The organism is Lactiplantibacillus xiangfangensis, from assembly GCF_001438845.1.
GTDB lineage: Bacteria > Bacillota > Bacilli > Lactobacillales > Lactobacillaceae > Lactiplantibacillus > Lactiplantibacillus xiangfangensis.
Genome location: NZ_JQCL01000098.1, coordinates 1 through 55,120, shown reverse-complemented (window position 1 = coordinate 55,120; position 55,120 = coordinate 1). Strand labels below are relative to the sequence as shown.

The following is a 55,120-nucleotide window of genomic DNA, read 5'->3' as shown; positions in this document are numbered from 1 at the left end:
AGCCGTGTAATTCAAATGACCAACGTTCACGTCAACGGCTGAATTATCACCAGTTTTTGGCTTAACATCAAGTTCAACTTCAAAGGGAAGGCTGGCCCAGTATTTTCCATTTTCACGGTAAATACTAACCACTTTCAGCGCACCTGATAAATCAACGTGCTTACTAATCCTGATGTCATACCAATCCTTAACGCCATGTGGTTTATCCAGCCTAAGCTTACCAGCGACAATTTTTGCCCGGTCAGTTTTAAATCCTTGCCGAGCAGATCTTTTTGACTTGAACGTTGGTTTACCCCAATCAGGTTGCGATTTATCAAAGAAGTTTTGCCAAGCATTGCCTAAATCAGCAACTGCTAATTGTAAGGTACGTGCTGACAGTATATACTGCCAGTCAGCTTTATTCGCAACTAATTCATTTCGAACTGAGTAAGTACTAGGACGGGGACTATTGGAATCAAGTGTATATAAATCATACATGTCATTCCAAGTAGCCAGTCCCTCATTCCAGCAGTATCGCCGATAATCACAAAGGCTATCGAGCACCTTTTTCATATGACGATTGGGATAAAGTCTTACTTTTTGTGTTCGAATCATCAGCATCATCACCACCCAAATTAGTGTTGTCTTTTCACTTCTCATTATAATTTAGGCCACTATTGATGTCAGTGATTTGATCATCGAGAATGATTTCTTTAATATAAACAAGACTGACTTAGTTGGACAAGACGCATCGCGCACTTTCACTTTTTACAGTGATTGAACTGTGATGGCGGATCACTAGATTTAATCATTGCCAAGCCCGCCACCTCTATATTTACTCTCTGTGGGGAGCTTGGTATGCTTTTCTACATAGTTCTACATTTTTCTATGTTTTAGTTAATGATTGCTTCCTCCTCTAAATTAGATCTTTTCAGCTTCAGCGTTGCCGGCAGCAGCTTCTGCAGCCAACTTAGCTTCTTCTTGTTTGTATAACATGGCATCGTACTTCTTAGCAAATGGGAAGTAGATTGCCGTTGAAATGGCTAACGTGCAGGCTTGCCACAAGGCCATCTTCCAACCACCAATGAAGAAACCAGAAATAATTGCTGGTGTCGTCCATGGCGCAGCCACCCCATTTAGCGGTGGCACAATTCCAGTCGCAATCACCGTGTAAGTCGAAATGGCAACGACCACGGGGGTTAAGAAGAAAGGAATGGCCAAGAATGGGTTCATTACTAATGGCAACCCGAACAGGAATGGTTCGTTAATATTGAAAATAGCAGGAACTAATTCGATTTTACCTAAGGTCTTAAACTGCTTGGATTTCGCAAAGAACAAGGTAAAGAGCACCAGCCCAATCGTAATCCCTGACCCGGTCAAGTTAATAAAGTTGTTATAGAATTCATTAGTAACAATGTGAGCACCGTTGGCTAACGTTAAACGACCAGCGTGTGACAACGCCGCGTTTGCCGCCGTATTAGGCATCAAGAAGACTCCGGCGATGGTTCCAACAATCAAACCACCGTGGACCCCGAAGAACCAGAAGAATGAAACGGCAAAGCCAATGACAACCGCACCCAAGAGTGAATCTGATAAGCCTTGCATTGGTAATTCGAGTAATTCGTAGACCCATTGTAAGAAGTCAGTATTCATGAAGATCTTGAAACCAGCGTAGATGAACATGGAAACGAATAAGATCACACCGGCTGGAATCATGGCTGTAAATTGTTTAGCAACACTGGCTGGCACTTGTTCTGGCAAGGTGATCTTCCAACCTTTACGAATCATTGCGGAATATGACCAACCAACTAATAACCCAACGATCAAAGCGGCAATCATCCCTTGGCCGCCTAACCAAGTTAAGTTAAAGACGCCGTTAACGGGCGAAGTGACTAACGTTTTAACAGCTGCGGGTAAGTGGTTGACGCTGGCTGCAACGGCTTTAGCCGTCGCACCAGTCGTTCCATTGACCATCGCCGTTTTAACTGGGTTATCAATTTGCATCAATTGAATCAAGAAGAATGATGATAACGCCGTCAAACCAGCTGGCAACGCTTCGTAACCTTCATTGCGGACGTAGACGTAGGCAATCCCGACAACCGCCCAAATTGATAACAAACCGAAACTAGCATTGTAAGCTTGGCTAAAGAAAGCGGCCCAACCAGAACTCTGAACAGCGGCCGCTACCGCTGGAATTGGAATGTTCGATAAGATCAGGAAGATCGACCCAATAATGATAAATGGCAATGAATAAATCATCCCATCTTGCATGGCCTTAACAGCTTTGGTATTCACAAACTTCATTACCGGTGGCATGATCTTGTCATTGACAAACTTGCTAAAGGCGCTATTACTACCGCTATTTTCCATTACAATTCATCTCCATTTTTTGCAAGGATCCCTTGTAGCCAGTAGTACGACTTCTTAGGAACCCGCTTTAAATCTTTCAAATCATGATTACTCCGATTGACATAAACGACCCCGTAACGTTTCTCAATATCAGCGTGTGAACTTGGAATATCAATTAATCCCCAACCTAAGTAACCTAAGACCTGGGCACCGTCAATCAAGATGGCGTCTTTCATCGCTTTGATATGGTCACGGTGATACTTGATCCGTTGATCATCTTTAATCATGTGTTGTCCATCCCAAGTTTCACGGAGGCCAATCCCATTTTCAATTGGGAAAACGGGAATCTGATACTGGTCATATAACTTCGTGATGAGGTTCCGAAAACCCAGTGGATCAATCGTCCATCCCCACGGACTGGCATCTAAGAAGCGGTTTGCCTCAAAGGTATAATTGAAATAACGATTTGGCACGGCGTCGGCGGGAACCTTGTCCCCATTAACGACCGCTGACCGATAATAACTAAAGGCTAAAAAATCCGCTTTCATTTTTGCGATGATCGCCATATCGCCAGGCTGTAAGTCATAATCAATCCCGGTTTCTTCAACGTAATGCAATACTTCTGGTGAATAATGGCCGTAGACATAGGCGTCGTTCAAGTTATTATTCAAGAACTCGTCGCTCTTACGGGCCACCATCACATCGATTGGGTTAGCCGTTTCCGGATAAACCGGCGTATAAGCTAACATCCCGCCAATTTGAACATTCTCATAATGACTGTGAACAAAATCGTCTAAGCGCGCGTGCGCTAAAACGGTGTGGTGAAAAATCCGGTACATATCGTTAACACTTTTATCACCACGTTCGTAACCTGAAATGTTGAAAACTTCATCAGTAAAGTAAAGGTTATGTTCATTAAAGGTAATCCAGTACTTCACCCGGTCGGCAAAGTGTTCAATCATCTTTTCCCCGAAGCGGACAAACGCATCAACGACGTGGCGTGACATAAACCCATTTTCTTTTTGAGCCAATGCTAACGGCATGTCGAAATGGTACAGGCAGATCATCGGGGTAATCCCCCGTGCTAGCATGGCATCGACTAGCCGGTCGTAAAAAGCAATTCCCGCTTCGTTAAAGTCACCATCACCATCCGGAACGACCCGTGACCAAGAGATTTGGATCCGGTACATATTCATGTTGAGATCCTTCATAATATCCAGATCTTCTTCGTAACGGTGGTACTCGTCAATGGCGTCGTGCCAATCAGACGTCTTATCCGTTGCCGGACGCACATCGTAAACGGACTGACCCTTGCCATCCAGGTTGTAGGCACCTTCAGTTTGCATACTTGAAACTGAGTTGCCCCAGAAAAAACCTTTGGGCATTTGTCGCTTCTCTTTCATATTCACCCGTTATTCCTCCTAAGCTTCATTTAGAAAACGTTTTCCTCAAAGAAAATAATAACGGATATCCCAACAAAAAACAACCCTAATTTATACAAAAGTATATGTTTTTATTTTTAATGAGCTTAACTTATCTTGATGGCTACAGTTATTAACCCGTTGCCTAATCACTCCTAAACCGTACCATCCTTAGGCTCAAGTAACTTCGTTGCACTTAACTTTGTCTTTTTTCTTCCATATTATGAGTTGATCAACGCTAAAAGCCGTCCATTTTAAAAATCACCTCGCCATTATTACCCCTTTTTTAGCCGATATAAATCCAAATTTTTAGTTTAAAACAATAAAATTAGCCGAAAACAATGCTTTTTTCGATAAAAATCCATGATTTTAGCAATAAATCGCAGATAACAAAGTACCCATTTTCCGTAACAAACTTCATTTAAGGTCCAAGCGAATAATGACAATTTCCCCAGTTATACGGGCTTTGGTAACGGATTTATCCACTTTTTGGAAGATGTCAAAACCATTACAAAGATTACAGCAACCACCATTCCTGTAATCTTTGCATTGCGTTCTTAAAATTCGCGATACTTCCAAGTAACACGCCGGGGTTAGACTGGGTTCTGTTGTTAAGCGAGAGCAAAGAGAGACAACGTATATAAATTTGACACTAATCGACGTTCACAAATCATAGGAGTGTGTATATTTTGAAAAAAATCGTAACTACTATCTTAACTACTTCAGCCGCAGCCGTTAGCTTATTATTTGCCGGTGTCTTAACCGCAAATGCCGACTCAACTTACACGGTTAAATCAGGCGACTCTGTTTGGGCAATCTCCCAAAAATTCAACACTTCAATGAACAAGATTGAATCAACTAATAACATTAAAGGTCATTTCATCTTACCTGGCCAAAAATTAACGATTGGTACGAAGTCAACGACTAACACTGCCACTGTAGCAACGACAACGACCAACAATACTGCTGCTAAGACTAGTGCCAAGACTTCATCAACCACTAGTAACGCATCCAGCTACACTGGCAGCAATCTTCAAAGCTACGTTTTAGGCCAAATGGAATCACGGACTGGCGTTTCCGCTTCAACTTGGAACACGATCATTACGCGTGAATCTAACTGGCAACCAAACGTCGTTAACAGCACGAGTGGTGCTTACGGCTTGTTCCAAAACATGCACATCTCAGGTGGTTCCGTTGAAGCACAAGTCAACGCAGCCGTTGCACTTTACAACGCACAAGGCATGCAAGCCTGGGCACTTTAAGATTAGCATTAAAAAAACGTCTGGAAAATTCCAGGCGTTTTTTTGTGTCTTCTAAAACAATCAACATTATCAGTATAATCTTACTTGTCTGGCAACAATCGGCTTAATGCCCGGTATTGCGTTAGCATCCACTGTTGATAAGTCATTTTAGCCGGCATCGTTTCAGTAACCTTTAATACTGGAATCCGATTTTGCTGTGCCAACTGAACCATATTAGACACAGTTTTCGTTGAGACCTGTTTATTGTTTACAAACAGCACGACTCGCCGGTGTTTCAAATCCATCTGCATCTGCCGGATAACTTTTGGTGACGGGTCCGTGCCCTTCTCAATCGCATTCTCAAAGTTAACGTTCGTCACACGCAGTCCCAGTGCCGTCAGAGCGTTATCAAAGACTGGCTCACTAACTAGGATCCGTCGATTAGGCAATTGCTTAACTTGACGCCGTAATTGCTTAGCTTCTTGCGTTACCGACTGCAGCGAGGCAACGTACTTTTTTGCATTCTGTTGATAGGTTTTTCGATGCTGCGGGTCCTTTTTTGCCAACCGTTGTGCTAAGTAATTAGCCGCTGCCGGCATTGCTTTGACGTTATACCACAAGTGCTCGTTAGCCCCAGCCTTCTCATGCATCACGTCTTCACCCACCCTGATTAACTGGGTCGCCGGTGCCGCCTTGACGAGTTTATTCATCCAACCATCATAACCGATACCGTTAGCAACCGCGATATCCGCATTGGCTACCGCTTTAGCCACGTCGGGCGTCGGCTCATAATCATGGGGATCGACCGATGGCTGGTTGATGATTGATTGCACCTTCACCCGGTTACCACCTACCGCCCGCGCCATTTCGCCATAAAAATTAGTGGTTGTGACCACTTTAATCTTTCCAGTTGCTGACTTAGTCTCTTGCCGGCAACCGCTTAACGTCAACCCACCCACTAGTAAGCTGAGCACGACTACCCCCATTACTTTTCCCTTAAACATCAAAAAATCCTCCGAATCGTTTTAAATCATAGCAAGTCATTCACCACTTGTAAATAGTAATTTTTACGATTTACAATATAGGCGAGCATTTCCATAGCCAACCATCACTACAATATTCAATAACCAAAATGAGCTTAGGCCCTGCTACCATGCTATTTCAGATGATGGGAACCAATCATTTGCAGTGCTGACTAGACAATCCCAGAAAAAACGTCCATAATTGAATTTTAAGCGCTATCATTTTCAAATTACGTCTAACCTAAAAATTTAATCGATTGAATAAAGGAGTTTCAACATGCAAATTAAAACGATTCAACCAGCCGACTATGACGCTGTTGATCAACTAGTTAAAGATGCTTTTACCCAGACCGACCACGGCTACGACGGTGAAGTCGAATTGATCCACGCCTTGCGCGAAGATCCGGCCTACCAGGCTTACTTAGAAGTCGTTGCTTTTGACCGTCAACAACAACCCGTCGGCCTTGGCGTACTCAGTCCCATCACCATCAGTGACGGCACCAAGACAACGACCGGCCTGGCACTGGCCCCATTAGCCGTCGCCCCAGCCCATCAAAAAGAAGGCATTGGTCGCCGCTTGATGCAAAAGTTAGAACAACGGGCTCGCATCTCTGGCGCAACCTACGTCAGCATTCTTGGATGGCCAGACTATTACAGCAAGTTCGGTTACCGTCCTGCTAGCCAATTCGACATTCAAGCCGGCTTTGACGTGCCAGACGATGCTTACATGATCAAATCACTGGCGCCAAACGGGCTTGACGGCGTTCACGGTACGGTCCACTATTCTAAGGCGTTCGGCCTGTAGGCTTCCCATGAAAAAGCGTTATTGGTTAGGCGGCGGGTTACTCGTTATCTTACTGCTGGCTGGCACCCTGCTGATTGTAAGTCAACAAAACTCACAATCAGCGCCTAAGCCGGCTACCGCACCCGTTGCCAAGAAGAAGCCTCAACCATCGGTACCACCGTTAACCCACCGTACTTGGAAAAAGCAGCCTGAATTGAAGTACGCGGGAATTATTTACTACGCCGTCAAGCACCTCAAGATTCAGCGTTAGCAAGAAGTTTCCGACTTTAAGAAGGGCTGGCAGGTGGAAATCTATCCTGGTCATGCTAAAACGAAATACCTCGTTTGGCCGGATCAGAATATCCGTGAGGAAGCCAAACAGTTAGAACCAAACTGGTTTACCCTCAACGCGGACCACACTGTAACCTACGATAGCTTCGGGGTACACACCTTCGAAGCTGATCAGACCGCAACGGTTAGCGAGGCCCATATTTTGAAACAGCTTCGCGCCGACCACGCGGCTAAAAAAGTTTACGGGATGCTCGACCAACTTCAGGTCGTTAAGCACCACTAAACTCAATTCAAACGCAAAAATAAAGCATACTGTAGAATCGGAATCGGTTTTACGGTGTGCTTTTCGCATGGTTGACCCTCCATTACATTGACAATTCGTCCCGTGATGCTAGGCTAAAAGAAGTGTATTTTTATGAATCTCAATTTGAAAGGATGAACACCATTGACCAATCCACGGATCGCGCGGTCACTTATTGTGATGGTGTTTGGAACCTTTTTCGGTATTCTCTGTTCCACGTCAATGAATACCGCCTTACCACAATTAATGACCGTTTTTAACGTCACCGAAGCACAAGTTCAGTGGATCACCAACGGCTATATGCTAGTCAACGCGCTCATGATTCCCGTGAGTGCCTACCTGATCCGCCGTTTTTCATTCCGCCACCTCTTTATTCTGGCAACTACTATTTTCTTATTAGGTACCGCACTTGGTGCCATTGGAACACAATTTTTCGTCGTAATCATCGCACGAATGGTCCAGGCGGTTGGCGCCGGTATGATGATGCCGCTAGTCAACGTATTGGCCATTCGCTATGCGCAGCCCGACAAAAAAGGGGCTATTATGGGTATTATTGGCTTAGCCTTTAACTTTTCACCCATCATTGGGCCGACCGTCTCGGGTGTTATCCTAGATTACTTATCATGGCGCTACTTATTTATCGTGATCATTCCATTTATCATCATCACGTTAATTGCCTCAATTGCCATCTTACCTAACATTGCGCACAACGAACTGCCTACTTTTGACACCCGCGGATTCATTCTAATCAGTATTGGCTTATGGTCACTGCTAATGGGCCTCTCGAGTATCTCTTCAGCCAACTTTTTGTCATGGCGCGTCAGTGGTTTGATCGTATTAGGGTTAGTCTTTGTAGTGTTATTCTACTTATCGCAACGCCGCCAAGCCCAACCACTGATCAACTTACACGTTTTCAACCACCAACAGTTCGTTGTTGCCACGACCATTAATACGCTCATTACGGCCACCATGTACGGTAACGCAATTCTGTTACCACTGCTGATCCAAACGATTCAACACCGGAGCGCACTAGTCTCGGGCCTCGTGATTCTTCCCGGCGCCATTTTAACCGGGACCCTCTCACGACTCAGCGGTCGACTGTACGACCGCTTGAACGTCCGCATCTTGGTCTTTACCGGACTAGCCATCGATTGCACGGGGACGCTTTTGCAAGCCTTGATTGGAACGAACAGTACCCCAATCGTACTCGCAATTTTCCAAACGGTTCGCCAACTCGGCTTAGTCACAATGCTAATTCCGTTACAGACCCATGCGCTAGGCTTACTCCCCTATAACATGGTGCCCGACGGTGTTGCCACCTTCAACACGATTCGTCAGGTCGCCGCTTCATTCGGGACCGCGCTCATCGTTGCCGTCGTCGCAAACGTCAATCAACATTGGTCCGGCGCCGGTTACTTAGGTATCGAAGCGGGGTTCATTGTTTGCTTGACCCTCCTACTGATTTCATTAGTCGTCGCCCGGCACCTCTCAAAGCAAAAAAGCCTTAACGTCACAACTTAGCCTGAGACAAGAGACGGTTGGCTCGTGAGCATTAACGTGGAATCAGGGATTATTCCTGGGCTTGGAATGGTCGCTGATTCTGGGTTAAGCGAAACAAGTTACCTTTTGGCGCACGTTACGACCATCATGATAGAAAATACCCATTCAGGAATTTCTGAATGGGTATTTTATTTTTACCCCAGTCTCTTTTTTTGACCGAAAATTGTGCTATTTAGCGTACTTATAAGTGTCGCTTAAGATATTCCCGTCAATTTAGAAAGCTGAGGCCATCCCGTGATTACTGATTGGTTCGATGACGATCCACTATTTAACCGTTATTACCCTGACAATCCCGATTACCGTTATTACTTTGAAAATGAGTGGGGCATTCCGATTCATAACGACGCCCACCTCTTTGAACTACTGAGTCTCGTTGGCTTTGCAGCTGGTTTGAACTGGCAAGTCGTCCTCAACAAGCGACAGTCCTTTGACGCCGCCTTTGCCCACTGGAACATTAACCAAGTCGCGCAGATGACCCCACTGACCATTGCCGAGCTACTACGGAACCCTACAATTATCCGTAACGCCCGCAAAATTGGCGCCGTGATTCACAATGCTAACGTTATTCGGCGGTTAATTCGGCAATACGGCTCATTTGATCAGTACCTATGGCACCAAATCCACTATCAACAACTCGTCTTATCCGTTGAACACCTTCGTGACCTTCCCCGCCAGACCGCGGTCAGCAAACAATTATCCAAGCAAATGCAAGCTGATGGGTTTCAATTTGCCGGTGCCATAACAATTCAAGCCTGGCTCGTCACAACTGGGTTAATCACGGCACGACGAGATCACCGGGGCATTATCAAAGCAAAAAACGTCCGCCAGATTACTGACGAACGTTGATATTAATCGATTCAGTTAAGGTGTTAAGCCTGTTTGGTCATACTAATGCTAGTATCTCTAGGTTGCGTCAAGCCGGCAGGTGAGAACAGTTGATCAATTAAGGCTGGTACTAGCAGGTGCCGCTCGCGTAATAGTGCCGGTACCGAACTATGAGTCGCCAAGGCTTCTTTAATCAATCCAGTCGTGACTTCATAACCGAGGTATGGGGATAAAACGGTCGCCGTAATTGTTGAGTGCGCGACTTGGTCAGCACACCGTTTCCGGTTGACACTCACGTCACGTACACAGTTCTCAACGAGCGTCTGCATGGCACGTTGCAAATGCCGTTCGCTCTCCAACAGCGCCCGCAGCATAATCGGTTCGAACGCATTTAACTCAAGTTGCCCAGCCTCAGCAGCCATCGTTACAGTAACGTCATTGCCCATGACTTCAAACGCAACTTGGTTGACCACTTCCGGAATGACCGGGTTAACTTTATCGGGCATGATTGATGATCCCGCTTGCTTCGCCGGCAAATTGAGTTCTCCAAGCCCCGATTGAGGCCCACTGCCGAGCAACCGTAAATCATTGCTGAATTTAGAAAGATCAGCGGCTAAAATCTTCATGGCACCCGAAAATTCAACAAAGCCGTCACAATTTTGTGTGGCGTCAACCAAATCAGGTGCTGATTGTAATGCCAAGTGAACGTTTGCGTTCAAGGCATCAATAATATGTGTTTGGTAATACTTGGTCGCGTTGATTCCCGTCCCAATCGCAGTACCACCTAAGTTGACAACTCGTAAGTGTTCGCCCGCTGATTTGACGCGTGCTAAATCCCGGTTAAAAAGTTGATAGTAGGCATGGAATGTCCGCCCATACGTCGTTGGAACGGCATCTTCCAACTGCGTCCGGCCAACTTTAATCGCATCTTGATACCGTTTAGACTTAATCAACAAGGCCTGGGACAACTGTTCAATTGCGCCTAGCAATCCGGGTAGCTGCGCGCATAACGCCATCTTACCCGCCGTCGGAAAAGTATCATTAGTTGATTGTGATTGGTTCACGTCATCGTTAGGATGCACCATAACGTCCGGGTCAAGTTGATGGGCTAGGTTGGCAATCACTTCATTCACATTCATGTTGGCAGAAGTGCCAGCGCCACCTTGAATTGCCGGTACAATGAAGCTATCTGCGTGCCGCCCCAGTAACAATTGGTCACAAGCGGCAATAATCGCACGCTGTTTATCAGCAGTCAGCGTACCCGCTTTGAAGTTCACGGCCGCAGCCGCTTTTTTGATCTGAATTAAATTATGAATCAGTAGCGGGTCCATGCGTTCTTTCGTAACTGGAAAGTTATGAACCGCGCGTACTGTATGAATACCGTATAATGCATTATCTTCAACTGGCAGTTTACCAATACAATCCTCTTCAATTCGCATAACAAAACCCTCTCAATTGGATTTCGTGTGAGAAGTTCTCACATGAATGACTTAGAGTTTAGACCATTTTTGAAAATTCACAACCGCTAAGTCCTATTATTTGGGATACTTATGTTGTTTGAGCGTTTTGCTTTGAATTACACTGCTAGTATCGTTTAAAACTTAAGATAGTCAATCGATAGTAAGATGATCTTTCGTAGACCAATCCGTAATCACCCGTTAGTGCTCAAATCAGTTTTTTGCATTCATCCCGCACTTTGACTAACTTTTAGCCACTGTGACGCTTTTTTAACTGCCTAGTAATCGCTTAGTAACACAACTGCAACATTCTTAAAGTATCCTATTCAATAGGGTTAAGAATTTCGACGAACGGGGAAGTTTACATACATGCAAAAAAACAAAAAATCTAAGATAAAATCGATCATTAGTTTATTAGTCATTAGTTGTGGTTTAGGATTAACTGCTAACGTGGCTGTCCAAGCCGCAACCACTACCGAAGCTGAGGCTTCATCCGTAGTTGCAAGTAATACCACTAAAACGGCTAAGGTCACCAAAAAGGCGGCTCCTGAAGTAGCCACTAAAAAAGTTGTTAAAAAAGCCGTCTCTAAAAAGAAGACAACTAAAAAAGCTAAGAAAGTTAGCAAAAAATCCGCTAAGAAGGCTGCATTAAAGAAAGCTGCTAAAAAGGCTAAGAAAGCGGCCAAAAAAGCACAAAAAGCTGCATTAAAGAAAGCCGCTAAAAAGGCTAAAGCAGCCGCTAAGAAAGCGGCCAAAAAAGCACAAAAAGCAGCTGCTAAGAAGGCCCAAAAGGCTGCACTAAAGAAAGCCGCTAAAAAGGCTAAAAAGAAGAAAAAGTTGACACAAAGCCAACAAATTGCCAAGATTAACGCTAAGCTCTCTAAAGCACAACGTTCTGCTAAAAATTGGATTGCCTACCACGAATCCCGTTACAGCTACACCGCTCGTAACGGTCGTTGTTATGGTCGTTACCAATTATTGACAGCTTACTTACACGGCAACTACTCACCAGTCAACCAAGAAAAGGCTGCTAACAAGTACGTTGCGGGTCGTTATGGTTCATGGACTAACGCTAAACGCTTCTGGTTACGTCACAACTGGTACTAATCAGAAAATTCTAACCTAACACATAGATAAAAAGGATCAGAAATCTTTCATTTCTGATCCTTTTTTGTATTCACGTCTTCGATGCGCCGAACATTGGCGATTGCAATGACATCGTGGTCTTGTAACCGAACGACGCCCTGATTCCAATCGACTTGCAGTAGTGTGGCGGTCGTTGACTGATAAAAGCCCGCGTCATCATTAAAGTAATTGAGGGTCACCACCGGCCGTGATTGCCGTTGCAGTTGTCGTAGCTCGTTAGTGACTAAAGTAACCTGTGTTGCATCGGGGTACTGCTTGTGCGCGTATAGCTGTGCCTTTTCATCAATTAATTCTTGATAACCCGTTAAGGCTCCAAATGGCGCAAACTGAGCTGCCCGATCACCACGGTTCATTCGTAGATGTGCCTTAGAATTAGGGTGTGGCCGAGTCATGATATCCTGATACATGGACGTATCATTGAATAGTCCCGCTTCAATTTTAGCTTTTGGTTCACTCATTACGCCCGGTGGCCTCCAATCTGTGCATTCCGTTCAATCGTCGTTGCCCCCGCCGTTAAGTCTGCTAACCGCAGGACAACGTTTTTATTACCCGATGTTTTTTGCAATTGTAAGATGGTTTCTTGTAACTTGCGGTCCCGTTCCCGCCGCCGTTGTGCCTGCCGGTCTCGATGGACGGTTTGCTGCAAGTTTTCAAATAAACTCGTCTGCTCATAATGTGGGACTTGTGCCGCTTGCCGCTCATCGACTAAGTGGTTTGCCACGACCGTCACCCGGCGAATAAGTAACTGTCGGCCCACGGCTTGTTGATACAAGGCGCGATACGCAGCTTGCAGTTCCCTTGGTGACGAGGTGGCCACCTTTAGATGCACGTTAACGTGGACCGGCTTGGGCACTTCACGGCCATAAAAATCAGTCGTCACGGCACCTTGATACCGTGCTTCCTGCAAGCTTTGAACATCATAATCAATCCGCAGCCCAATTTGATCAGTTACGACCCGTTTTTTGACCAAATCTAACGCCACCGAATCAACCATTCCACGCAAAACTTGGCGCCCCTGTTCATAGGGATACGGCTTCATCAAAACTTGCCCCGCATAGATACCGTGTTCACTTGCATGATACTGCTTGATATCTGCCAAGGTTGCTGATTCATAACCCCAAGCATGGTCAATCAATAACTCCGCATTTTTACCGAACTCCCGGTACAGGACTTCTTCATTCATCGCATCCGAAAGCGTCCCTAAAGAACACCGTGCAACATCTCCCATCGTCATCAGGCCTAATTTTTCTAACCGTTTTGCGTAGCCTCGGCCCACCCGCCAAAAATCAGTCAGCGGTCGGTGACCCCACAGAAATTTGCGGTACTGCATCTCGTTCATTTGCGCGATGCGTACACCATCTTTATCGGCTGGAATTTTCTTGGCCACGATATCCATCGCCACTTTGGCTAAGTATAAGTTGCTCCCAATTCCGGCCGTAGCCGTAATTCCCGTTGAAGCTTGAACTTCATGGATCATCATCTTAGCTAATGCGTGTGCTGAAACATGGTGTTGCTGAACGTATTCCGTCACGTCCATGAGCACCTCATCAATTGAATAAACATGAATGTTTTCTGGCTTAATAAACCGTAAATAGATGCCGTAAATTTCTGCACTCTTTTGCATGTATTCATGCATCCGCGGCGGGACGATCCGGTAGTCAATTCCTAGTCCCGGCACCTTTAGTAATTTCTGTCGGTAAATCGACTTATACCGCATGACGTGCTGGTAGGATGATTGCTTTGCCCGCTCACGGTTTAATTGGCGTACCTTCTGTTCAACCTCAAATAAACGTGGCCGTCCCGGCACCCCAAACGCTTTTAGGGCTGGCGAAACTGCCAAACAAATCGTCTTATCCGTTCGCGACGTATCCGCCACCACCAAGTTAGCGTTCAGCGGATCTAAATGATGCGCAACGCATTCATACGATGCATAAAATGATTTTAAGTCGATAGCCATATAAATTCGATTCGTCGCCAATTCAATCACCCTTTCAGAACGCTTGTTCCCCTATAGGATAATTATACTAGAACGTCGTTTTCAATGCCAGTGTCATCTCTTCAATAAATCAAAAAAATGATTATCCCGGTCAAGCTTACCTTATTGACAACGACTACCCGGCCGCCCCAGTTAAATACGACTTATTCGTTGTTGACCTACTCCTGCTCGGCATCGGTGGCTATAATTGGATTGATCAAAACTAAAGAAACGCGGTGCGGCTTAAAACAAAATCCCTATTCAGAAATATTAGCTATTTCTGAATAGGGATTTTTTTATTATGGTTGCAAACGTGCGTCAAACAACCATTTTATTTTTCCAGTCTTGCTCGCGCCGCCGCAACAATTCGCGGTGCTAAGCCTAAGCGTGCGGCCAGCCACATGGCTTCACTTTCACCGACCTGATTCAACAAGAGTCGATATTCTGGTCGTAGCGTTTCCCGGTTAAATGCCATCGCGCCCGTGACAAACGCCGGCTTGCGAACCGCATACTGCTTAATTTCACTATAATGTGTTGTTACGATCAGCTTGGCGCCCCGCTGAATCAAATCGTCGATAATGGCAATCCCTAGCGCCGCCCCCTCTTCAGGGTCAGTCCCACTACCGATTTCATCCATCAAGACGAGCGCATTTGGCCGTAAATCAGTTGTAATCCCCACGAGGGTCGTCATCTCACCAGAAAACGTACTCAATTGATTGGCTAAGTTTTGTTGATCACCGATATCAATGAGAATCTGGTCAAAGACGGCCAAATCAGTCCCTGGTGCGGCTGGGACTTCTAACCCCACTTTAATCATCAATGAAAACAGCGCGATGGTTTTAAGAACCACCGTTTTACCACCCGAGTTAGCACCCGTAATCATCAAGCTTTGTGTCTGATCCAGGCTGACGTTCAGCGGTACCGCCTTCGTTCCGAGTAACGGGTGGCGGCCATCCTTAATGGTGACGACCTGTTGCTGGTTTAAGGCTGGCATGATGGCCTTCGTTTCTAACCCGTAACGTCCCTTGGCAAAAATCTGATCGAGTTGGCTGAACGCTTGGACTTGCGCCTGTAAGTCGCCCAAGTGCTCATCAACATCGCCCGTCAAGGTTGCAATAATTTGATAAATTTCCGCTTCTTCCGCTGCGATAGTCGTCGCAAGTTCGCGGCCACTCTGAGCCACGTTCCCCGGTTCAAAGTAGACCGTCGAACCCGTTGCGGATTGTCCAATCACCGTTCCAGGAAACTGGTGTTTATACGTCGCCTTTAGCTGCACCCCGTAATGTTGGTCACGTTGAATCACTTGGCGACTCTGCAATTGTGCCGGGTGCTTCTGGATAAATTGCGCAACGGCCGCTTGGACTTTAGTCGTCTGTTTGCGCTTTGTTTGCCGCAACTGGGCCAGTTTCGGTGTCGCTGTATCCCGAATACCGTGGCGGTCCAACGTTTGTTCCAACCGGCGCTTCAAGCCGGTCAACGGTGTGACGTCTCCGGCTAAATCAGCCAGATGTGGTGCCGTTTGAGCACGTAATTCTAAAACCGTTTTAATCCGCGACCAACTCGTGAGCACTGCTAGTATCGTCTGTAACTGCGCCGTATTGAGTAAGCGTCCCTGTGCAAGTTTGGTCTTAACGACCGTTAATTGATCCAGATCAAAAAAGGTGAACTGAACATCTTCAGCCAAAAGCTGGTGGGCCTCGTGCGTCAATATTAATTGCGCTTGCACCTCGCCAAAATCAGTTAAGACTGCGCTTTGGCGAAGCTGGTCCGTGGCAAGTTGACTGTGAGTTAAGTTGGCAACCGTTTCTAAGATCTGATCAAGTTGTAACGTTTGTTTAATTGTATCGTTCATGTGTTTTTTCCTTAAAGGCAAGACAACACATTCTAACTGTCGATTGTCTAGCCGAATACCGCGTAAATTACGCTAGTGACATTACCGGACAGCATTTCCGCACTCATTAAATTCACTCCTTTAAAAATCGCATAACGTTGGTAGTCTAACATTTGCGTTCAACTGATGCAAACGATCCTAAAAAAGGCGCCCGCTATCAAGCGAACGCCATTCCATCTTAATCGTTATCAGAATCATAGATTGACGGTCCAATTACCAATGACTCCGCCAACAACGTTTCGTTATATAATTTAAACACGTAACTTTGATACTTGACCTCTTGTTGCGAAATCATATCCAGGTATTGTCGTTCCTGTTCCAGCGCGTTCATGAACGCCCGCATTTCCAATTCTTTTTCGGCCCCGGTGAATTCTGGTCGCCGGACCACGTCCAACCACGCCCGGGCAAAATCACGGGTCCGGGTGCGTTGTTTTTGCGTCATTAAATCAAAAATAACTGATTTTTTGACGTTTTCCGGTAAATACATCTTTTGAACAGCCTCAATCGCTTGGTGGACCATGTTAACCCGAATCTTATCGATTTCAACATTCGCCTGATCATCAGTAATATCCGGTTTTAACAGGAACCGGAAAACAATCGTTGGCACGAGCATACTCAAAATAATTAGAACACTTTCAGCCATCAAGACGAGGTTAAAGTCCGCCATGCTAACTTTTGTGTCAATTAACGTATAGGCCAAGGCCAAAGTGACCGCACCATGGACACCACCAAGCCCATAAATCCAGGCTGAACGCCAACTAAATTTTAGGCGCAGTCGACCATACCCGACGCGTACAACGACGTTGGTCACGTACAGGACCACACCAACCAACAACCAGTTTAACGAACTAAATAGTGCCCCTTCATCCCTAATAATCTGGACAAACATGAACCCCAAAATAACGAAAACCATACTATTAAAGATTTCGGTAATCATTGAGATCAGGTCTAATCCAAAGTGGACTTGTTGCGCATTAATCAGCCGACTCCGCGCCATTTCAGCGTTATGAACCAATCCGGCACAAACTACCGCGATGATTCCTGAAACGTGAATCGCTTCGGCCAAATAATACAGGACAAACGGTGTGACGATGTAAAGCAAAATCGACGCGTTCAACGAATTATACGAAGACCGCAATAAAATTTGGCGAAAGAGGACCATCACCCAGGCAGCGGCAAACCCAAATAACACTCCACCAACTGCGGAGATCAAAAATTCAACGATGGTCTGACTGTAGTTAATATAGCCGTTGACATACCATAAAACGGCCATGTTCAATAAAACAATTCCGGAAGCGTCGTTGAACAGGGATTCCATTTTTAGGTGCAGCGTCTCACTGACTGGCATTTTGCGCCCACTGCTAACTGATTCCATGGCCGTTGCGTCGGTCGGCGTACTGATTGCAGCCAAAATGAATGCCAGCGGTAAACTGACTCCCGCCGTGGCCCAGACACCGAATCCCGCCAGAATCATGCACAGGATAACCAAGATAACGGCCATTCCAATAATGTAGCGAAACTCTTTGCCGACTGCGTTCAAGCGTGTCGCCTGACCTTCAAAAAATAACAGCGGTGCAACAATTAGGCCAATGAAGATTTCCGAGCTAAAGTTCCCCACGTGGCTACCTAAAAATGGGACTAAGCAGAGCAACGCCCCCATCACCATACTGATATAGTTCACCGAAATTTTAGTAAAGACCCGTGACAAGAACACACTCATCGTGGCCACAATTAATAAGATAAACGTCGAAAGCATTATGTGCATCCGCGTCCACCCCCTAACGTTTTTTCGTTCAATTAAAATTCATTCCCTTATATTTATACCATTTGATGATTAAAAACGCATAGTTATAACCTCATATCAAAAAAAGTTGCTTAAGACTAGTGTGGTTTAGATACTAAAGACATAGAAGTCCTAACGTTATTGTCCATATTGCACCAGTAATAATTATTATTTCTAAATTAGTCGCTCCGTCAGGCAGAATTGGGTGCTATGGGGGACGGTTCCAGCCAAAGGACGGTCTGAAACTTCACTTCAAAGCTGATAACCCACGTCTTTGAAGTGCCCCGCAAAATTGGCGTAAAATTCGCCCGCCAATCTTGCCGACACAGCATACCAATTCTGCCCGACTGCGCTCAAAACAGTCTTACTATTGTTATTACCGTCGGATAATCGGAGGTTGCCACTGATGATATCGGTCGTGAAGGTGGTCTTTGACCGGTGATTCTTCCGGCCTTAGACCACGGACGGTTCAGAACAATTGCGCTTTTTGCAATTGCTCTGGGCGAGGGGCTAGACCGCTCCTAAGGCTAGCCCCGGTCCCACGACCGCATGTCATCAGTGGCAACCGGAATAGTTTACAAATAGCTATTTTTTTGACCTAGATACTGATACAACAGTAACTAATCCTCACATTTAACTTTTAGTAAGATACAAATTAGCGCTGCAAACTACGATCTAGTTTTGCAGCGCTAATATTTTTGATACTGACTTAATCGACATCCTGTTCAAGCTCCACCGCTAGCGGTGTGCTCCCCTCATTCACAAGATCTTGTAGCTGGCCAAATAACAACAACAACCAGCCAAATGAGATGGCAAATGCCTGAATCTCAAACGCCGTTAGTGACGGGAACCGAAACCAACGAAAACCAAAGTTCAGGATCAGTAACCCGACCCCAATCCCGTACGAGATCCACAAGAAGTCCTTGGTTACACCGGGCAGTAGCCACCGAACACCAACGATTAGTAGGACGAGTAACGTGACTAAACCGCCGGCCACCGCATCGTGCAACCAATGTAAATCGGTGTTGTTTGGAAACATCCCGACGGCCCCAAAGTCAATTGCCGTTAACGTTAATAACACCCGCAACGTCGATGTGCGCCAATTACGCGGATAAATCCGGCTCAGCGAAACAAAGAGGTAGTCGATCAACACGACCATCAACAACGCCGAAAAGATCAACGTCAGATTGAACTGCCAAGCGTTCCGCGCACTCTCAGTCCCTAAAAAGCTCAGGTTATGTTGCCACCAGCGCCGCTGACCGTTAGCCGCCATGGAAATCACGCAACCACTCACAATGACGACCGTTAAAATTGTCGAAAGTGTCCGGGCATTAATGGTCAACGCAGCTCCAATCATAAATGCGTTTGCAAAGTAGGTAAACACGGCTACGAGTAGCAATGCCGTAAAGCGGTCAAAAACCACTTTTGGAAATAACAGCCCTAGCACCCAAAAAGCACCCACCAAGGCAAAGGCCAAAATCATGACAAACGCCACGGTAATTACGGGAAAGCTTCGCCAATAAATCTGGCGTGAGAACCGGTTATCCGGATCATTGCGTGTTTTCAAGAAAAAGCCAATGAAGAGGATTGCGCCGGTAACGACCCCGGTCACAATCGTTAAACTAGCGACCGATTCCGAACCGGTTAGTCCAATCGGTTTCAAGCCACGATAAACCCAGTAGCCGTAACTAGCAAGGCTTGAAGCTACCGCGATGATCAATGGCCAAATAATGAAGTACCATAATCGCTCGGGTTGTGCCTGATCCGCTTTATCCAACACCAAGGTGTCGTTACGAACTTTCACTTGTAACTGGTCATCCGGATTCAGTCCCGCGCGCTCCAACATGGAGACGGGGATCGTCACCCTGACCTTTTTTGCCTGCCCTGCCATTAACCTACCCCTTACTTAATTATTCAAATACCATTTGATTCCGATATAATTCCGCATAAAAACCGTTTTCTTTGAGTAACGCATCGTGATTCCCCTGCTCAATAATGGCGCCGTCCTTCAAGACGACAATTTTATCAGCATTCAGAATCGTCTTCAACCGGTGCGCAATAACAAAACTCGTCCGGCCCTGGATCACGTTATCCATGGCGGCCTGAATCTTGGCTTCCGTCACTGTATCCACGTTAGAAGTGGCTTCATCCAAAATTAACAAGCGGGGATTCGTTAAAATCGTCCGCGCAATGGACATGAGTTGCTTCTGGCCGGCTGAAAAGATACTCTGTTCATCGGAAACTTGTGTCTCATATTTATCCGGTAACCCCTCAATAAAATCATGAATATTAGCCTGCTTAGCGGCGTCAATGACCCGTCCCATGCTGGCCGTTGGTTCACCGTAGCGAATATTATCCGCAATCGTTCCGGTAAATAATTGAGGTTCTTGTAGCACGATCCCCACGTTTTGCCGCAAGCTGTTCAAATCAAACGTCCGAATATCCGTACCATCGAAGGTGATTTTCCCACTGTCCACGTCGTAGAAGCGGTTCAACAAGTTCATCACGGTTGTCTTACCGGAACCAGTCGGCCCAACTAACGCAACCATTTCACCCCGGTGGACATTGATCGTGACCCCGTGCAAAATTTCTTTACCCGGATTATAGCTAAAGTGCACGTCATCAATCTTCAATTCGTCTTGAATGCCATCTGGTTGGCCACCGTCAACTGGATTAACTTCATCCGGTTGGTTACGAACCTCGTCGACCCGGCGTGCGCCAGTAATGGCTAATTGAATCATACTGTAAAGACTCGTTAACGACATAATTGGTTGATAGTACTGTTGCGCATAGTTGACGAACACAACGACTAACGCTAAGGCGGCCCCTTTGGACATACTGCCATTTAACGCTAACCACGAACCGAAGAAGATGACAATGGCGGTGTTTAATAGTGACATACCTTGCATCAACGGGTTCAAAATTCCTGACCAGATCTGCCCAGTCAGTGCTGATTGTCGAACTTTCGCGTTATAGCTTGTAAAGCCACGTAACGAATCGTGTTGCAAACCGTTAGTAATCAACACTTTTTGACCGGTAATCTGTTCGTTAATGTACCCGTTCAAACGGCCAATGTCATCTTGTTGTTGATTGACTGCGGTTCCGGCTTTACGCATAACTAACGCCGCAATAATTAACGCAACCGGCGTTGAAGCCATGGTCACCCACGCCATCGTCACGTTTTGATTGAACATCACGATCAGCAACCCAACAAATTGGGCCACGGCCAGTAAGATTTCCAGCAGCGCCTGGTTCATCGCATTAAAAATATTATCTAGGTCCGATGTAAAGCGAGCCAAAATATCGCCATCACTGTGCGTATCGAAGTATTGAACTTTCATTCGTTGCATCTTCCGAAACAGACCAACGCGCATCGTCCCCGTCGAATAGGCAGTTACCCGGGCTAAAATTAAACTCGAGATAAAGATGGACGCTGCGTCGCCAACGTAAAGTAAAATGTAAATCACTAACGTGTGGTTAAACGTCCCTAAACTTGCGTGCGCCCGCGTCGCCGTGTTCGTCCACTGACCTAAGTAAGTGGTCAGTTCTTCAACGGCACGCCCTAAATAAGTCGGCGCAATCACAATGCACCACGTTGAGAAGGCAATCAATAACGTGCTTAAAATAAAGCCCCGCCAATATTTCTTTAAGTAGTGCCAGTAATACTTGCCGGCATTTCGTAAGTCGTTCATTGAATCCCCTCCTCACGTGCCTTTTGCGTTTGATAAATGGCTTGATAAATCGCATTATTTTTCAATAATTCACGGTGGGTCCCACTCCCACTAATTTGGCCATCGTCCAAGACTAAAATTTGATCCGCTCGAATGATCGACGCGATCTTTTCAGCAATGACCACGGTCGTCGTGGACTTCAAGTCACGGTCCAAGGCTTCCTGAACCAGTTTTTCAGAGCGTGCATCCAGTGCGGACGTCGCGTCATCTAAAATCAAGATCTCCGGACTGGCAATCACGCCCCGGGTAATCGCCAATCGTTGCTTTTGACCACCAGAAAAGTTTTGTGACCGTTCTTCAACCGGCGCATCGTAGTTTTGTGGCAAACGTTCGATAAACTCAGATGCCTGCGCAACGTTTGCGGCCCAGCGCATGTGACTAACTTCTGCGTCTGGACGTACCTGTCTTAAGTTGTCAGAAATCGTTCCCGAAAAGAGCGTTGACCGTTGGAGCACGTACGCAACGGTAGCACGCAACGCCTTTTCTGGAATCTGCCGGACATCTACGCCACCAATCTTAATGTGACCACTATCCGGATCATACAACCGCGCAATCAACTGCGCCAACGTCGTTTTACCGGAGCCGGTCGCCCCAACGATGCCGAGCATGGAGCCAGCCGCAATCTTAAAACTAACGTCCTTCAGCGTTGGTTGGTCGTCGTCCGGATACGTAAACGTGACGTGTTCAAAGGTGATATCGCCAGCCAGTGGTTCTTCGTTGTCATCTTCCACGTACGTCATACTTGGCTGTGTTGCTAACACTTCATCAATCCGGCCGATTGAGATGAAGGCCCGTGACGCAAAGGTCATCAAAAAGCCCCCGTTAATAACGGCGTATAAGATTTGCATCAAATAAGAAATAAAACTCGTAATGGCAGCTAAGTAACCAGGGTGGGTCGTAATGTTTTGCCCAACTAAATAAACCGCCATCCCAACGGCTAAGTTCGCCGTTAAGAAGAAGATTGGCATTAAAATTGAGAACCAGTAGCCGATTTTAGCCGTCACGGCGGTCAGTTGGTCCGATGCCGTCGAGAATTTCTTAATTTCGTTTGGTTCTTGAACGAACGATTTAACCACGCGAATCCCCATCAAGTTTTCACGCGCAACCGTATTGACGTTTTCAATATCTTGTTGGGTTTCACCAAAATATTTGGTCATCCGCTTAACAGCGATCCACGACGCTAGTAAGATGACGGCCATCATCAAAATAATGACCCACCACTGTTCCGGCATCGTCACCATGGCAAGAATCAACGCCCCAATAAATAGCAATGGAATCCGAGTAATCTGTTGGAAACCCGCCATCACAATTTGTTGAACTTGATTAATATCGTTTGTCATCCGAACAACTAAGTTAGACGCTGAAAACTTTTCAACGTCCGCGTACGCAAATGACTGAATCTTAGCGTATAGGTCGGCACGTAAATCCGTGGCCACACCTAGCGCAACCTTTGCGGAATAGACCGTATTGACGATCCCACCGGCAATACCAAGTACGGCTAAACCGAGTAACATCAACCCTTCGCGAAAGACCGTCTGCTGGTCGTCCTTAATAATGGCTTCCATCACCACCTGCAGTAATCGCGGTTGCCATAAGGTGGCAAAAACTAAGATGATCACGGATAGCATCGCTACCCAGACGTCTACGTGATACCGTTTAAAGTATGGCATCAGCACTTTCATTCCCATTCCTCCCTCAAACTAATCTTCCCTAAGCGTACCCGAAATTAACGGGTTCCACAATCAATATATAACGGTTTTTAACAATTAATATCGCTGAACTAATATTCGTAAATAAAACTAGGATTACTTTTAAACCCTACCATCCTAATTATTGACCGTTCAAAAAGGGACGGTCTTCAGAAATTGAATTACTTTCTGAAGACCGCCCCATCGCAAGGTAGTTTAGAAAACGACCACTTGCGAACCGTTTTTGTTAATTATTTAATTCTATTGAAACTTCCGCCGTAATCCTGCGTACCCTAATCCAACTAGGCCTAATAGCGCAACGCCCAATAAACTGATTGGTGCCGCACTCTGCTCGTCAGTTTGTGGCAACGTCGCTTGATTGCCTAAACGGTCAGCCTGTACCCCAGTCGCTTTTACAGCTGGTAAGGTCACGTTCACCCGGTTAGCTTGGTGCGCTAACTGCATCGTCGTTTGACCATTAGCCGACTGACTGACGCGAACGCTATCCCCTTCAGCAGCTTGTAATTCAGTCAGGTAAGCTTGCAACGTAGCCAAGTTAACACCGACTTGGTCGTAGATAGCTTGAACAGCTGCTAAGATCTGGTCAGCATTGTCATAGTTATAGGCTTGCAATGACAACGACTCTAAAATTGCAGTGTCATTTTTGGTCGTTGCTTGCGCTGTGGCTAACGCATCCGTGAGTTGAGCCACGTTGGCCTTAGCAGCGTCTAACGTCGCGTGTTTTTGGGCAGCCACGGCTTGGCTAGCTTTCAAACTTGCTTGGGCATCAACTAATGCGGGTTGGGCGTCTTTCAACGCCTGAATATCATCAGCTAGTTTAGCTTGTAACGCCGCAATTTCAGCCGGTGCGTTCTTCAACGTAGCGGTATCCGTTACTTGCTGTTGCTTAAGTTGCGTCAATTGGTTTTGCGCCGCCGTTAACTGGGCGTTTAGCTTCGTTAGGTCCGCGTTAACTTGGTCCAATGCCTTTTGGGCATCATTCTGTTTCGCTTGCGCCTGTGTGACTGGCCCTTGTTTTGCAGCCACGTCCTGCTTTGCAGCGGCTAAGGTCGCCTTTTGAGTTACTAACTGGGCATTTAACGCGGCAATATCGGTATTCGTCGTCGCGCTAGGCGTCAAATTAATGGTATCCGTCATGTTGAATTTACCAGGGGTTGTAATATATGCTGGATTATCAATAACCATTAAGATATGCACTTGACCCATTGAGTCAACGGCAATCCCCAGGTACTGTTGATCATTAATATTATATTCTGTACCACCATTATGCCCTGTTAAAGAATCCGCATGGCCGAAACCTGAATCCTCGTCATCCGCAACCATCCCTAAGACGGTATTATAAATTCCTTGTTTAAGGTCATCCATGGTCGTTGCATCGGCTAGATAACCGTTACTTAAGTTTTCGTAGTAATTACCCGTGCTATCCAAACCAAACGTTGCAGCCACCGCTTCAATTCCGGCAACGTCATGACCCTTCCATGACCACTGATCCGCCACGTAGCGCTTCGCAACGGCGTTAGCAAACTTCAACGAATCCGCAGTGACCGCGACTTTAAGGTTGCCCATCTGTGTCCGCAACTGGTTGATCAAGTTAGCGGCAAAGAGGGTCAATTCTTGTTGTTGCGCCCCGGTCAAGTTATCCAAATTGGAAACAGTCACAGCTGCATCCGCAGCGTTAGACTGGTACTTATTAGAAGCAATTGCACTCGTCTTTCCCAGGACAGCCTGAGTTGAGGCCGTTACAGCCGCTTTATTAGCATCACTTGCCTGGTCATAGGTGTCAAACAACGCGTTGTTGATTCCCGGTGCCAACGTAATAGTGTTCTTCTCAGCAGTCGTCGCCGTTGCAGCGTTGATTTTAGCTTCGGTCGCATCCACCGCTGCTTGCGCACTTTGCTGGGCTTTTTGCGCCGCAGTCAGCGCATCCTTGGCTGGTTGCGCCGCTTTGTTAGCCGCGTCCACGTTTGCTTGAGCCGTGGTTTGTTCGGCTTGCTTAGCCGTCACCGCATCCTTCGCCTGGTCAACCTTTGCTTGTGCAGCTTCTGTATCCTGTGCGTTGGTTTGGGTCCGTTTTTCGGCGGCGTCCTTGGCTGCCTGTTCATCCGTCAACTTTTGTTGATCAGCGTTAACCGTCGCTTGTTTATCATCGCTATTTTTTTGCGCCTGATCAACGGCTGTTTGTTGTTTGGCAACGTTTTGATCAGCCGTATCGGCATCAGCTTGCGCTTGTTGTTGAGCTTGTTTCCCGTTCGCTAGCGCATCTTCAGCCGTTTTCTCAGCAGCCTGGTCATCAACGATCTTTGCGCTGACCTGAGCTTGTGAATCCTGATTCTTTTGAACGTTTTCAGGAGTTGCATCCGCAACGTTTTGTTTTGCCCATTCTAACGACTCACCGGCCGTCTTCTGGTCCGCAACCGTATCTTTAATATTAGCCTTCGTCGTTTTAACGGCTTCTTTTACCGTTGTTCCCGATTCTTTAACGGCTTCAACCGTGTTAGAATCCGTTTTCATTTCCGTGTTTGTCGCTGGCTGATTTGCCTGCGTCGTTGCATCCGCTTGGGCCACCTTAGTGTTTCCTAACGAAAGGGCCCCCGCAACGGTCGCAATCCCCGTCACAACCTTTGTTACATTCTTCATAAAAAATCTCCTCCTAGATTTTTGACTTATACCTTAGTTATATCGTACGGTCAAAAAATGTCAACATAAGTTTTACCTGAAACTAATTCCACCAAAAAAGTCGTTCAGAAATATTTAACACTTCTGAACGACTTTTCACTATTCTTATGGGTAAAACATGTGCCAAAAGGTAGCTTGCTCCGCTTAATTCAGTATTTAGTTCACGTGACGTTCACGTACTTGGTACCAGATAATACCGGCAACGCCGAATAAGATTGGTCCAACGAGCATCCAAATCGTATTTGCAATCTTGCCCGTCTCTAAGATTGGTTGAATCAAAGTAAAGACGTTGGCGCCTAAAACGACTACGAACACGACCCAACTGATGATTTTGGTCCACATCATCGATTTGTAAACCTCGAATGGTTTTGCAATCGACTGATTTTCCTTGAACTTCGGAAAGGCGTATAACAAGAACAAGTATGGCAAGGTCATCGAAACGTTCGCCATCAAAGTCAAAATGTTATAGAACGCCGAAGCATCCCCGGTCGCAAACGACGCAACCAGAATAATAACAATGACGATTGCACATTGGACCATCATAGCGTAGCTTGGCATGCCATTTTTATTCAGCTTGGTAAACTTGGCTGGCCATAACTCCTTAGGTGTCCCGAGGATCAGTGTCTTTAGTGGTGAATAGGTCAACGTGAAGAAGGCTCCGGTATAGGCAAGAAACATCCCTAAACCAGTGTAGCGGGCAAACCACAAACCAATCGTGGTAGCCGCTACCGTGCTTAATCCTAATGCTTGGCCCAATACGTAACCTAAGTTCCGCATCATCACGTAACTAATATTCCCCATGTTGGTCGTCGGGTTGGCCAAAACGGCTTGCCAGTTCGTGCTAATTCCCCAGCAGAAGATCCCCAAGCCATAACCAATCGTAATCACGATGGCGGAAATAATAATCCCGCGGGGGAAGGTCTTCTCAGGATTCTTAGTCTTATCGACCATCCCACCGAGCACTTCCAAACCACCGTAAGCAAAGATGGCAAACACTGCGAACCCTAACAAGCCCACTGGGTGTTGGTAACTTGGGTTAGGTGAAGTCAACACGTGTTGTAACGGCTGGGCAAAGTGCCCGTGGTTTAAGCCTAAAATAATACCAGAAACAACTAATAGAATTGCTGTTAAACTCGTGACGGCGACCCCACCTAAACTCGTGATCCGCACGATGCCCTTCATCCCTTTGATTGAGACAAAGGTCACTAAGACCATCCATAAACAGGATAAAATCCCGATAACTTGGGTCGCGTTTAATCCCATCAGTGCAAACTTTTGTGTCTGATCACTCCCGAAGAAGATCGTTGTGAATGGTATCCACACCTTTGCAGACGTTGAAACTAACCAGATAATGTAAGAAGCAAACCACATGAAGGTCCCAACAAACGCAAAACGCGCGTTCACACTGACCTCCAACCACTTGTACATCCCACTACTATCCGACTTGATTGCAGCGCCGTATTCCGCCATCATCAACGCAAACGGAATAAAGAACAAAACCGCGGCAATTAGATAAAACAGAATGGACGAATACCCCATTAAGTAAAAAGCAATCGTGCCGTTCGCAAACCCGAAAACCGTGGTAAAAATCATCATGACTAACGCCATTAAGGTGATTTTCTCATCATTTTTTTCAGCCATTTTTTCGCCCCACTACTCACTTTAAATTAGTAAACTGCCATTAAAACAGCTTGTACCTCTAAGGTTAGTCGACCCATAAAATAAGTAGATTGATTTTTAATGATAATCATATAATTTTTCACTGTGAACCAGCATTTTTAATCAAATGCGACAATTATTTCATTGGCAAAATATTGATTTAATTAGTCAGTAACGTCGCGTTAACACTCCTGCAACATTATGCGTGTATTCTTATGGATGTTGAGTCATTAATTTATATAGACGGGGCGGACATCATGAAAAATTTTAAATTAAAATCAATTTTACTACTGGTCGCAATCGGCTGTGTTTTCGGATTAGTGGCCAACGTTGCTTCTAGTTTTGTACCACAAACAGCCATTACGGCAGAGGCTTCTTCAAAAAAGAGTCAGGCTAAACAAATCAAGAAAATCAATGCGCGCTTATCGAAAAAGCAGCGCGCTGCTAAAAAATGGATTGCTTACCGTGAATCCGGCTATAGCTACACCGCTCGTAACGGCAGATGTTATGGCCGTTACCAATTACTAATCGGTTACTTACACGGCAACTTATCACCAGTCAACCAAGAAAAACGGGCTAACAGCTACGTCGCTGGCCGTTACGGTTCTTGGACTAAAGCCAAGAAGTTCTGGCAACAACACCACTGGTATTAAATTTAATTCTCAAATAACAAATGAGTGTCACAAAACCGTTTTGGCTTTGTGACACTCATTTTATTTTTTATTGATCGCTTATTTGCTCCGTCGAGTAGCCTCGGTGTGCTATGGGGGATGGTCGTAGCCGAAGTACGGTCTGCTCCCTCAATTCAAAGCCGATAGCCCACGTCTTTGAATTGCCCCGCAAGATTGGCAGATAAGAAACACCTGCCAATCTTGCCGTCACAGCACACCAAGACTACCCGACTGCGCTCAAAACAGATTTACTATTGTGATTTGGATAACCGCATGTTATCAGCGGCAACCGGACTAACTCATTTGTATTAGTCTAAATACTGATACAACAGTAATCAATTCCTAAATTTAACTTTCAAACTTTAGCTAGTCACTAATAACCAACAATGACTTGATAGCTTCCCGCTTATCCATGGCTTCATAGGCCTGCTGAACGTGGGCTAAATCAAATCGCTTTGTGAACACCTTACCCGGGTGAATCGTTCCATTGAGCACGGCGTCTAACAAGACGTTGTGGTCGTCACTCGTCACCGAAGCAATCCCGCCGCGAAGACCGATATTTCGCCAGAATAAATTATTCGTATTCATTTCCGCTTTTTGTGGTACACCAACCCGGCCAACCACCGCACCAGGACGCCCGACTTTAACCGCCGTATCAACTGATTGTTCGGTTCCAACACATTCTAGAACCGCATCGGCCCCAGCGCCATCCGTCATCGCAAAGACCTTCTTTACGGCTTCGTCGCCACGTTCAGCAACAACGTCGGTTGCGCCAAATTCACGGGCTAATGCCTGCCGGTCAGCGTGACGGCTCATGGCAATGATCCGCTTAGCCCCTAATAACTTCGCAGAAATAACACCACATAACCCAACGGCACCATCGCCCATCACAACCACGGTATCGCCAGCCTTGACTTCCGCCGTCGTGGCAGCGTGGTAACCAGTCGCCATCACGTCCGCCAACGTTAACAGATCGTTCAATTGTGCGTCGCTATAGTCGCTAGGTTGACCAGGAACTTTCACTAACGCCCAGTTAGCGTTAGTAAACCGTAAATACTCTCCTTGATAGCCAACGATTTCATCATCATCATTATTGACACAGTCACCGTCAAAGCCCGCTAAACAAGCAGCACAGTGCCCACATCCGTGCGTAAACGGCGCAATTACAAAGTCGCCGGGTTTAACGTTGGTGACTTCCGCACCGACACTTTCAACAACCCCAATTGCTTCATGACCAACGGCGGATGGCTGTTGTCTTTTAGAAATTCCACGATACCACCATAAATCTGAGCCACAAACACAGGCCCGGACAATTTTTAAAACCGCATCCGTGGGTTTCTTAATTTCAGCTTTTGGTAACTCACGAACTTCCATTTTACCGGGTTCTACGAAGACTGCTGTTTTCATCAATAATTCCTCCAATACTTTATTTACCACCTTACTATAGTCCCTTACAGTTACTTCAATGCAAGGCTTTGCACCAAAAAATTCATCTCACGTTTGATTCCGGTCTTTGGCGTAACTCGACTAATGCTATAATAAAGCATCATCTTAATTGGAGTTGAAAATAATGGCAAAGTTTGAATTAGCAAGTCAGTATCCCAGCGGTCCAGCGCTCGGCGCGGCCGTTGAACAGATCAAGAATAACGCCAGTAACGGTTTAAGCGTGCGCTATGCGACGCGCAACGATGACGAAATCAAGTTCATCTTTACCGACATGAAAACCGGCAAAGTCACCGAAATGGCTTACGCCAAAAATAGTGACAACAGTTGGACGTTCAACGCTGACGAATCGACCAATATTAACGATTTATTCTAAAGAGTGTGCACTAAAAAAGACAGATAATCATTCGGAAATACAAGCTAGTTCTGAATCGTTATTTGTCTTTTATTATGGTTGAGACATGCAAAAAAAGACAGTTTCCCCCGCTTAACCTACCCGGTACCGCAACACGGTCTTTAGCCGTTCTGGGGCAACTCGCCGGGCATCCGATAGATATATTTCCCGATGAACCTTACTGATCCGTTGCAATCCCTTGGACGCGACGAGTTCGTCCATCTTGGCAAAGCTACCGGGTTCATCATCGTAAGCCCCAACGTGTAAAATTTGCGCCACTTGCATCGTTTCAAAGTGTTGCACGGTAATCTCACCAATTAATGACAATTGTTTTTTATCCCGGACCGTAGCTAGCGTCGGTTGGATGAGTTCTTCCGGAACAAAGTCCGGCACCCGAATCATAATGTCATAACTAAATTCATTTTTATCCAAGTGATCCATCTGCTGGCCCTTCGTAGTCAGTGACCAAACACCCTCTAATGGAAATACGACGTAATCCTCGAATTCAGCAGATTCCTCGGTAACCTTTCTGTACGCCGCTTTAAGCCCATACGCGGCCGGATACAATGCCTCTAGCTTAGTTTTAAAATCTGCACCGTTAGGATCTCCCGTCCCGTGTAAACTGATAAAACGTTGGGCGGGCACATCCAAAATGACCGGCTCCTTTTTAGCCATATAAAACGCCTTTTCCTGCTTGCGCCATTCATACTTCACCATACCTCAACTCCGTTCCCAATTATTACGTTAATTATACCGTAAAGACTTGCCACGGTGGTTGCTCGACCAACCAAAAAAAAGCGGGTATACCGGTCGCTATTTCACCGTGATACCCACTTTAGTTAAGCAACCCGCGCGCGAGTTGTGATTTTAGCTTTATTTAACATGACAGAACTAGTGACCACGGATAACGAACTAAATGCCATCGCTAGTCCGGCTAATTCAGGGCTCAGTGACACGCCAAGGGCAAAGAACACCCCGGCTGCGACCGGAATTCCAAGCACGTTGTAAATGAACGCCCAGAATAAGTTCAGCTTAATCCGACTGAAGGTCTTCTTGCTGAGTGCCAACGCCTTATCGACATCCCGCAAATCGTTTTTAACTAGCACAATTCCACCGGCATCAATCGCCACGTCGGTCCCAGACCCCATTGCGATGCCGACATCGGCGGCTGTCAGCGCCGGTGCATCATTGATACCATCACCGACAAAAGCCACCTTACCCGTCTTTTGTAAGGCTTGCACGTGATCGGCTTTATCACCTGGTAAAACGTCCGCAATCACTTGGTCAATCCCGACCTGCTTAGCAACCGCATCGGCGACCCGCTGATTATCACCCGTTAACATGACGGTCTTTAGACCCCGGGCCTTAAGATCGGCAATCGCCGTTTTCGAAGTAGCCTTCGCCACGTCTTGAATCGCGATCATCCCAATGATTTGGTCGTCTAAACCAACGTAAACGACGGTTTTAGCGGCATCTTGTAACGCGGCTTCTTGTTGTTCCATCGCTGGGTCAAACTTAAAGTTCGCTAATAACTTATGGTTACCAACGACCGCCGTATGCCCATCGATCTGCGCCTGAACGCCCTTACCCTCAACGGCTTGAAAGGCTTCAGCCGGCTGGTGTTGAATGGCCAGGGCTTTTGCCCGGTTTAAAATCGCCGCGCCTAACGGATGTTCGGAAGCTTCTTCCAAACTCGCAGCAATCGCTAACACTTGGTTTTGATCTCCAATTACGTCCGTCACTTGGGGTTTACCCACAGTGATCGTCCCGGTCTTATCAAAAACGACCGTTTTAACATCGTTGACGGCTTCCAAAACTTCACCGTTTTTAATCAAAATTCCCATCTTGGCACCACGGCCCGTTCCAACCATTAAAGCGGTCGGTGTCGCTAAACCAAGCGCACATGGGCAAGCAATCACGACAACGGAGACCGCAAAGATCAACGCGCTGGTCACACTAGCACCTAAGAAAACGTACCAAGTCAGAAAAGTCGCAATGGCTAAAATTAAAACGATTGGAACAAAAATATCCGAAACCTTATCCGTCAATTTTTGAATTGGGGCGTGACTATTCTGCGCCTTTTTAACCAATTCGACAATCTGTGACAACATGGTCTGATCGCCAACCTTATTGGCTTTGAACAGGAAAGTCCCGTTACTATTAATCGTTGCGCCAATCACGGCGTCATCAACATTTTTTTGAACCGGCATACTTTCACCAGTCACCATCGATTCGTCCACGTTGGAACTGCCCTTGATGACCACCCCGTCAACCGGGATCTTTTGCCCGGGCTTCACTCGAATGACGTCACCTAGCACCACCTGTTCTAACGGAATACGAACGTACTCACCATCCCGCAAAACTTCGGCGTCCTTAGCTTGTAAATTAACGAGTTTTTCAACGGCACTCGACGCGTTATTACGCATCCGCTCCTCAAAAACTTGTCCTAATAACACGAAGGTCGTGACAAAGGCCGCACTTTCGAAGAACACCGCTTGTCCAACAATCATGGCATAAATACTGTAAAAATAAGCAGTTGCCGTTCCAATTGCGACTAACGTATCCATGTTTGAGTGGTGCTTCGTAAACGATGCCCAGGCACTTTGAACAAACGGCCCTGCCGAAACCACCATGACGACCGTTGTCAAAACGAGCTGGGTCCAATTACCACCGGGCATCATCCAGCCAAACGGCATTAAAATCATGTTGGCTAACATCGGTAGTGAAAAGACTAATGCAATCCAAAAACGTTTTGTAATACTCATACACTAATCACAACCTTTCCACTGAACATGTCCATCCCACAGCTAAATTCAAAGGTTCCGGCCTGATCAGTGGGAACTTTCACCGTCTGAGGTTGTTGGAGGGGCAACGCCGTTTTAAAATTGAGGGCGTCAGAGTGTACCACGTCTAAACAGCCTTGGTCACTGGTCCGGGTAAACGTTAGCTCAGCGGGAACCCCTTGCTTTAACGCAATCACTTGTGGGGCGTAACCACCATTAACGACGACATTGACTTGTTGTTTTGTTTGCATCATTGCGACCTCCGTTATTTAATCGTTAGCTTGCCGTGGAACATGTCCATGCCACACGCCCATTGATATTCGCCGGATTTGCTAGTGTCAATTTCAATACTTTCCGCTTGATCCTTAGGTAGGGCGCGGTTAATCCCAAAATCACTGAAAACAACGTGATCCAGACAACTGGAGGCATCCTTACGCGTAAAGTTCAAAACCGCGGGTACACCCTTTTTCAAGACAATGTGTTCGGGTGAATAACCCCCACTAACCTCGATATTAATTTGCTGCTGGTTACCAGCCGTTTGGGCATTAACTTCCGCTACTTCGTGTTTACCGAAGAACCACCACGCAATAAATCCAATCACGGCTAACCCGACTACCAAGACAATGATTTTAATCACTTTAAACTCCTCCTCTTATTTCAGATCCTTATGCCACTTTTATAAACACTATGTTTACATCTGTAATCAACAGAAGTAATCATACCGCCATCGTTTACAATTGTCAACGATAAAATTTACCGCTATACAAACAAAAAATCACCAGCCGTTTTGACTGATGATCAGTTAATAAACTTTAACAATTTTTTCTGGTGCCGGCTTAGCATCCGGAGCCTTCCGCCGTTGTGCCATTTTTAAATGCGGCTAAAACAGCATCGCCGTCCGCAATTTGCACCGCTTGATCCAAAATATGGGCATCATCTTTAATGAAAATACGCCCTTGCCGGTAGTCCATTGTTACTCCAGTATTTAAGAACATCAAATCGTAGTCCGACGTCCAGAGATGCAAGCCCTGATTATTTGTCACTTTGACCGGGTAGTCCGGATCAGGCTGATTAAGGGCAACCAGGGTAAACTTAGTTCCAATCGTACAAGCCCCACCGTGTAACGAATACTTGCCGCCACCGTCATCAGTTATTAACACCAATTCTTGTTGGGAGCGTCCTTTACGCTGTAACAGCGCCATCAACGCGTCACCAATCATCATTTTAGGCATCTCACCAGCTCCTTTTCTGTACAAATTTATTCTAGCATGGACGTCAATTAATTAGTTCTCATTGACAAATTTACAGCTAACAGTCATTCTAGAAGCAAAATCTAAGGAAGGTTCGCCTGATGAAAACTTATCAATTTGAAGCAACGATTCACGCCGCTACCGCTGGCAAAGGCGGTGCTTACGTTATCTTTCCCTACGATATTCGTCAAGAATTCCACCAAGGCCGCGTCAAGGTCCACGCCACGTTTGACGTTTGCCCCTACGACGGCTCGATCGTTAATATGGGGTTAAAAACGGCGGATGGGCAAATCTGTTATATTTTAGGAATCCTAAAAAGTATTCGTCAAACGCTAAATAAAGATATTGGCGATACCGTTCAAGTCGTTGTCACGCCACGCTAATCACGATATTCAGAGATAACAAAAGGAGCTGTGACCGAGGCCACAACTCCTTTTAATTTAGGTTGCTTATTTTTGAGTGAAACTCCACTTTGCTGCTGGGGCAACGCCGGCTTTAGTAGCAACGACCTTGTTCTTAGCGTTAACAAGCTTGAACTTCTTAGCTGAAGTGTAACGCATGTAAACAGTGCTACTCTTCTTTGAACCACTAGGCTTATAAGTTAACTTCCAAACATTGGCTGTCTTAGTTGCAGCTGCTTTGTAGCTAGCATATGAAACTAAGGTCTTAACTTTTTTGTCATTCTTGTAAAGTTTTTGGTTGAAGCCTTTTTTGGCGCTGAATGACCAAACTTGGCTGTACTTCTTAGCCGTATTTGACTTCCAAGTACCGGCTGGGGCTTTGATATCAAACTTCTTAGCGGCAGCTTTCTTAGCTGCGGCCTTTTTAGCGGCAGCTTTCTTGGCTGCGGCTTTCTTGGCAGCAGCCTTCTTTGCGGCAGCTTTCTTGGCTGCGGCCTTCTTTGCGGCAGCTTTCTTTGCGGCAGCCTTCTTAGCTGCGGCCTTTTTAGCTGCGGCTTTCTTTGCGGCAGCTTTCTTGGCTGCGGCCTTTTTAGCTGCGGCTTTCTTTGCGGCAGCCTTCTTAGCTGCGGCTTTCTTGGCTGCGGCCTTCTTGGCAGCAGCTTTCTTAGCTGCGGCCTTCTTTGCGGCAGCTTTTTGAGCAGCGGATTGAACCCGAATAATTTCGTAGTAGTAAGCTTTGGTCTTTGGGTTAGTTGCATAGACATAAACATTGCTGTTAGTCTTTAATTTCTTAGCAAGTTTAACCGTGTACTTCCCGTTCTTTGCAGCCGTTGCAGAACCTAAGTTCTTCTTAGCATGCTTAGTTGCTTTAACCGTAATTTTAGAACTCTTAGTTGCCGTCCCGGTGATGGTCTTAGAGTTATTATAGATGGCACTGACCTTCAAGCTTGGACTAGTAACCTTCTTCGTCGTCTTAGTTGCGGCATTTGCGGTAATCCCAGTAGTTGGTACCGTAACCGTCGCACCGATTGTGGCGATTGTTACTAAGCCTGTCAATGCGGTCATAAATTTTTTCATTATGATATCCCCTTAATCTCGACCGGATCTGTTCCGGCATTATTTTTGTAACCGCTTAGTAGTATAACAGCTTTTTTACAGTTTGATTACATAAATTAAGTTTTTTTACAAATTTTACAATATCTTAAGTGCAAATCGAACCCAAAAATCCCCCTCAAGTTGTCCACTGTGGATAACTTGAGGGGGATGCTATTCATTATTCTAGTTTTCCCCACTACTTGTTGAAATCTAAGCAGCCACTCGTTTGTTGAACTACTTTTGCCGCTAACTCATTTGCCCGTTGCATCGCAGTTGGCAATGCCAGCCCCGCCATCAAACCTGCAATTAACCCACCGCAATGGTTATCGCCAGCACCAATCGTGTTAGTGACCGGCACGCTTTCACCGGTGACCGTTTGACAGACCTGACCGTCATCAAAAATGGCGCCCCGTTCGCCAAGGGTGACAATTACGGGACAGTGCGTAACTTCAAACAGTCTGCGCATCTTAGCCTGCAAGGTTTCTTCACCGGGCATTAAATGGCCGATTTCAACTTCATTACAGTGTACCATGACCTCGGCCCCTAAAATGCCCGTTCGAACCGCCGCGGGAAGGTGCGCAACCCGTGGTGACGGATCAAAAATCACAGTCGTACCCGCTGGTCGTTGCGCTAGCGCCGCCAAAATGACCCGCGCTGATTGCGGATTTTCCAGCTCGTACCCACTGATATAGAAGTAATCGTAAGCCGCCAGATCAACCCGGTCAAACCAACTAGGTTGCCAGTGCCGTTCGATTCCGTCGATGGTTAAAAAGGTCCGTTCACCGTTTGGTTCCACCATGGCGAGGTCCCAGCCGTTATCCGCGCCAGTAACCGGAATCTTCACGGGAACCTGCTTATGCGCAAAGTCCGCCCGCACCACGTCAGCGTACTGGCCCACGCCGACGGGAACAAACAGTGTCGCTGATTGTCCCGCTGCACGAATGGCGCCATAAACGTTATAGGCACAACCACCAACGTGACTCGCCACCATTTCACCAGTGGCGTCTTCGCCCGATAACGGCAATTGTGGCACGTCAACAACGATATCGACAAAAACGGCCCCTAAGACTAAGGCACGGCTCATGATTGCGCCTCAGAAACCCCAATCCGATTGGTAATCATTTTGACGATGAACATGCAAATGATTGCGACAATCGCCGCGACAAACACACCCAAACTATTATTACGGAAAATACCGCGTGCGAACGGGCCGCTCCAAACCGCATTATTAGTGAACAGGAATCCAGTCAACGTCGCAATTCCCCACGAAATAATGCCACCCCAATTATAGTGTACCCGGGAGCTCGGCGCCATTAATGCCACGTCGTACCCGTTCATTCTAAACATCGCACTATCACACAGGAAGATTGCGACCCAACTGGCTAAACAGATGCCGAGGAAGCTGAGGAAAATTTCAAAGCTTCCCAAAAAGTTGCCCGAAATAAACAGGACGTATACCGGAATCAAGATGACGATTGCCCCGTGCAACGTTAACGACACTGGCTGTGAAATTCGAATCCCAATCGTCGCCAAGTTAATTCGTGCCGAGCGCAGTGAAACGATACATTGTGGAATCAACCCACCAGCCGCTACTAAAAAGTAGATGACGCCAAACCAGCTTGGTAAAGCAGAATACATCATCCCAAACGGATCACTGGCCGTTGCTAGACCTGGTTTAATCGTACTCAACAAGACACCACCCGCCATCAATAGGAACAGTGGAATCGCGCCTCCCAGCGTCGTACTCCAGAAGGTATGACTTGGTCGGGTTCCTGGTCGGACGTAGGCCCCCCAGTCCGCGGCGGCCATTGACCAAGAAATCCCTGAGCCAGCGGCAACGATACTAATTGCGGGTAAAACGCCACTCAACCAGCTCCCACTTGGTCGACTTAACGCCACTTGCCAATTGGCCTTCATCAAAAAGAAGATCAAGATAACAACGGTTAAGGCGCCAAAAATGTAACTGATCCACGTTTGAATCTTACCCAGCGCTGCTTCCGTTAAAAGTCCTGAAAATAAGACCAATCCCCCAAAAACAGCTAAAGCAATGGCTTTAGTAAGCCCATTTTTAGGAACGTTAATCACGTCATACATCGCAATCAGTAACATGGTCCCGGTAATGACGTTAACCGCCAACCAGCCGACCATGTTAAACCACGCAATGGCGTTAGGAATCTTGTTTCCATGCGTTCCGTACGTCGCCCGACTCAGCTTAAACGTTGTGACGCCTTCGCGTTGGCCAATCATGGCCACCCAACCGGGCACTAAAAATGACAATCCCCCAATTAATGATGCAAAAATTGCTTGTCCAAATGATAAGTGGTAAGCCACAATCATGGCGCCGAAAACAAACCCCATAATCCCTACGTTAGCGGCAAACCAATTATAAAATAATTTACTCGGTGTTAAGGTTTTATCCTTATCTAGAACTTTAACATTTTCATTATTCATTCAAATTTCTCCCCCAAAAAGCTAAGTATTTGGCACATTCATGATTTGATCTGCGTACCACTGCAAGTCATGCTGCGGATTACACTGATCAATGATTTGACACCACGCCGGATCAATCGCGGTTGCCCCATTTTTAGCACCACAGATTGCCGTCGCCATCGCGCCAATCGTGTCCGTATCGCCACCAAGGTTGGCACACATCAACGCACACTTTTGAACGTCCCGCGTGTAATAGGCAATCGCCACGGCCGCTGGCACGCTCTCTGACAACATGGTCCCAGTACCTAACAGGTCATAGACCGCCCGACTAAACCGGGACGCGTCAAATCGGTATTCATCAGCAAGTTTTAGCCCCAACTCAACGCGGGACCGGAGCTTTGCCGCCCACGTTGGGGTTCCTAGCTGATAGCCCCGGTCACAGGCCCGCAACGCGTACGTCATAATGGCATCCCAATCATCGTCCGCCATGGCCGCCGTCACCGCACCAGCAATCAAGCTAGCGCCCCCCAGCGCAACATCGCTTGAATGCGTGATCTTAGTTACGGTGGCCACCATTGTGACTAAGTCATCCAACTGGTCCGGTTCAAATAACGTTCCTAACGGGGCAATCCGCATTCCCGCACCATTTGTCAGGGCTTGGGCTGTGATCCCCTGCACCGGTTGCCCCGCTTTGATTGCCAGTAAGGCCGCTTTACTGCTCGGGCCCAATATATTTTGTTCCCAAGCATCCGCCGCATCGGCCCAAGCTAAAATGTGCTGAACCAAGTTGACGGGTTGTGGCTGCCAATGCGTTTCAATTAATGAATCCAGAATTGCTAGCGCTTGACCAGTATCGTCGGTATATTCCCCGGCCTGATAATTCTTCGCCACCGCGTTACTTGCAGGTCCGTCCACAAAGGTCGTTATCCTCTGCGGAAACACTTGGTGAATCGTGGCGATTGGCCAGAGTTCGGTGGGCATCCCCAGCGCATCCCCAATTGCTTGCCCATACAGTGTGCCTAGTACTCGGTCACGTGTCCGCCGCTTCGCCATTTTAATCCCCTCCTATTAATCATTTGTCACCAGCGTTAAATGTTGATTGAATACACTAAAGTCAGCATAGCAAGCGTGTGTTGTGAACCTGTAAAAATCATGCAAAGTTTATGTATTTTTATTAACAACAAAAAACGCACCTGTCTGTGGATAACTCTCCAGACAAATGCGTTTTATTTAGCTTACCATGGCACGTCGACACTAATATGTGAATTAAAATGTTCTTGCTGCTTTAAGCGTGCTAGGCGCTCCGCTTGACGTTGTTCATAACCTTCCATCACAAAGGCGTACTCCGGCTTGTCAGCGACCAGCGTCGGTAATTCGATCCCCGGCTGCGTCACAACAAAAGTTGAAAAACAGGTCAATCCGAGGAAGCGTTCCCCAGTTTTCAAATGTTCCCCAATAATTTTCGTGAAGACTTCGATCGAGCGGTGACCGACACCTGAAACGTACGACTCCGCGCACATCGAATCTTGGACCCGGAACGGCATCAAGAAATTGACTTGATCAACCGACGCCGTCACGGTTTCAATTCGTGCCAGTCGTGACGCCGCAATTGACGAGTTATCGTCAACGGTGGCTAAAATTTTACCGCCAAATACGGTATCGTGTTCATTCAAATCCGCTGAAAAGACCCGGTGATTACTGATTGATAAAGTTTGCGATCCTTTGATTGTGTCCATCATGCACCCCCGTAGATATGTTCAAATATTATTAATTCTATTTTAGAGGAAGACTGGCCTTGAATAAAGCAGATTATGGGAATTCAAGCGATGTTTATCCACAAGTGGATAACAACCCGCTACACCGTTTTCCACAAGCCACTGATTTAGTCATTCGAATTGTCAGCTAGCTATGGTTATATTTTTCAACTTAATATAAAATAATTAATAGTTTGACTTACTTGGGGAAGCAGGTCAGATTCAAAATTACTTTTGAGGAGTGAGTTTTATAATGAAGAAACACGCTGCCACTTGGACTAAGTGGTTCCTAATGCTCGTGTTGTTACTCGGTAGTGTGAGCGCAACCACTGCGGTAACGCCAGCCACGGTCGCCCACGCTAAGACCGTTTACGTCACACGGACGGGGAAACATTATTTTTATAACAAGCACGACCGCGGGCTGAACCGTGCTAAAAAGGTCTACGCCGTATCTCTGACGACTGCCAAGCACCGCGGATTAACGTTATCCGGTACTGAAAAGGCACCAGCCAAACGGAAGGTCACTAAGAAAAAGACCGTCAAAAAAGTCGCCAAAAAGAAAAAAGTGACTAAAAAGAAAGCTGTTAAGAAAACAACTAAGAAAAAAGTTGCTAAAAAGAAACCAGCAAAGAAAAAGAAGGCCTCTAAAAAGACGACTAAAAAAGCCAAGTACCGCGTAAAAGTTATCAACAAGAACCGGCCGGGCTTTAGCAAGGCGACCCTTTCCATTAAAAAGGGCCCGTGGCAAAAATATGGTCAATTAGATGTTTATAACCGGGCAACGGCTGCTAACGCGTTACTTAACAAAAAGTTGATGCCTAGAGCCAAACGAGAAGCTTTATACATCAATCCCACCGGTTGGCATAACAAACGGATCAAATCCGGCTGGTTATATAACCGGAGTCACCTCATCGGCTACCAATTAACTGGTCAAAACAATAACATGAAGAACTTGATTACGGGAACGCGCCAATTAAACGATCCCGGCATGTCGAAGTATGAAAACAAAGTGGCCGCCTATTTAAAAGCAAGCCCTAAGCATTACGTTCGTTACCGGGTCACCCCCGTCTTTAAAAACCATGAATTGCTCGCCCGCGGCGTTAAAATGCAGGCTCAATCGATTGGTTCAAAGAAGATCAAATTCAACCTTTACCTGCCGAATACCCAACCCGGCATGAAATTAAACTATGCCAATGGTTTGAGCAAGGTCGCAAAGTAAACCTAATTTAATCAAAACTGAAACATCATAAAAGATAGCGGCTCAGAAATCCTAAAATGATTTCTGAACCGCTATCTTTTTTTCTTGGATTTTCTAGCCAAAATGTATGCCAAAAAGCAACTTGTCACACTCTGATTAATAACTCAGCGCGCGGTAGCCGTCACGTTTCCAATGTGATTTAAAGCTCGAAGTTTTCATACTCGTTTTACGATTCGTCCACGGATCATTATAGTAAATCCGGGTTGGGCTGTAGCCCGTCATCGTTAAAGCGTGGGTGTTAAACCCATCGACACCGGTGACCCATAGCGTCACGGGATGCTTCTTATTGATTTGCTTCTTTAACTGAGAAATGGAAACGCCGGTCAAATTAACGGCCGAGTGAGCATGCCGCTTCACCAGCTTCATCAAGCCAGCTGGGTAAATGGTCCAGCCATAACTCGTGTATGGGTTGCCGACAAATCCCTTATTCGGGTTACTACTCCGGGGCATCTCAAGCGCTAAGCTCGTCTTAGTCACTTTGCAGCCCTTATAACGTAGCATCATGGTCACCGCCGTGATTTCACACCCAGTTGGTAATTCAGGCCGTTGGGCAATCAACGGGACGTTCAGCTTCTTCGCCGCATACTTCCAATGCGCTTTGTGATAACGGGATTTAGTTGCATTAACGGTAAAGGTCTTCGTCGTCAAACTCCGGGTCGCGTGCACGGTGAAGTTTCCTTTCGAATTGGCTTTGGCCGTCCCGACAACTTTATGCGATGCCACCAACTTAATGGTCGCACCAGCTACCGCGTGCCCGGTAACTTTTTTGCCGTGCACCGCAATCCGTGTCACCTTTTGTGGTGCCGTATACTTCCAAGCAACCTTCTTATAACGTGACTTAGTGACACTCAGGTTAAATGGCTTGGTACTGACTTTCTTAGTCGTATGAACGGCAAACGTCCCTTTTTTATTGGCAACTGCTCGTCCTAATAATTGCTTTTTCAAATTGGTGACTTTTACCGTAGCGCCAGCCGTGGTGTGCCCCGTCACCTTGTGCTTCGTCACTTTGATTTTGCTGACCTTGAGGGGTGCCGTATATTTCCAGCTAGCGGCGTGATACCCTGACTTCGTTATCTTTAACGTAAATGGTGTGGTGTTAACCTTTTTAGTGGCATGGAGCGTGAACTGGCCATTCGAACTAGCAATCGCCGTGCCGACCGTTTTCTTTTTCTGGTTAACGAGTTTGATCTTAGCGCCAGCCAACGTTTGCCCGCTGACAATCGTCTTAGCAACCTTCACCTTGGATACTTTCAGCTTAGCCGTATATTTCCAAGTAGCACTTTGCATGTCATTTTTAGTCGCTCGCAAGCTAAACGACGTACCAGTTAGTCCAGCCACCAGCTTAAAGTTGCCCTGCGCATCGGCCTTGGCAGTTCCTAAAACGGCCTGATCTAAGCCCACTGCTTGTACCGTGGTACCAGCAGTGGTGTGTCCAGTAACCGCCGTCTTCGTCACTTTGACATCCGTCAGTGCCAAAGTTTCCTGCGTTTTTTTAGCGGTTGTAGTTGACGTTTGACTGGTTTTGACAGTCGGCGCATCAAGCCGTTTAGCCGGGTGACTCGCACTAGTACTGGTTGTCCGACTGGAACTCTGCTGACTAGCCTGCGTCGAACTCGTCGCTGTCGTACTGCTGGCAACTGCGCTAGATTGACTAGCCGCACTCGGTTGGCTAGTTTCAGCCGCCCGTCCCGTCGCCGGTGCTAAGATCACACCTAACGCCAGCGTAGTCGTTAATAGTAACTTCTTATTAAGTCCCATTAGTTTCCTCCAAAAGATCCTACTCAACAAGCCCCATCCTATTAAGTAAATTTATTTTTACCTCTAATAAGTAATCTAACCGTTTTCTGACTAGAATGTCAACAGCGGGCAGAAAGCGGTTTCTTTTCCCTATATAAATAGCTCAACACAAAAAAGGCCGTGATTTACGATCACAGTCTTCATCGAATTTATTTTAAACATCGTCCAACAACTACCTATCAATTAATAATCATTTTCGTCTTCAATAATGTGTTCCTGCGTTTGGCGAAAAATTGTGATGATGTGTTGGTCACTCAAACGATAATGAATATTCCGACCACGCCGAGCGTTAGACACTAGGTTCAGTTGCTTTAAGACGCTTAGTTGGTGTGAAATCGAGGACTGGCTCATCCCTAACGTGTCCGCAATTTCGCCCACACTTAGTGGTGTCTCAGCCAACGCTAAGATAATCTTGACCCGGGTCATATCACCGAAGGCCTTAAAAATGTTCACCATCGCACCTAGGGCCTCGTCGTTCGGCAGTTCTGCTTTTAAATTAGTCAGTGCCTTTTGGTGTTCCTGCTCAAAGTTTTCTTCTGCCATACATAATCCTCTTATTTGTTTTCGTTGAAAATCCTTATGAATCATTCCATTATAACCCACACATGAACCGTCGCTCACGTATTCATGTAAACTCTTTCCGGAGGGCTTGTCAACTGAAAAACGGCGCGGCCACCCTACCAACACGAGTTATACCAAAAAGGCAACAGCAAACGCCGTTACCTCTGTACTACTTGATTAAGCCTACCTTATAACCGTAGTCGATCAGTTTTTGAGCAGTCATAACTGTAGTGTTCTCTATCTGTCTTTCACCTGTTTTCAGACGTCTAATCATACTAATATCAACGCCCGATCCCTTACCAATTGCATACGCTGTCACATTGCTATTAATGACTTGCGCTACTAGTTCCTTAATGGTTGTACTTTGCATTGAATCGCACCCCCTGATAAAATAAGTGTATGCAAAAGTGAGAGCCGGCGCAACCGCTTCCCGCAAGTTCAGATAGGCGTGAAACTTGTGACGCCTTACCTTAGTTCTATGCCAATAATCAGGCATAGGACTTTTGTTCAGCACCCATTAACAACCCTTACTAACAAAAAAGAGCAGCAATTTTTATCGCTACTCACCTTTTAACTTAATCATGTTAATCCCTAGTTTAATGCGAATATACCCCATATGATATAAATAAATACACCTGTAACACCCAACCAAAATAAAGCTATCAGTATATCGAAAAACAATGTAATAAATAAAATGATGCCATCACATAAATCCGTAAACCAATCAAACAAATTTTCCACCCCTTATTACCCCTCTGAATAATTAAAGTAAACTGCTTTCCCTATCCATATCGCTTTACGTCCTATTAACTCATCCGAATCCATTAATTAACTGCCGATTCTGATTTTTCTACGTCTCATCGTCTTCTAGCAGTTCCCTTTCAATTTCATAGGATAGAGTTTTGTAACTTAATAAGACTAAGCAACAAGCCTAAGAAGAAAATCGCAAACGGTATTCAGATAAAATTTTCCATTCCTTTTTCTTATTATTTTACTATTACCGATTTAATAGCACACGTTATTTTTAAGCATTTGGACATGTTTTCTACTTATATATCTCATTGCATGCTTAATTGGTACTGGGATCCGGTTTAGGCACCAAAAAAGGCCCGCGTGCACACGCCGACCTTTTAGAACTAGTTTAAATCTTTGCTCGGGTTTCGCCGTAAACCTCCGCCGCAATCAACGCAATTAAAACGCCCGCCAAAGCCGTAATCACTAAGATCCACCAACTAATCACGTCTACTCTGAGGACGAAGAACGACTGGTTCCACGGTCCCCAAACGGGTAACCACGCACCTAGCAAGTGTAACTTTAAGAATAAACCGCCAATAAGCAAGCCACTAATCAGCGTCGCCCAAATTCCCACTTTGCGTCCGTGCGCAATCAGGTACAGCGAAAGCAAGTTTGGCAAATAAACAATCACATTGATCAGTAACAAGCTCAATGTGAACCGGTACCCCCAGCCCATCGCTTGGCGCATATGATCACAATCGTGAATGGCAATCACCATCAACATCCCGACGTTTACAAACATCAAAGTCACAATGTGGCCCGCTTTTAGCGGATTAAACATGGTCACTGGCCGTTGTTGCGCCGCCGTACAAGCCGTCACCCCGATAACAAACATCACTAGCCCCAGTAAACCGTGGACAATCGTCCCATCAATACTGTGGTCCAACCACATCAATCCGGCCGCCGCAATTTCAATCATAAATAGCAATACCACTAAGGTTAAATAACTCACGCGTGCTCTCAGATTCATTAGTATCAGATCCTTTTGAAATAATCATTACCTAAAGTATACACCTGTAAAATAAAGCGTATTCATTCGTTTTGAAAACATCATCACAAAAAAAGCCGACCCGTAAGTCGACTTTCTCGGTAACTAATTAACCCTTAAACGCGCGTATAATGTTCCGCTAAACGGTCGCCACACCACTGTACGATTTGAACAATGACGATCAAGATGACGATGACACTAACGAGCACGCCCGTATTATAGCGGTTGTACCCGAATTGAATGGCCAAGTCCCCGATACCCCCGGCGCCAATGGTCCCAACCATTGCGGAGTATCCTAACAGACTGATCAAGGTCAAGACAACGCCACGGATCAATGCGGGCAAGGCTTCTGGGAATAAAACTTCTTGAAAAATCAGGAAGAAACCGGCCCCAGTCGACCGGGCCGCTTCCACAACCCCCGCGTCAATTTCCGCAAATGCCCCTTCTGCCAAACGGGCAAAGAACGGAATCGCCGCTACGGACAAGGAAACCGCACCACCCAGTGGCGTATACGGGTCGCCAGCAACTAACTTGGCAAACGGAATCAGCACCACCATTAAAATCAAAAATGGCAAGGAACGAATAGCGTTAATAATGAAGCCGCAGATACTATTGACCAGTGGTCGGGGCGCAAACAATGGGTTGGAAAAATAGTACAAGAATAGGCCAATTAAGGTGCCAAAAATAATACCAATAAACCCGGAGATAAAGACCATTTTAGCCGTATCCCACAACGCCGTCCCTAAATTCTGTTGTAAAATCGTAATCGTTTCATTCATGATTTTCAACCTCCTCTACGTAATCGACCCGTGCCTGAAAGGCTTGAATCGCCCGACTGACCGCAACTGGTTTCCCCGTTAAATACACGACAAGCACCCCGATGGCTCGGTCTTGAATAAATTCCACCCGGCCTTGAATAATGTTAATGTCGACGTCGGTCTCCTTTGCAATCTTCGTAATGATGGGTGTCAGTGAATCGCTCCCCCGATAGCGCAAAGCAAGTAATTGCCCGGATTGGCTCGTCACCTGGGCCTGAACTTTTTCCGGTAACTTAGTGTCCAAGAACCGGCTGACCAGCCGTTGTCCCATGTCTGATTGTGGCGCCGCAAACAGGTCGTAAGTGGATGATTTTTCCACTAATTTTCCATTCTCCATGACGGCCACCCGGTCAAACAGACTGCGGGCCACTTCCAATTGGTGGGTAATGAACACGATCGTAATATTGAGCCGTTGATTGATGCCCTTTAAAATCTCAATGATTTCTTCAGCCGTTTCCACGTCCAACGCACTGGTCGCTTCATCACATAATAAGATGTCAGGGTCATTAGCGAGGGCCCGGGCAATCCCGACCCGTTGCTTTTGCCCGCCAGATAGCTGGCTTGGGTAATTATCTTGACGGTCTGCTAAACCGACTAATTTTAAAAGTTCCGTAATTCGGGCGGGTTGCTTCTTTTCCGGGTAACCCCCGGCAGTGAGCGCAAACGCTAAGTTCTGTGCCAGAGTCCGGTTGTTAATTAAGTTAAAGTTTTGAAAGATAAAGCCAATCTTACGCCGAACCTGCGCAATTGTTTTCCCATTAGCACGGGTCAAATCAGTTCCATCAACGACCACCTGACCCTTACTAGGAACTTGTAAATAATTGATAGTCCGTACTAAGGTTGACTTACCGGCACCGGACAAACCGACAATTCCAAAAATCTCACCCTTTTCAATGTTGAGGGAGACATCCTTGACCGCTGATACCGTCCGGCCCTTTTGCTTAAACGTCACATCAATATTTTTTAACTCAATTTGACTCATACAAGGGCCTCCCTACTGCCACGACGTTGGTTTGTCGAAATCTTTGAATTGTGACTTAGCGATGGCTTGCTTGAATTCTTTACTATTCAAAACGGATTTGACTGCCTTCGCAAAAGCGGCGTTCTTATTGCTCGTTTTAACGACGAAAACTTCTTTATAGTCATCTTGTAGTTTTTCTAACGCCAAGGCCTTAGAAGGATTCAACTTCGCACTCCAAGAGTAGTTCCCAGGAACAACGGTAATAGCAACGTTGCTGAGTGATTGTGGCAATTGTGCGGCGTCCAAAGTCTTGATTTTCAAATTCTTTGGGTTCGTCGCAATGTCGACCTTGCTAGCCGTCGTCACGTTAATGTGTTTTTTCAAGGTAATTAATTTTTGAGCGGCAAGCAACTGTAAGGCGCGGGCCAAGTTTGATGGGTCATTCGGAATGGAAACCGTGGCACCGTCCTTTAACGTACTCAACTTGCTAAGCTTCTTGGAATAGATCCCCATGCCCAACGTTGGCGTTTCAGAAATTGCGGATAATTTTAAATGGTTCGCCTTAGCAAACGTCTTTAAGTAAAGTGAGTGTTGGAACAAATTAGCATCGATTTCGCCAGAATTCAACGCCTTATTAGGCTGCACGTAATCGTTAAATTCTTTCGTAACGACTTTGTAGCCTTTCTTTTCCAATAACGGTCCTAACACCTTCGTCGCCATGTCTCCGTAAGGGCCCGCAGCCACACCAATCTTAACCGTCTTTAACTTACTGCCACTGGCTTGACCATCACTATTGTGACTAAAACCCCAAATCCCTGTAAAAACGACGATGACCCCAACTAACGCTAATAACCACTTTGTATTTCTTCTCATAATCTAATCCTCATCTCTCTTTTAATTTTAAGGTAATAAAAAAAGTCGTCCTTGTTATATATAAATAAATAACAAGGACGACTTCCACGGCCGCGGTACCACCTTAATAGTGTCACTAGGACACCCACTCATGCAGAACTAACTGCTGCGATAACGGGCATTTGCCGCAACTGGCTTACGCGTACGCTCACCAATTGAATTCGTTTAAAAAGACCATCTTCACAACGCGCTCCGGATCACCTTTCAGCAGTCAGTGACTCTCTGTTGCCGGTTAACAATTGCTACTCATCTTTCTTGATGGCTCTAATTATGGCTAAACGATTAAAAGTTGTCAAGGATTTCTTTAATTAAATTTTAATCAGCGGATTCACTGATCATTAAAAAGGCCGTGCCAGCTACCCTTAAACGGTATAATATTAATATATTGATAACAAAACTTTTTCTCTAAGAAGGTGTTTTTATGCAGCGTCGCAAGGGTTTTACCGCACTCGGGATTGTGCTGGTTGCCATCAACATGCGCTTACCCATCACGGCCATTCCACCCATCTTGCCAAATCTCCAGCAAGCTAGCGGTTTATCGGCAACGGTGGCTGGGTTACTCACTTCGATTCCACTCCTGACCTTCGCAATCTTTTCATCGGTTTTCACTAAAGCCAGTCAACGCTGGGGTGAATTCAAAGTTCTCCTGATTGCTTTTATCATTTTAAGTTGTGGCGCGGCTTTGCGAATTTTACCACAGGTCACCCCACTGCTGCTGGGCACTTTTTTAATTGGCTTGGGCATCGATGGCGGTAACGTCATCATTCCAGCAGTCATCAAAGACCGCTTGCCAAACCGCCCCACGTTAGGCGTTAGCCTGTATACCACCGCGATGGTCCTGATGAGTTCCCTTGCAACTGGGATCGTCGGCCCGCTAACGGCTAAATTCTCGCTGACAACGACCATGGTTGTCCTCTTCGTGCTCTCCCTAATCAGCGTCATTGGTTGTCTATTACTGACTGACCGTCACCCTGCTGATACCGTGAAAGCCACCAATACCACCGCTAAACTTCCAAAATCAATTTGGACTGATCAGCTGGCCTGGTTGATCACGCTCTTTTTTGGCATTCAAGCCTTGCTATACTATTCACTAGTGACGTGGTTGCCAAACATCTTCCAAACTGTTGGCTACGACGCTAACGTGGCTGCCATGTTAGTAACAATCTTACAATTAGCTTGCTTAGCATGTGCCCTGCTGACGCCAATCTTTGCCAGTTCTAAGTTAGGAAAACAACTGATGCTGTGGATTATCGGGATCGGGTTTGGCCTCGGGACAATTGGCGTTTACTTGCCGCTGCACACCCTAGCTTTTGGCGTCACGTTAGCCTTATTGATGGGCGTTGCTTCAGGTTTTTCATTCAACCTTGCCATTATCTTTTTCACACAAAAAACGAGTAATCCAAGCGAAACAATTGAAGTCTCTGGCATGGCGCAGACCTTTGGCTATCTTTTTGCCGCCGCTGGTCCCTTTTCATTCGGCCTCTTAAAAAGCTGGAGCGGATCGTGGCTAAGCACGTTACTGAGCTGTTTAGTGCTCGCAATCGCAATTTTGGTCATTGGTTTCTTAATTGAACGGCACACTAATGTTTTTCAATAAAGTTCTCATTCAATAAGTTAGTTAACCTACCTAATGTCTAAAAACATTACTATGAATCATCAAACAAGATATAGAATGTATATGGTTCATAGATGTTTAAGGTAAATGGGTTACATTTTTAACATTGGGGAATCCGGAAACCGTAAGCACTATCAACCAGTGGTCATTTAGCTGGGGGAATTTATACCCGTAATATTTGTTGCTCACGGGAGCCAAATACTACTTACATTACGCGGGGCACCGGCTTATAATGGCAGCTTAGTCAAACAAGTGCCGCAACTAACGTGACATCACGATGAGGGGGTTATGGTGTTTTTTTTGTCCATTTTTCTTTAATTTCCAATCAAAAAGCAGCCATGCCAACCCATTAGTCCCCCGGTTGATACGTCTGCTTAAATGATGATATTCAGATAGTTACCGTGCGTCAAACTGGTTTGAGAAACGGCTCAATATTTCATAACCAGCCTGCTTAACGTCGTCAGCACTGTTACTTTGATTAGCAAAAAGAATAATTCCCTGACCATTGTTCTTCGTCAACTGGACCCAGTTACCCACGTGGTTCTTGGCCAACGTGCCATAGACGGCCTTCACGTTGCCATTATGGCGAACGTACATCCCGCCAGAATAACCACTGCCGGACTTGCTATTAATGTTGGTCAGATAATGGTAGTCGGAACTATTAAGAATCTTACCGTTCTTCAGCCCATGTTCAAAGGTTTCGTAGTCGTTAACGGTCGTGTACATATTACCCGCACCGATAATATAAGATAATAACTTATCGTTAGGATTAACCCCGTGTTGATAGTTCTTATTAATATATTTGTAACTGCGTGCTTTGACGTACTTACTTGAAACGGAATTCCACATATAAGTATGCTTCAATCCTAGTGGCTTAATAATTCGTTGATTTAAATTCTGCTCATACGACTGGCCCGTAACGGCCCGAATAATCCCTGCTAACAAAATATAATTATCATTATTGTAATGATACGATTTCTCAGAAACACCCGATTGATTGATTCGGGCTACCGCTTGGTCAATGGCCTGTTGTTCACTCAACTTTTGGCTGGGAACGACCTCTGAATTATGATCAGTAATTCCCGACGTCTGCGTCAGTAAATTTCCGACCGTAATGTTGTTTGCCCCTTTTAGTCCCGGGTACCACCGACTGATTGCCGTGTTTTGAGTAATCCGGCGCCCCGTCTTTTGAGACTCCGTAATGACTTGCACCATCATCGAACCCGTCATGGCTTTTTGCAAGGAAGCCCCTTGATACACCACGTTCGACTTATTATTTAAGATCCGGCGGCCATAGTTCGCATAGCCGACCCCTTCAGCGTCACGGTTACTTTGCTTACCATTAACGACGAGCACCTTACCGCGTAAGTGGTACTTGTTCATGGTCTGCTTAATTTCCGTCGCTAAATACGTATTGACCAGTGGCTTTTTCGTCGTGGTATAGCCATGCCAAACCCAGCCCTTTTTGGTCCCACTAGTGACGTAGTAGTAAACCGCATTTTTGACCTTCATCTTTTTAGTGGCTTTAAACTTAGTAAATTTATTTAACTTATATTTGGTCTTAAAGTTAGTGTGGTGACGCACAACCTTGAAGCCAAATACTTTTTTCTTGCTCGTCGCAGCCCGGTACGCTGGTTGAACGTACACCGTCTTATTGATTTTTTTGCTCTTACCAGCAACATATTTAGGGGTATACGGTTGCGTGTAGCCACGCCAAATCCAACCACTCTTCTTCCCAATCTTAAAGTGGTAGTAGACCCCTTTATCAATGTTCATTCGCTGATCAACATACAAAATATTAAGCTTATTAAGCCGATATTTACCCTTTAGGCTGATTCGCTGATTATTGCCCGCAACGCCGTTGATGACGTCGTACGCTTTGTGCGTTGAATTTCGATATGTAGGCTTGATTTGAACGGCGTCGTTGACCGTTCGGTACTTCGACGTTAAGTGGACTGGCAGCGTTGCGGCTTGTACAACGGTCGAGCCACTGTGTTTTTCTTGGAACGTTGTCTGACCAATGGCAACCGTCGTAACGATTGCAACGACCCCGGCCAGCAAGCTCATCCGGCCGATGTGACTAACTAATTTACTTGTCATACTAATATTTTTCATAAAATTCATAATTTTCTCCCTGAACCATTGTATAGTTCGGGCGGGACGTTATCAAGCCACATCGGGACATAATTATTAATTTATATAAATAAAATATATGATTGCACCAATCTAAAAAAACATTGAGGACCATTTTTTAAACAAAAAACGGATCTGAGATAGGACTAAAATAACCGCTCAGAAATATTTTTCTGAACGGTTATCTTTCCATTATTGCGATTGAAGCGTGTAGCAAAAGGCAGTTTATCGCGCTCTATTTTAGTTGTTTAACGTTGCCATGTATTTTTTAGCATTGATTGCCGCGTGGCGTCCTGAATTCACGTTATGTGCACACGCAGAACCGCCCAGTGTAATCGTGTAAACGCTACGGTATTGCATCGTACTATCCATCCCGGAAACGTAGAGACCAGGAATCTTTTCAAAGTCGTCTTTAATCACTTCAAATTGCCGGTTTGAGGCAACCCCGCCGATTCCAATCAAGTTAGACGGGTCCAACCGTGCAATGTAGAATGGACCTTCATCGAGGGCAACTAACATTTCAGGATCTTTGTTAAATTCTTCATCCTTACCATTGGCTGCAAAACGGTTATATTGTTGAAGCGTCTTAACTAGTGAATCGACTGGGAGTCCAACCGCCTTAGCCAAGTCTTCAAAATTATCTGCCTTATACAGGGAGTCACCTTCGTTAGTTTGAACCGCCTTGGCAAGCACGTCATCGGCACCCGGTACCCCGGCCGTAATTTGGTCGTAAATCTTCTGACTGAAGACTTCATAAGTAACCTTCGTCGACTTGATAGCCATCCGCTGGTATAACAAGTTATCCTTCTTCACATTTTCATTAACTAACCGAACACCATCTTGATTGACAAAGACAACCGGGCCGCCGGAAGGAAGCGACATGAACCCGTTGATCGGGTCAATGTATAGATGCACACCTTCGTGTGGCAACGCCTGAATGTAGTTCATCATGAACTCTGCTGATTCAGTCAACATGTCCTTTGCACCGAGCGACATCGCCATCATATAGCCATCCCCAGTGTTACTTGGCATTGAGCAGTAGTGTAAGTTCTTTGTCTGCCAGCCTTGTTTGGCAATCAGGTCAGGGTTATGTCCCACACCACCAGTTGCTAACAACGTGGCCTTCGCGTCAATTTCGACGTTACCTTCAGGCGTTGCGATGTAAGCCCCGGCAGCCCGGTCACCATCATAAATAATACCTTCAGCACTCGCATTCAAAATGAATTTAACACCAAGTTCGTCCGCCCGTTTCTTCATGTATGGGACGTAGCCTTCAGAAGCAAATCCGCCTTTAAACCAGTGGAAGGTTGGGAATGCACAGGTCCCATGGTAATCATCAACTTTAGTTAATTGAACGCCCTGTTTAACAAGCCAATCAATATTTTCCGCTGAATGGTTCACTAGGTCGACCCAGAATGAGCCATCTGCCCGGTATTGTCCTAATTCTTGTTCACGGGCAATAATTTCTTCCTTCTCCGCATGGATGCCGGCCGCTTTTTGCATATCGGTGTTGATCCCGAAGATGCCTTCAACACCACCACCGTTACCGGCAACGAAACCGTTCTTTTCAATAACGGTCGTTTGAATACCTTCTTCGCCAGCTTGAACCGCAGCGGCGAGGCCTGAAATCCCCGCACCAATGATCAAAAAGTCAGTTTTAATTTTCTTCGTAATTTCAGCAGGCTTTTTTCGCCAATCAGCATAAGTCGTCTTCTCATCATTTGTAACGGGTGTCGGCTTTTTCAGCGCATCATGGTTCACCTGGGCCTGGTAGTCAAAGTCTTTAGGATCACCGCCAGCTAATTCAATCGCTTGGCCGACCGCAGCAATCAAACCCTTGCTGGAATGTGACGCCCCAGTTAAGGCATCCACGGCCAGTGATTGGTTCGCAATAATTTGCTCTGGAATCTGGGTAAAGACCGCATCTTCTAGCGTATTCGGAATAATATCCTTTTCTGGAATGATTTTTTCCACCCGGTTGTGATCGATCACAATCTTTAACTTTGTAGAATTATTTTCATACCCTTCAGCCGTAACGTTATAAGTGCCACTATTTAACTCTGTACTCATGATTAGCCCTCCTAAAAATGAAAACGCTTTTATAAACAAATTAAGGGTATCACGATATCCATTTACCGTGAAATGAAATAGTATTATCATTAATAAAGGATTGTTATAAGTAAGGAGATCAACTTATGAATATCGAATACTTAAAACTATTTATTAACCTGTCAGAAACCCTCAGCTTTTCGCAAACCGCTAAGAACCTACATCTAACTCAACCCGCCGTTACCCACGCCATTAATAAGCTTGAACAGGAACTAGGCTTCAAGCTCTTCAACCGCACGAAACGCAAGGTTTCGCTGACGCGTGCGGGGCAATTTCTCTGTAACAATATTCCGTCATTACTACTCAAGCTCGATTTAGTTATCGGCGGGGCCAGAGCCGTCGAAGAAAAGGACTTTTCTTCACTTCTGATTGGCTATACCAACACGTATTACGAGATTCGGCGTTTTCCGATAGTCATTAAAGAGTTTAATAAGTTATATCCGAATTCACGTTTGTATTTAGAGAACTTCGATCACAATATCTTAAAACAACACCTCGTCAGTCAACAATGTGACGTTATTTTTCCGATGCAAGACAGCATCATCGACTCGGAAGACATTCAATTTATCCCACTCATCACGGGTCAGTTTGCCTGCATTACCCCCGCAAATAATCCGTTAGCTCAACATAAAGCCCTCTCAATTGCGGATCTACAACACGAGACTATCATTTTATTTAACGCTAACATCTGCCCCCCACGTCAATTCAAACTCCAGCAGCGCATCAAGAAAGCTTGTCCGGATGCCAATTATCTTTACACAGATTCAGTTTCTCTAAGTCACACCCTCGTGCAAGGTGGTCTAGGTATTGCCATCATGGTTAATTTAGCCAGTGTTAAAGACTCATCTGAATTTAAAGTTGTGCCACTGAATTATCCCCACCAAGCACCTTACGTTTACGGCATTGCCTTTTTGAAAAACAACCACAATCCCGCTTTGAAACCCTTTATTAATTGCGTGAAGAAATACTTTGTCGCGGAACCTTAATCACAAAAGAGTGGGCCAAAAGGCGGTTAGTTTGCAACCATAACAATAGGAAAAGCCAACCAGAAATTGGCTATACTCCTACTTAAGTAGACAAGCAAATAATTAAAGCTTGTTTACTTAGGAAGGAGTTTTTTAGTATGGGCCGAAATGGGACCCGATACAGTCT

47 protein-coding genes are annotated in these 55,120 nt (G+C 45.8%); 13 read left to right on the top strand and 34 right to left on the bottom strand.

What is annotated here, in order from left to right; translation table 11 throughout:
• From IV64_RS14715 to IV64_RS12310, 3 genes are all read right to left on the bottom strand, one after another.
• The coding region (locus IV64_RS14715; RefSeq protein ID WP_338033760.1) for an RNA-guided endonuclease InsQ/TnpB family protein at positions 1 to 594 on the bottom strand (594 nt) is incomplete at its 3' end.
• Positions 595 to 900: 306 nt separating this feature from the next.
• Positions 901 to 2,349 carry a PTS sugar transporter subunit IIC gene (locus IV64_RS12315; RefSeq protein ID WP_057707523.1) on the bottom strand — a complete coding sequence of 483 codons (1,449 nt, stop codon included), beginning with the start codon at positions 2,347 to 2,349 and terminating at the stop codon, positions 901 to 903.
• Positions 2,349 to 3,731 (bottom strand): glycoside hydrolase family 1 protein, encoded by a 1,383-nt coding sequence (locus tag IV64_RS12310; protein ID WP_057707570.1) that lies wholly within the window; start codon positions 3,729 to 3,731, stop codon positions 2,349 to 2,351. The genes IV64_RS12315 and IV64_RS12310 overlap by 1 nt, the downstream gene beginning before the upstream one ends.
• A 707-nt stretch (positions 3,732 to 4,438) precedes the next feature.
• Between IV64_RS12310 and IV64_RS12305 the strand changes: the two genes are divergently transcribed.
• The gene (locus IV64_RS12305; protein ID WP_083491664.1) at positions 4,439 to 5,011 is read left to right on the top strand and encodes a LysM peptidoglycan-binding domain-containing protein; all 573 of its coding nucleotides are present in this window, start codon (positions 4,439 to 4,441) and stop codon (positions 5,009 to 5,011) included.
• Positions 5,012 to 5,091: 80 nt separating this feature from the next.
• Here the strand turns inward: IV64_RS12305 and IV64_RS12300 are convergent, their stop codons facing one another.
• Positions 5,092 to 5,994 carry a metal ABC transporter solute-binding protein gene (locus tag IV64_RS12300; protein WP_057707521.1) on the bottom strand — a complete coding sequence of 301 codons (903 nt, stop codon included), beginning with the start codon at positions 5,992 to 5,994 and terminating at the stop codon, positions 5,092 to 5,094.
• Positions 5,995 to 6,289: 295 nt separating this feature from the next.
• Between IV64_RS12300 and IV64_RS12295 the strand changes: the two genes are divergently transcribed.
• The 5 genes from IV64_RS12295 to IV64_RS12275 all read left to right on the top strand — a co-directional run bounded on the left by IV64_RS12295 (position 6,290) and on the right by IV64_RS12275 (position 9,794).
• Complete coding sequence (locus IV64_RS12295; protein WP_057707520.1) at positions 6,290 to 6,817, top strand: GNAT family N-acetyltransferase; 528 nt, start codon at positions 6,290 to 6,292, stop codon at positions 6,815 to 6,817.
• A gap of 7 nt (positions 6,818 to 6,824) precedes the next feature.
• Entirely contained in the window at positions 6,825 to 7,067 is a 243-nt protein-coding gene (locus IV64_RS12290) for a hypothetical protein (RefSeq protein WP_057707519.1), read from the top strand.
• A gap of 33 nt (positions 7,068 to 7,100) precedes the next feature.
• Entirely contained in the window at positions 7,101 to 7,370 is a 270-nt protein-coding gene (locus IV64_RS12285; protein WP_057707518.1) for a hypothetical protein, read from the top strand.
• A gap of 162 nt (positions 7,371 to 7,532) precedes the next feature.
• Complete coding sequence (locus IV64_RS12280; RefSeq protein WP_057707517.1) at positions 7,533 to 8,909, top strand: DHA2 family efflux MFS transporter permease subunit; 1,377 nt, start codon at positions 7,533 to 7,535, stop codon at positions 8,907 to 8,909.
• A 273-nt stretch (positions 8,910 to 9,182) separates the two neighbouring features.
• Positions 9,183 to 9,794 carry a DNA-3-methyladenine glycosylase I gene (locus IV64_RS12275; RefSeq protein ID WP_057707516.1) on the top strand — a complete coding sequence of 204 codons (612 nt, stop codon included), beginning with the start codon at positions 9,183 to 9,185 and terminating at the stop codon, positions 9,792 to 9,794.
• Between the two features lie 23 nt (positions 9,795 to 9,817).
• Here IV64_RS12275 and IV64_RS12270 read toward each other — a convergent pair whose 3' ends face one another.
• Positions 9,818 to 11,212 (bottom strand): aspartate ammonia-lyase, encoded by a 1,395-nt coding sequence (locus IV64_RS12270; RefSeq protein WP_057707515.1) that lies wholly within the window; start codon positions 11,210 to 11,212, stop codon positions 9,818 to 9,820.
• A 387-nt stretch (positions 11,213 to 11,599) separates the two neighbouring features.
• On the opposite strand from IV64_RS12270, the gene IV64_RS14520 reads away from it, so the two are divergent.
• The gene (locus IV64_RS14520; RefSeq protein WP_162261264.1) at positions 11,600 to 12,337 is read left to right on the top strand and encodes an aggregation-promoting factor C-terminal-like domain-containing protein; all 738 of its coding nucleotides are present in this window, start codon (positions 11,600 to 11,602) and stop codon (positions 12,335 to 12,337) included.
• 47 nt (positions 12,338 to 12,384) lie between these two features.
• Here IV64_RS14520 and IV64_RS12260 read toward each other — a convergent pair whose 3' ends face one another.
• The 9 genes from IV64_RS12260 to yjeM form a co-directional block, all read right to left on the bottom strand.
• Positions 12,385 to 12,834 (bottom strand): hypothetical protein, encoded by a 450-nt coding sequence (locus tag IV64_RS12260; RefSeq protein WP_057707514.1) that lies wholly within the window; start codon positions 12,832 to 12,834, stop codon positions 12,385 to 12,387.
• On the bottom strand, positions 12,834 to 14,333 hold the full coding sequence (locus tag IV64_RS12255; protein WP_057707569.1) for a Y-family DNA polymerase: 1,500 nt from the start codon (positions 14,331 to 14,333) through the stop codon (positions 12,834 to 12,836). The genes IV64_RS12260 and IV64_RS12255 overlap by 1 nt, the downstream gene beginning before the upstream one ends.
• 349 nt (positions 14,334 to 14,682) lie before the next feature.
• A complete protein-coding gene (locus IV64_RS12250) occupies positions 14,683 to 16,203 on the bottom strand; it encodes an endonuclease MutS2 (RefSeq protein WP_057707513.1) in 1,521 nt (506 codons plus the stop codon).
• A gap of 217 nt (positions 16,204 to 16,420) precedes the next feature.
• Complete coding sequence (locus IV64_RS12245; RefSeq protein WP_057707512.1) at positions 16,421 to 18,007, bottom strand: cation:proton antiporter; 1,587 nt, start codon at positions 18,005 to 18,007, stop codon at positions 16,421 to 16,423.
• Between the two features lie 727 nt (positions 18,008 to 18,734).
• Positions 18,735 to 19,916 carry an AbrB/MazE/SpoVT family DNA-binding domain-containing protein gene (locus IV64_RS12240; protein WP_057707511.1) on the bottom strand — a complete coding sequence of 394 codons (1,182 nt, stop codon included), beginning with the start codon at positions 19,914 to 19,916 and terminating at the stop codon, positions 18,735 to 18,737.
• A gap of 19 nt (positions 19,917 to 19,935) precedes the next feature.
• Complete coding sequence (locus IV64_RS12235; protein WP_057707510.1) at positions 19,936 to 21,717, bottom strand: ABC transporter ATP-binding protein; 1,782 nt, start codon at positions 21,715 to 21,717, stop codon at positions 19,936 to 19,938.
• Positions 21,714 to 23,438, bottom strand: coding sequence for an ABC transporter ATP-binding protein (locus tag IV64_RS12230; RefSeq protein ID WP_057707509.1), 1,725 nt, complete (start codon positions 23,436 to 23,438; stop codon positions 21,714 to 21,716). Before IV64_RS12230 ends, IV64_RS12235 begins: the two co-directional genes overlap by 4 nt.
• Positions 23,439 to 23,705: 267 nt before the next feature.
• A complete protein-coding gene (locus IV64_RS12225) occupies positions 23,706 to 26,102 on the bottom strand; it encodes an SEC10/PgrA surface exclusion domain-containing protein (RefSeq protein ID WP_057707508.1) in 2,397 nt (798 codons plus the stop codon).
• 195 nt (positions 26,103 to 26,297) lie between these two features.
• Positions 26,298 to 27,782 carry a glutamate/gamma-aminobutyrate family transporter YjeM gene (gene yjeM, locus IV64_RS12220; RefSeq protein ID WP_057707507.1) on the bottom strand — a complete coding sequence of 495 codons (1,485 nt, stop codon included), beginning with the start codon at positions 27,780 to 27,782 and terminating at the stop codon, positions 26,298 to 26,300.
• A 275-nt stretch (positions 27,783 to 28,057) separates the two neighbouring features.
• On the opposite strand from yjeM, the gene IV64_RS12215 reads away from it, so the two are divergent.
• Positions 28,058 to 28,453, top strand: a complete 396-nt coding sequence (locus IV64_RS12215) for an aggregation-promoting factor C-terminal-like domain-containing protein (protein WP_057707506.1) — start codon at positions 28,058 to 28,060, stop codon at positions 28,451 to 28,453.
• Positions 28,454 to 28,837: 384 nt separating this feature from the next.
• Here IV64_RS12215 and IV64_RS12210 read toward each other — a convergent pair whose 3' ends face one another.
• Positions 28,838 to 29,878, bottom strand: coding sequence for a zinc-dependent alcohol dehydrogenase family protein (locus IV64_RS12210; protein ID WP_057707505.1), 1,041 nt, complete (start codon positions 29,876 to 29,878; stop codon positions 28,838 to 28,840).
• A gap of 163 nt (positions 29,879 to 30,041) precedes the next feature.
• On the opposite strand from IV64_RS12210, the gene IV64_RS12205 reads away from it, so the two are divergent.
• Positions 30,042 to 30,290 carry a hypothetical protein gene (locus IV64_RS12205; protein ID WP_057707504.1) on the top strand — a complete coding sequence of 83 codons (249 nt, stop codon included), beginning with the start codon at positions 30,042 to 30,044 and terminating at the stop codon, positions 30,288 to 30,290.
• 111 nt (positions 30,291 to 30,401) lie between these two features.
• On the opposite strand, the gene IV64_RS12200 is transcribed toward IV64_RS12205, so the two are convergent.
• The 5 genes from IV64_RS12200 to IV64_RS12180 all read right to left on the bottom strand — a co-directional run bounded on the left by IV64_RS12200 (position 30,402) and on the right by IV64_RS12180 (position 34,323).
• Positions 30,402 to 31,025 carry a GyrI-like domain-containing protein gene (locus tag IV64_RS12200; RefSeq protein ID WP_191982897.1) on the bottom strand — a complete coding sequence of 208 codons (624 nt, stop codon included), beginning with the start codon at positions 31,023 to 31,025 and terminating at the stop codon, positions 30,402 to 30,404.
• Positions 31,026 to 31,147: 122 nt separating this feature from the next.
• A complete protein-coding gene (locus IV64_RS12195; RefSeq protein ID WP_057707503.1) occupies positions 31,148 to 33,073 on the bottom strand; it encodes a copper-translocating P-type ATPase in 1,926 nt (641 codons plus the stop codon).
• Entirely contained in the window at positions 33,070 to 33,345 is a 276-nt protein-coding gene (locus IV64_RS12190) for a cupredoxin domain-containing protein (RefSeq protein WP_404411324.1), read from the bottom strand. Before IV64_RS12190 ends, IV64_RS12195 begins: the two co-directional genes overlap by 4 nt.
• 11 nt (positions 33,346 to 33,356) lie before the next feature.
• Positions 33,357 to 33,728, bottom strand: a complete 372-nt coding sequence (locus tag IV64_RS12185) for a cupredoxin domain-containing protein (protein WP_157061162.1) — start codon at positions 33,726 to 33,728, stop codon at positions 33,357 to 33,359.
• 199 nt (positions 33,729 to 33,927) lie between these two features.
• Entirely contained in the window at positions 33,928 to 34,323 is a 396-nt protein-coding gene (locus IV64_RS12180; RefSeq protein ID WP_057707501.1) for an iron-sulfur cluster biosynthesis family protein, read from the bottom strand.
• 119 nt (positions 34,324 to 34,442) lie between these two features.
• Between IV64_RS12180 and IV64_RS12175 the strand changes: the two genes are divergently transcribed.
• Positions 34,443 to 34,724, top strand: a complete 282-nt coding sequence (locus IV64_RS12175; RefSeq protein ID WP_057707500.1) for a DUF1905 domain-containing protein — start codon at positions 34,443 to 34,445, stop codon at positions 34,722 to 34,724.
• Positions 34,725 to 34,790: 66 nt separating this feature from the next.
• Here the strand turns inward: IV64_RS12175 and IV64_RS14515 are convergent, their stop codons facing one another.
• The 5 genes from IV64_RS14515 to IV64_RS12150 all read right to left on the bottom strand — a co-directional run bounded on the left by IV64_RS14515 (position 34,791) and on the right by IV64_RS12150 (position 40,003).
• Entirely contained in the window at positions 34,791 to 35,819 is a 1,029-nt protein-coding gene (locus IV64_RS14515) for an Ig-like domain-containing protein (RefSeq protein WP_057707499.1), read from the bottom strand.
• Positions 35,820 to 36,033: 214 nt separating this feature from the next.
• Positions 36,034 to 36,921 carry a PfkB family carbohydrate kinase gene (locus IV64_RS12165; RefSeq protein WP_057707498.1) on the bottom strand — a complete coding sequence of 296 codons (888 nt, stop codon included), beginning with the start codon at positions 36,919 to 36,921 and terminating at the stop codon, positions 36,034 to 36,036.
• On the bottom strand, positions 36,918 to 38,288 hold the full coding sequence (locus IV64_RS12160; RefSeq protein WP_057707497.1) for a purine-cytosine permease family protein: 1,371 nt from the start codon (positions 38,286 to 38,288) through the stop codon (positions 36,918 to 36,920). The genes IV64_RS12165 and IV64_RS12160 overlap by 4 nt, the downstream gene beginning before the upstream one ends.
• Positions 38,289 to 38,309: 21 nt before the next feature.
• Positions 38,310 to 39,320 carry an ADP-ribosylglycohydrolase family protein gene (locus IV64_RS12155; RefSeq protein WP_057707496.1) on the bottom strand — a complete coding sequence of 337 codons (1,011 nt, stop codon included), beginning with the start codon at positions 39,318 to 39,320 and terminating at the stop codon, positions 38,310 to 38,312.
• A gap of 182 nt (positions 39,321 to 39,502) precedes the next feature.
• A complete protein-coding gene (locus tag IV64_RS12150) occupies positions 39,503 to 40,003 on the bottom strand; it encodes an acyl-CoA thioesterase (protein ID WP_057707495.1) in 501 nt (166 codons plus the stop codon).
• A gap of 271 nt (positions 40,004 to 40,274) precedes the next feature.
• On the opposite strand from IV64_RS12150, the gene IV64_RS12145 reads away from it, so the two are divergent.
• Entirely contained in the window at positions 40,275 to 41,240 is a 966-nt protein-coding gene (locus IV64_RS12145) for a DNA/RNA non-specific endonuclease (RefSeq protein WP_057707494.1), read from the top strand.
• A 135-nt stretch (positions 41,241 to 41,375) separates the two neighbouring features.
• On the opposite strand, the gene IV64_RS14815 is transcribed toward IV64_RS12145, so the two are convergent.
• The 7 genes from IV64_RS14815 to IV64_RS12110 all read right to left on the bottom strand — a co-directional run bounded on the left by IV64_RS14815 (position 41,376) and on the right by IV64_RS12110 (position 48,072).
• The gene (locus tag IV64_RS14815) at positions 41,376 to 43,037 is read right to left on the bottom strand and encodes a C39 family peptidase (protein ID WP_057707493.1); all 1,662 of its coding nucleotides are present in this window, start codon (positions 43,035 to 43,037) and stop codon (positions 41,376 to 41,378) included.
• A gap of 222 nt (positions 43,038 to 43,259) precedes the next feature.
• Positions 43,260 to 43,619: an ArsR/SmtB family transcription factor gene (locus IV64_RS12135; protein WP_057707492.1), complete on the bottom strand. Its 360-nt coding sequence runs from the start codon at positions 43,617 to 43,619 to the stop codon at positions 43,260 to 43,262.
• Positions 43,620 to 43,806: 187 nt separating this feature from the next.
• Positions 43,807 to 44,007 (bottom strand): hypothetical protein, encoded by a 201-nt coding sequence (locus IV64_RS12130; RefSeq protein ID WP_057707491.1) that lies wholly within the window; start codon positions 44,005 to 44,007, stop codon positions 43,807 to 43,809.
• A gap of 771 nt (positions 44,008 to 44,778) precedes the next feature.
• Positions 44,779 to 45,402: a hypothetical protein gene (locus IV64_RS14595; RefSeq protein ID WP_202813325.1), complete on the bottom strand. Its 624-nt coding sequence runs from the start codon at positions 45,400 to 45,402 to the stop codon at positions 44,779 to 44,781.
• Positions 45,403 to 45,536: 134 nt separating this feature from the next.
• Positions 45,537 to 46,199 (bottom strand): methionine ABC transporter permease, encoded by a 663-nt coding sequence (locus IV64_RS12120; protein WP_057707490.1) that lies wholly within the window; start codon positions 46,197 to 46,199, stop codon positions 45,537 to 45,539.
• Positions 46,192 to 47,220, bottom strand: coding sequence for a methionine ABC transporter ATP-binding protein (locus IV64_RS12115; protein ID WP_057707489.1), 1,029 nt, complete (start codon positions 47,218 to 47,220; stop codon positions 46,192 to 46,194). The genes IV64_RS12120 and IV64_RS12115 overlap by 8 nt, the downstream gene beginning before the upstream one ends.
• A 12-nt stretch (positions 47,221 to 47,232) precedes the next feature.
• The gene (locus IV64_RS12110) at positions 47,233 to 48,072 is read right to left on the bottom strand and encodes a MetQ/NlpA family ABC transporter substrate-binding protein (protein ID WP_057707488.1); all 840 of its coding nucleotides are present in this window, start codon (positions 48,070 to 48,072) and stop codon (positions 47,233 to 47,235) included.
• A gap of 460 nt (positions 48,073 to 48,532) precedes the next feature.
• Here IV64_RS12110 and IV64_RS12105 point away from each other — a divergent pair, with 460 nt between their 5' ends.
• Positions 48,533 to 49,708 carry an MFS transporter gene (locus IV64_RS12105; protein ID WP_083491663.1) on the top strand — a complete coding sequence of 392 codons (1,176 nt, stop codon included), beginning with the start codon at positions 48,533 to 48,535 and terminating at the stop codon, positions 49,706 to 49,708.
• 414 nt (positions 49,709 to 50,122) lie between these two features.
• Here IV64_RS12105 and IV64_RS12100 read toward each other — a convergent pair whose 3' ends face one another.
• The gene (locus tag IV64_RS12100) at positions 50,123 to 51,850 is read right to left on the bottom strand and encodes a serine hydrolase domain-containing protein (protein ID WP_057707487.1); all 1,728 of its coding nucleotides are present in this window, start codon (positions 51,848 to 51,850) and stop codon (positions 50,123 to 50,125) included.
• A gap of 249 nt (positions 51,851 to 52,099) precedes the next feature.
• Complete coding sequence (locus tag IV64_RS12095; protein WP_057707486.1) at positions 52,100 to 53,929, bottom strand: FAD-dependent oxidoreductase; 1,830 nt, start codon at positions 53,927 to 53,929, stop codon at positions 52,100 to 52,102.
• Positions 53,930 to 54,054: 125 nt separating this feature from the next.
• Between IV64_RS12095 and IV64_RS12090 the strand changes: the two genes are divergently transcribed.
• Positions 54,055 to 54,954: a LysR family transcriptional regulator gene (locus IV64_RS12090; protein ID WP_057707485.1), complete on the top strand. Its 900-nt coding sequence runs from the start codon at positions 54,055 to 54,057 to the stop codon at positions 54,952 to 54,954.
• Positions 54,955 to 55,120: the final 166 nt, after the last annotated feature.

Coding starts and splice junctions, on each gene's coding strand:
- IV64_RS12315 (WP_057707523.1), bottom strand. CDS start 2,349: ATGGAAAATAGCGGTAGTAATAGCGCCTTTAGCAAGTTTGTCAATGAC.
- IV64_RS12310 (WP_057707570.1), bottom strand. CDS start 3,731: ATGAAAGAGAAGCGACAAATGCCCAAAGGTTTTTTCTGGGGCAACTCA.
- IV64_RS12300 (WP_057707521.1), bottom strand. CDS start 5,994: ATGTTTAAGGGAAAAGTAATGGGGGTAGTCGTGCTCAGCTTACTAGTG.
- IV64_RS12295 (WP_057707520.1), top strand. CDS start 6,290: ATGCAAATTAAAACGATTCAACCAGCCGACTATGACGCTGTTGATCAA.
- IV64_RS12290 (WP_057707519.1), top strand. CDS start 6,825: ATGAAAAAGCGTTATTGGTTAGGCGGCGGGTTACTCGTTATCTTACTG.
- IV64_RS12270 (WP_057707515.1), bottom strand. CDS start 11,212: ATGCGAATTGAAGAGGATTGTATTGGTAAACTGCCAGTTGAAGATAAT.
- IV64_RS14520 (WP_162261264.1), top strand. CDS start 11,600: ATGCAAAAAAACAAAAAATCTAAGATAAAATCGATCATTAGTTTATTA.
- IV64_RS12260 (WP_057707514.1), bottom strand. CDS start 12,834: ATGAGTGAACCAAAAGCTAAAATTGAAGCGGGACTATTCAATGATACG.
- IV64_RS12255 (WP_057707569.1), bottom strand. CDS start 14,333: ATGGCTATCGACTTAAAATCATTTTATGCATCGTATGAATGCGTTGCG.
- IV64_RS12250 (WP_057707513.1), bottom strand. CDS start 16,203: ATGAACGATACAATTAAACAAACGTTACAACTTGATCAGATCTTAGAA.
- IV64_RS12245 (WP_057707512.1), bottom strand. CDS start 18,007: ATGCACATAATGCTTTCGACGTTTATCTTATTAATTGTGGCCACGATG.
- IV64_RS12240 (WP_057707511.1), bottom strand. CDS start 19,916: ATGGCAGGGCAGGCAAAAAAGGTCAGGGTGACGATCCCCGTCTCCATG.
- IV64_RS12235 (WP_057707510.1), bottom strand. CDS start 21,717: ATGAACGACTTACGAAATGCCGGCAAGTATTACTGGCACTACTTAAAG.
- IV64_RS12230 (WP_057707509.1), bottom strand. CDS start 23,438: ATGAAAGTGCTGATGCCATACTTTAAACGGTATCACGTAGACGTCTGG.
- IV64_RS12225 (WP_057707508.1), bottom strand. CDS start 26,102: ATGAAGAATGTAACAAAGGTTGTGACGGGGATTGCGACCGTTGCGGGG.
- yjeM (WP_057707507.1), bottom strand. CDS start 27,782: ATGGCTGAAAAAAATGATGAGAAAATCACCTTAATGGCGTTAGTCATG.
- IV64_RS12215 (WP_057707506.1), top strand. CDS start 28,058: ATGAAAAATTTTAAATTAAAATCAATTTTACTACTGGTCGCAATCGGC.
- IV64_RS12210 (WP_057707505.1), bottom strand. CDS start 29,878: ATGAAAACAGCAGTCTTCGTAGAACCCGGTAAAATGGAAGTTCGTGAG.
- IV64_RS12205 (WP_057707504.1), top strand. CDS start 30,042: ATGGCAAAGTTTGAATTAGCAAGTCAGTATCCCAGCGGTCCAGCGCTC.
- IV64_RS12200 (WP_191982897.1), bottom strand. CDS start 31,025: ATGGTGAAGTATGAATGGCGCAAGCAGGAAAAGGCGTTTTATATGGCT.
- IV64_RS12195 (WP_057707503.1), bottom strand. CDS start 33,073: ATGAGTATTACAAAACGTTTTTGGATTGCATTAGTCTTTTCACTACCG.
- IV64_RS12190 (WP_404411324.1), bottom strand. CDS start 33,345: ATGATGCAAACAAAACAACAAGTCAATGTCGTCGTTAATGGTGGTTAC.
- IV64_RS12180 (WP_057707501.1), bottom strand. CDS start 34,323: ATGCCTAAAATGATGATTGGTGACGCGTTGATGGCGCTGTTACAGCGT.
- IV64_RS12175 (WP_057707500.1), top strand. CDS start 34,443: ATGAAAACTTATCAATTTGAAGCAACGATTCACGCCGCTACCGCTGGC.
- IV64_RS14515 (WP_057707499.1), bottom strand. CDS start 35,819: ATGAAAAAATTTATGACCGCATTGACAGGCTTAGTAACAATCGCCACA.
- IV64_RS12165 (WP_057707498.1), bottom strand. CDS start 36,921: ATGAGCCGTGCCTTAGTCTTAGGGGCCGTTTTTGTCGATATCGTTGTT.
- IV64_RS12160 (WP_057707497.1), bottom strand. CDS start 38,288: ATGAATAATGAAAATGTTAAAGTTCTAGATAAGGATAAAACCTTAACA.
- IV64_RS12155 (WP_057707496.1), bottom strand. CDS start 39,320: ATGGCGAAGCGGCGGACACGTGACCGAGTACTAGGCACACTGTATGGG.
- IV64_RS12150 (WP_057707495.1), bottom strand. CDS start 40,003: ATGGACACAATCAAAGGATCGCAAACTTTATCAATCAGTAATCACCGG.
- IV64_RS12145 (WP_057707494.1), top strand. CDS start 40,275: ATGAAGAAACACGCTGCCACTTGGACTAAGTGGTTCCTAATGCTCGTG.
- IV64_RS14815 (WP_057707493.1), bottom strand. CDS start 43,037: ATGGGACTTAATAAGAAGTTACTATTAACGACTACGCTGGCGTTAGGT.
- IV64_RS12135 (WP_057707492.1), bottom strand. CDS start 43,619: ATGGCAGAAGAAAACTTTGAGCAGGAACACCAAAAGGCACTGACTAAT.
- IV64_RS12130 (WP_057707491.1), bottom strand. CDS start 44,007: ATGCAAAGTACAACCATTAAGGAACTAGTAGCGCAAGTCATTAATAGC.
- IV64_RS14595 (WP_202813325.1), bottom strand. CDS start 45,402: ATGAATCTGAGAGCACGCGTGAGTTATTTAACCTTAGTGGTATTGCTA.
- IV64_RS12120 (WP_057707490.1), bottom strand. CDS start 46,199: ATGAATGAAACGATTACGATTTTACAACAGAATTTAGGGACGGCGTTG.
- IV64_RS12115 (WP_057707489.1), bottom strand. CDS start 47,220: ATGAGTCAAATTGAGTTAAAAAATATTGATGTGACGTTTAAGCAAAAG.
- IV64_RS12110 (WP_057707488.1), bottom strand. CDS start 48,072: ATGAGAAGAAATACAAAGTGGTTATTAGCGTTAGTTGGGGTCATCGTC.
- IV64_RS12105 (WP_083491663.1), top strand. CDS start 48,533: ATGCAGCGTCGCAAGGGTTTTACCGCACTCGGGATTGTGCTGGTTGCC.
- IV64_RS12100 (WP_057707487.1), bottom strand. CDS start 51,850: ATGAATTTTATGAAAAATATTAGTATGACAAGTAAATTAGTTAGTCAC.
- IV64_RS12095 (WP_057707486.1), bottom strand. CDS start 53,929: ATGAGTACAGAGTTAAATAGTGGCACTTATAACGTTACGGCTGAAGGG.
- IV64_RS12090 (WP_057707485.1), top strand. CDS start 54,055: ATGAATATCGAATACTTAAAACTATTTATTAACCTGTCAGAAACCCTC.